Below are 57671 nucleotides of genomic sequence, written 5' to 3'. Positions count from 1 at the left end.
GCAGATACCCCAAGGCGTCCTTCACCACGCGCATGTGGATAGCGATGCCGTAGGGCCCGGCCGCGAAAGCCTCACGCGGCTCGAGCGCGACCAGATGGGAGCGGTCACCCTCAAGCCGCTTCTCCGAGATGTAGGGCGGATTGCACACGACAACATCGATCGAGCCCTTAGGCACCAGAGTGGAGAGACTTTCGAACAAATCGCCCTGGTGGACCGACACCCGCTCGGCTAGGCCATGGTGGACGACATTTCGGCGCGCCACCTCGACACATCCATCGGTAAGATCACTTGCCCAGACCCGCGCCGCCGGAACCTGATGGGCGATGGCGCAAGCGAGATTGCCGGCGCCGCAGCACATGTCGACCACGCGCGGCGCCGGCAGGTTCATTTGATGCAACACGTCGACCGCGGACGAGCCCAACAGCTCCGTCTCCGGCCTCGGCACAAGTGCGCCGGACGCGACAAGCATCTCCATGCCCATGAAGACCGCGCTGCCTCTGCTATAGGCGTCCGCGACATCGATGTCCTGGCTCAAGACCTGCCTCCACAACCGGATCCAGCGCTCACCGTGCGGTGCAGAAGCGCCGGCGCTACTGTGCCGCCGCCGCGCTCTCCAGTTCGTTGCTGAACCTGACCTCGATCGTATCTCCCGGCGCCACCTCGGCGTCCTCGTCGGCCGCCTGCTTGCGCCATTGCCCATCGACATTGCGAATGAGCGTCATCTGGGCTCGAACCGTCTCGCCGGCGATTGACAGAGGCGCAGCGGTTGCACCCAGGGGCTGCAACTTCTGGCTCGCAGCGCGAAGCCTCGTGCCGATGTCGGCCAGTCGCACCTCGGTGTCCCGCAATTCGTTCAGCAGGCCGATGCGCCTTTGGTTCTCATTGCGCTCCATCTGCCTGGCAAAGTCTTCCTGCTGGCGCTTTGTTCTCATCAACTCGACGGAGGTTTCCAGCGCCCGGCTGGATGAAAGCAGGACGGCGCGCCGGACGTCGGCGAGCCTGTTGTTCGTCAGGTTTCCAGCCTTGAACGCCTTGGTGACCTGCTCCAGGTCCTCTTCATCGGCCTTAACGGCATCCGCTTCATCCTGCGCACGCTTGATCAGGGTTTGGATCTGCGCCGCGGCATCCTTGGCGCCCTTTTCGACAAAGCTCTGCTCTTGCCGAAAATTATCCAGGGAGAGCTTGAGCGCCTCCGCTTCAGCCTTTGCTATTCCCGCAGCGAGCGCGGGGGAAAGGGGCGACCCTTGCGGAGGCTGCATGTCGAAGCTTTCCTGCTTGTCAAGCTCTGCGCGCAGGCGGGCGCTGTGGAAGTAGTCCCTGGTGTATTCTCCCCAGATCATCTCGTAGTCGCGTCGCAGATCCGTCGGATCCGGGCCTGCCTGGTTGCCTCGCGCCCGCAAAAGGCTGAAACCGCCGGCCACGGCGATCGCCTGACGCACGGTCATCAGCGGGCGGTAGGCCTGTTGTCCGGGGGTGAGCACATCACCGGTCACATAGATCGGGCGATACTCGGCGATGATCGCAGTCACGTCGCTCGGCCTTACGACGGCCATCTGTTCACGGCCATCGGGCATGCGGATGTGGAAGATCTTGGTCGGCAGGATCGCTTGCATACGCGTCTGCAATTCGGGCGGCGTGAGACCGCCGACCGAGACCGCGCCGGCTTCGGGCAGCACGATCGTGCCATCCATCTGGACAACGGCACGCTGAGTCCGGCCGGGAATGGAGACTATTCCGATTTCAACCGTATCTCCCGGCGAAATCCGATAGGGTGTTGACGGATCGGCAGCCGCGGCCGTGGGCAGCGCCCCCAGCAGAGCAAGAGCTGCGAGAAATGACCGGCTAAGGTTGACCATTCGCAACAACCTCCTTCGGGTTGTGTTGTTCGGACCAGTCGAGACGGGTGACAAACTCGTAAACCGGCCCGCCCGGCACGCCCCAATTGCTTGACCAGATTACTTGCGAGCCATCCGGAGAGGGGGAGGCATGTGTTTCGCTCCAATAGTCGAATGGAACATTTCGTGTCTGGCCAATGCGTCGAACGGCGCCGCTACCGTCGAGCCGAAGCGCAACGATCTCGCGCGCATAGGGAGCCCAGGTTGGATTGGCCGATATCTCGTCCGGATTGCCGCCGTAGCTCAGGAATGCCCATCCTGGCCTGTTCAGTGCGCGCGTCGATGCATGCTCGGCTTCGCCGAACGCGGTCAGGGAAGTGACTTTCCCGTCCGACAGCCTGCGCTTGATTATGTGATACCTATCTGGACCCGATTTGCTGATCCCAACGAAGATTTCGCTCCCATCCTCGTCGAGCGTGATGTCACCATGGCCGGGCCGATGGTGGTCCGTCCATCTCTGGAGCAAAGTGCCATCAACGGCAAAAATTACCCTTTGTTCTGTGCCGTCAATAAGGTTTGGGGAGCAGAGAATGCTCGTTCCGAGTGGAGAGATCGTGCAGGAACTGGTCTTTCCGGGCACCTGAGAAAGGTCGATGTCAGGAAACTTCCGCCGCTGGTTCAGATCATAGGCAAAAACGACGTCCGCGCCGTCCTTGCGGACCGCGCGGACCGCGATGCGGCTACCGTCGCGGCTGGGATTGCCCTTGGATGGACCGAATTGCAGATCGTGGTAGTCCGCGGATGTGAAAAGGACGTCTTCGTGATTGGTCCGCGGGGCCCAGGTCGAGACTGCCCGGTCCTGAACACAGATCATCAATTCGGCATTTCGGGGATGCCACTCGCACTCGCCCCCTCGTTTGCGCCAAAACAGCGCCTTATAGGTGTGCCCGTCGAGAAAGCACATTCCATTGCAGCCGTTGTCGAGGAGGAGCAATGTCTGGTCCGCATTCCAGGCTTGAGCGCTCGAATAGCGATGGCTGCAATACTTAGGCCCGCAAACCACCCCATTTCCAAGAGGGCCAGGCTTGGAGATGCGAACAATGCTTGTGCCGAATGCGGGGTCGATGGCGGGACGAAGATAGTCGGGCAAATCCATCGCCACCGGAGCCACGAAGCCGGCGGACGTGTCGCTCGCCTCCCCCCCGGCCGTCCGCAGGCCGGCAAATGCGGCAACGCAAACCAGCAGCAATGCGGCGGAAAACGCGGGAAGCCTCATGTCATATAGCTCATCTCATGACGTACCCGCCCCTCGCTCAGGCGCGCCCGCCACCACGCGATGGTCCGTCTGAGGCCTTCGCGCAAGTCCGTTCGAGCCCTCCATCCTGTTGCGCTCTCAAGCCGGGATGAATCCGCCAGCAGTGCCCGGACCTCGGAATTTTGCGGGCGCAGCCGGCCCTCGTCACGATGGACCGGCTTGTTGGAACCGCTCAACTCCAGCACCAAGTCCAGCACGTCGGATATGGTCACGGCACGCTGGCTTCCTGCATTGTAGGCATGGCCGAATTCGAGCTCGGCGGAGCCTGCGCTGAGAAACGCCGCGGCCGTGTCTTCGACGAAGGTAAGATCGCGAACCGGACTCGTATCTCCCACCATGATGGCCTGGCATTTTGGGTCGATGGCCTGCCTGATCAGGGTCGGAACAATCGCCCGTTCGCTTTGCCGTGGCCCGAATGTGTTGAACGGACGAAGCACCACGACTGGAAGGTCGAACGAACGGGCGTAGGACTCCGCCATCATGTCGGCTCCGATCTTGGAAGCCGAGTAGGGCGACTGGCCCTGCAGCGGGTGGGTCTCATTGATCGGCATGGTCAAAGCGGTGCCATACACCTCACTGGTCGAGGTGTGCACTATGCGCTCGGTATCCCACTGACGGGCGGCTTCGAGCACATTCACGGTGCCCAAGACGTTGGTCTCCACGTAGGACTGGGCGGCTGCGTAGGAGTACGGAATGGCGATCAATGCGGCGAGATGGAACACGACGGCCTGGCCACGTACGATCCGGTTCAGGAAGGCACTGTCGCGAACGTCGCCGCGGACGAGCTTGAGCTGGGTTCGGATCTCGTCCGGCAGGTCATCCAGCCACCCGTGGCTGTCGAACGAATTGTAGAGAGCCAATGCCGTCACGTCGGCACCGCCGCGCACCAGGGCTTCAGTCAGATGCGACCCTATGAACCCATCCGCCCCGGTGACCAAAACTCTCTTTCCCTTGTAAGTCATGTCCTGACAGTCCTCGCACTCCTTGGCCTTAATCCGGCGAATGCTGCGGCAACCATTCGAATGGCTTACGCGCCGACCGAACGGTCCACAGTCACGCCGAGAACGATGAAAACACCTCGAATGATGAGCGCCATGTCTGAGAGGATTGTCCGGCGGCCATAATAAGAAAGATCGATCCTCGCCTTTGCCGGAAACAGGACCTCCTTGTAGAAGACAGTTGGCTCGACGTCTCGAGGATAAAAATGGGCCTCGTGGCGGAATACGATCTGAGCCGGACCGAACAGGCCTGGCTTATATTGCAGGACAGCTTCGTAGCCGTCCCTGAAGCACTCAGCGAATGACAAACTCTCTGGACGCGGACCGACCAGGGCCATTTCGCCTTTCAGAACGTTCCACAACTGCGGCAGTTCATCCATTTTGCTGAAAGCGAGAAACCTGCCCACCGTCGTCATGCGCTGATCATTGGCAAGGGTTAGCGCAAGGCCTCCCGCATCGCAGCGCGGATAGAATTTTCGGAATTTGTACATACGGAAAAGTTGACCGCCGGCGCCGATGCGCGGCTGAACAAAGAGCACAGGGCGCCCGCTTTCCAGCAGCAGCGCCACTGCGATAAGCAGCATCAGCGGTGACAGGACAACCAGCCCGACGAACGCGGCCATGATGTCCATGGCGCGTCGGCCAAATCCATGGCTTACGCAGCGCATTGCAAGCCGGCCAATGGGCATGTCGAACGCGTTCATGCTGCTGTCCCTGCCCGGACGCCGCTGTTGAGGGCGGATGCCAGGGCGTCCACGACCGCTTCCGCCACGGGAGATGTTATCTGCGGATGCAGCGGTATGGTCAGCTCACGGTCGGCGAAGTCCTCCGTGCGCGGCAGGTGAATTCCGGGAAAAAGCTCCCGGTAGAAGGTCATTTGATGCACAGGCGGGTAATGAATTGTCGTTTGTATGCCCTGCGCGCGCAACTCATCGATGACGTCCTGTCTATTGACGTAACGAGGCAAGAGAATCGGCATGATGTGATAGGCAGAGCTGCGCGGCTCGGCAAACGGCATCGAAACGGCCGGACAGCGCATGGCTATGAGGCGTCGATACAATGTGACAAGGACCCGCCTGACCTCATTCCATTCCTGCAGATTGCGAAGCTGAACCAAGCCGATGGCAGCTCTCAGTTCATCCATGCGATAATTGAAGCCCAGCATGGTCACATCATATTGCGGCGTGCGGCTGTTCAATCTCTGCCGCGTGCCGGTGGTCATGCCGTGGCCACGAGCCTGGCGGATCTTCTCCCGCAGGTCGGGGTCGCGCGTAATGACCGCGCCGCCTTCAGCGGTGGTCATGTTCTTATTGCCGTAGAAGCTGAACGCCGCTCCCGCACCAAAGGTCCCAACCTCCGTCAGGCCAGGAGCATGTGCGGCGTCCTCGATGATGTAGAGCCCTCGCACGCTGGCAAATGTCTGCCACTCCTGTTTGTTCGCGAGATAGCCTGCGAAATGGACCAGGATTACAGCCCTGGTGCGGGAGGTGCAGCTTGCCTCCGCATCTTCGACCGACATCAGAGGCACGTCGTCGGATTCTATATCGACAAAGACGGGCTTGGCCCCGACGTACAAGACCGCATTTACGGTCGCCACGAAGGTCAATGAAGGCACCAGAACCTCGTCACCGGGCCCGATCCCAAGTCCATGGAGAATGAGGTGGAGAGCTGCGGTGCAGGAGTTGACCGCGACGCAATCGTCGGCGCCGTGCATCGCGGCGAACGCTTCTTCGAATGCCCTGACGCGTTCGCCCATCGTCAGCCAGCCGCTGTCGATTACTTTCGACAAAGCGGCCTTCTCCGGCACACCCAACAAGGGAGCACTAACCAAGAGCATCCCAACCTCCCGGTGAACTCTCGCGAGTAGAAAAGCGCCTCACGCGGCAGCCGCGGCGACCTCGATCGAAGCCGACTGCTCCTCCCAGGAAACCGCCTGAGCCTTCTGGAAGTCCTCGACGCGGCCAATGTCCAGCCAAAGCCCGTCATGCTTGTAGACGTGCACGACCTGCCCATCCTGGAGCATTTGCAGCATAAGATCGTCGAAGCCGAAGGGAATGCCGGACGGAATGAACTGCAGAACCGCCGGATCCATGCAGTAGATTCCCATGCTCACCAGATGCGTGAGCGAAGGCTTTTCGCGAAATACCTGAACAGTGTCATTGACCTCGTCGATGACGCCGAAGTCCATTTTGGTGACACGCGCCGCCGTCGCGATCGTAACCAGATCCTTGTGCGCCCGATGCGCCGCGACGAAACGGCTGAGGCTCAGATCGGTAAGCACATCGCCGTTGAGGACCAGAAACGGTTCGTCCAGTTCATCGCGGATCAAGGAGAGTGGGCCGATGGTTCCGAGCGGTTCCATTTCCTGCGTATAGCGTATCTTGAGGTTCCATTGCGAACCATCGCCACACACGCTGCGGATCAGATGGCCCAGGTAACCGGTCGTGACGTAGACGTTCTCAATGCCGTTGCGCCGCAACCATTTGAGCAGCAGCTCAAGCACCGGCCGGGCACCGATCGGCATCAGAGGCTTCGGCAGAACCGATGTGAACGGGCGCAGACGCATGCCCATTCCACCGCATTGGATAACCGCTTTCATTTGATACTCCCTGCGCACACGGCCGACACAGGCCGACAATCAAGCTCGGCGTCCGGAAATCTCACGCATGCGGCTATGCGGGTCCCGCCACCCGATCTGCCGAACGTGCTCCGAATTGAGCGAGAAATACGCTCAGCCTGTACGCCTGTCGTCGTGCGTTCGAATGGCGCTCAACTGGCCGACAGTGAAATGACGGGCGGTGCAGGAGCGTGGGCCCGGGCGCGGACGCAGCGATGGCTAGGGACCAAGGTCCGACTTTGCAATATAGTAAACGCAGAGTAGCTTTTTTCCTTCGGAAGAGGCACATTTCTGTTGGGTTCCGGCTTGGCGGACAAGTCCCGCATCGTCACAGAACTAGCCCCGTAGGCAAAAAACGTTCTGGACGCGTGTCATAGTCCCCGGGCCGAAAGCGTGTGCGTTGGGGTAAAATGTACAAAATCGTCATCGCCGATGATCACGGTCTCTACAGGCGTGGCTTACGGTTGGCGCTGACCGCCGGCATTGAAAGCGTTGAGATATTTGAGGCCGCGTGCTTCGATGCCGTGGTGGGGCTTCTTGCCGAACACGAGTGCGTCAGCCTAGCGATGCTTGACCTGAACATGCCGGGGCTCTTCACTCAGAAAGTGATTGGCGATGTTTTGGCTGCGTATCCCGACACGCGCTTTGCGATCGTTTCGGGAAACGATTCACGCTCTGAAATCCTGACCGCTCTCAATGTGGGGCTGCACGGCTATATCGTGAAATCGCAAAGTGACGAAGAGGTCGTCCTGGCGGTGAAGGAAATCCTGGCAGGCCGCATCTACGTGCCGGCGCTCCTGTCCCGGCACTTGGGAAGCCACGAGCAGTCCCTCGAGATCCGTCACGGGAGCATCGCCGGCGCCGGCGCTCTCGAAAGGCTCACATCGCGGCAAAAGGATGTACTAAGGCTGATGGCGGAAGGATATTCGAACAAGGAGATCGCGAGAGATCTCGATATCGCCGAGGCTACGACAAAGATTCATGCGGCGGCAATCATGCGGGAATTGGGGGTTCGAAACCGTACGGAAGCCGCAGTCCTGATAAAGACCTGGTTGGGAACGGTGTGAGTTAAGCATGCACTTCCTTCGAAGACAGTCGAAGGGAATATCGCAATCCATCCTCCCGCACCTCGAATTGCGAGGAATGGCCCACAAGGGGTGTTCCCTCGACTCCCAGAACCACAGATCCGAAACCCGGACGCCTGAAGGGAGCCGCGCGTCGGCGCCCTGTTTCTATCCACTCAAAAACAATCTCATCGCCCGCCTCGGCTGATGTGAACTCCCAACGTGCCTCAACCTTGCCGTGCGCATCGCCGAGCACGCCGTGCTTGATCGAGTTGGTCGTGAGCTCGTGGATAATCATTGCGAAGCTCTCCGCCGTTCCGCCAGAAATCCTGATGTCGGGGCCTGCGACTATCGTTCTGCCAGCGTCCGAGAAGGGCTTCAGTTCCTGCATGACGAGATCCCGGATGGTGGATGATCCATCCGCGCTACGTGTGAGCAGCATATGCGTCGCCGCAAGCGCGTGAATTCGCTCGACCAGCGTCTCCTTGAACTTGGCGAGACTGCCCTCCGGTGCGTCCAGCATCTTCACTATCGCCGTGATGACGGGGAACAGATTGCTGAACCGGTGGCGCTGCTCCAGCATCAATTTTTCTTGCCGCCTTACCGCAGCCCGCAGCAGCGTGGTTTGACGTCGCTCGGTCAAATCCGCCGCGATGCCAACGCGCTGGTCTCGGCCATTCTGGTTTTCCTCGCGTCCCCGCAAGGCGATCCAACGGACTTGGCCGTCGGGTCGCTTGAGACGAATCTCCACGTCGTAATTGGCCCCCCGCGGGTCGGTTCCTGAAGGCGATGCGAGCTTACCCCAGTCCGCTGGGTGGACGATCGAAGACAGATCGGAAAGAGGGCGGGATGCCATCGGGGACAATCCAAGAATCTCCCAAAACTGGCGTGAGCCCGAGATGAGGTCCTGGCCATAGTCTATGCGCCAGGTGCCCAACCGGCCGGCTGACAGCGCAAGGTCGAGCCATTCGTTTTGAGCTATGAGCGCTTCGCGGGCGGCTCTTCGCTCGGTTATGTCATCTACGACTACAAACAGGCTGTCCGACGGCACCGTGTCGGACGCAGAAAGAGAAAGCGTCAACCAGGCCCAAAGCGTGCCGCCGTCGCTTCTGGTCAGGCGCATTTCCGAGCCGAACCACGGCGCTTCGGCCGTCAATGCGGCGAGCGAGCTTTCGAGCAGCGCTCGATCATCTTGGTGGACAAGCTCGTCTATGCGCCGCCCGACAAGATCGTCTTCGATGTAGCCGAGCAGATCGCTGAGGCGTTTGTTCAGCCGTAGCAATTCTCCGCGGTCGTTCGCGGTCGCAAAGCCCAGCGCGGCTCGTTCAAAAGCGTGTCGGTAACGCGACTCTGCGGCTTCGACGGCAGCGAGCTTAACGTCCAATGCGGCCCGTAAGCTCTGCCTGGAGCGATCGAAAAGAAAGGCAATCATCCCACCGGAAAGCACAAACAGGATGGCGCGCACCCAATCATCGGCGAGTGGCTGGCGATGCAAAATTATCCGGGCGCCCAGGCCGGCGGCCGCCATCAGGAACGTTGATCCGACTGCGATCCGGCGGCTTTCCAGGAAAGCGATGACAATTATCGCCGGAACAAATTCAAGGAAAGCCGGGTCTGTGGTGCCCGTTAAGGATACCCTTACCTCGAAGAGCAGCGTAGCGATCAGTACAGCCGTCGACGCTAGGTGAGTTCGCGACAGGATCGGACCTCCTCGGCAACCTCATCCACCCTACCTACAACTTTCGGTCTAGCCCGTCGAGCTTAGACCGTTGAGCGAGCAGCTAGTCCATCTGCTCGCTTTCGGATCGCCAAAAATCAAGGCCTTATAACATCAGCACCCGATCTTCTGACTGTCGGTCGTCCAGCACCGATAGCAGAAATAGAAACGAGGATGGATGATTCATGAATCTGGTCAGCGGACAGAACGACACAAGATCGATCGCCAGGCCTGGCATGATACCGCCTGGTCCGGGCAGCCGGACAATGACCGCCTTTGCCAGGGGGGGCGCGCCTCGCAATACCCTCAGGCCGACCACGGCGAGCAAATACGTGCGGCCGTGTCTTGATTCAATAACCGGCATGCTTGAGCGCATAGGTTGTGGCTGGCTCGTGCTCAGCGAGTCGAAGAGAGTGCTTGAATGGAACTCAGCCGCCGAAACCATTCTCACGGCCTGTGCGGATTCTCTAGATTCCCCCGGCGATCTATCGGCGGCACTGAGAAGCCTGATAGCTGGTGTGCCTGCTCATTTTGCTGCCGGATCGCTGTCCTGGATCGTGATCCGCAGCGCCGGCGACCGGCCGGTGATCATGAATGAGGAAGGCGTCGTCACTCCCGATGGGTCGATCATTGTCGCACTCCTCGATCGCCAGCCGAGAACCGGACCCAATCCGGAAACCCTGCGGAAAATGTTTGGATTGACGGGCGCCGAAACGCATTTGGCGTTGCGCTTGGCGAGCGGCGATGCCCCCTTGGAAATTGCCGAGCGCAGCCGGCTCAGCCGGACCACGATCCGCACCCAGCTCGCCTCGCTGTTCGCCAAGACAGAGACGAGGCGCCAGGCGGAATTGGTCGCTCTTTTAGGGCGCATCTCGGTCCTGCCGTAGAACCTCCCGACCATCTGGCGCGCCTGGGTTTCCGGTAGCGCGCCACTGCTCCACGTCTGCGTCGAGTGTTTCACCGTTTCACGAAACGGCGAACCGCTCTATCTCTAGTGTCGACGCACTTCCGGACGGAATCCGCCCCATACTTTCCTGGGATTGCTCTGACGCAAATGACTGCGCCGCCCGGAATTGTTCCTGCGACATTCGCCGGATGAGATTCGTCGACCCGATGCGCCCGATGGTTCGCGCATGCTGCCGGCCATCGAGCTGTCATGCGAACGCGCGCACGATTCCTACGGTAGGCCCAGCATCACGGTCGCATCAGCGTTTGCGGGTCTGCACCGCGCCGAGTTTTGGTCGGATCCTGAACAGGTATTCCAAGGCATACTGGTTCGCGATCTTCATCACGGACGGCCGAAGGATCTGGACGGCATCTCGCATCGTCGTTCGCCAGGATTGATGTCGGAATCTGGCCGGGATGCGGGCGACCCGCAGCGCACGTAGAAGCGTCTCCGGTTTCGGGAGGCCCTTTCTATCCTCGATCAGATCCCAATTGAGCTGTTTGACGGCAAGAGTGACCTCATCCACGTCCTCGTAGCTTTTCGACGTCGTTATGCTCGGATGATGTGTCGCATCATAGAAGATCAGCCCTTCGTTGATTGCCACCATTTCGCCGTAACGGGCCAGATCAACAAAGAATAATTGATCGACGCCGGCCGGGATGGATTTATGGGCTCGCATCTGACACCCGGCGTGGATGACGGCGGTGTTGATCAGGAGCGTCGAAGGGATGATGCCAAGGCTCCTGGTCACCCGTACCAGATAGAGGTCCGTCAGGCACTGCTGGCTGGAATAGAGCGAAACCCGGTTTTGCTCCGGCGGGTCCGACCGCATCACGATCCGGTCTTCCTCGACAACATGCGCCGCGCAGGTCATGAACGCCGCCGACGGATATTTTACCGAGATTTCGGCAAATCTCTTCAGAGCTCCCGGGGCCAGCCAATCATCGTCATGCAGCAATTTGATCCACTTGCCTGTGCAGGCAAGCATGGCGTTGTTGGTGTTCTCCACCTGCCCTCGGCCTCTGCAGTTTTCGACGATCCGAATGCGCGGGTCGCGTCGCGCATACTCTTCCAAGATGGCCCAACTCGACCCCTTTTGCCCTTCGTCGTCGCTGACGACGAGTTCCCAGTTGGAAAAGTCCTGCCCCACGACACTGTCGATGGTGCGCCTGATGGTGTCCGGCCGGCGAAACGTCGGAACGGCAACGGAAATGAATGGGCGCGCGGGTGACGCGTCGACAGCATGAGCGACATTGGCCATAGGACCAAGCGCCGACAGATTTATTTCATTTTTGCCGCTGGCCACCGGCTCAAGCGACGGCACAGGTCTCTCAGGGCGCTCGTCGCTATTCAACAGGAGCTTCATCGTGCTGTTTCCTCGCGATTGGATACGGACTGGACAATGTTACCTGGGCCGGTTCGATGTCCCGTTTCAGAAGATACAGTGAGGCCGCGGTTTTAATGGCAAACCCAACCATCCCGCCAACAGCCATGAGATAAATGACGTCGATAGGTACCCACCCTGCCTTGGCGCCGGCGAGCAGCGGACCGAAGACAAGCACCATCCGCGCGGCGTCGACGACCAGCCGCACTTCCTGCCGCCGCAACAGGGAAGGAACCTCGCTGAGCGGTGTCGACAATGCTTGCACGGCCCCCATGAATGCCAAAGCAGTCATGATTTGGGCCGTCGGAATCCAAGCCTTGCCCAAGAGCGGCACGACCAGGTATGGGGCGGCCAGCCCAAGCGCCAGTATCGGCAACGCAGAAAGACCGGCGGCAAGCATCAGTAGGCCGCGCGCGACGCCGAGCATATGCCCACGATCGCTGCTCTTGTTCGACTCGGCGACAAACACGTTGCTTAGCGGTGTGGCTATCAGCACGATAGGCCCAGTCACCAGCCGTGTCGCGACGCCGAGATAACCGGCAAAGGCGGCGCCGAAAAAGGAGCCGACTAGAATCGCGGGAAGATTGTTGATGGCGTAGCTCCCGAGGGTCGCGGGAATGTCGAACAGCGGGAATTTGTACTCCCTTTTGGCTTTGTCAAAGACGCTTCTCCACGGGGCCCGGACGACACCGCGCAGATCCTCCCAGGACAGGATCTGAAGACCGATGAAGGCAAGAAAGGCGAACTGGCTGAGGATATGAGCGTATACCATCGCCCCGCCCCCAAAACGTGCGAAACCAAAAGCCAATTGCAGCACGGCCATGGTTGCTGGCAGGATCAGCCGGCCGATGGCGAAGTTGCGCATCATGCCCGCCCGTAGCGCCCAGCAATTCATCGTTTCTACGAGTGCTGCGCCGCTCATCCCGATAGGCACCAGCCATACCAGGTGTCTGAGTTGGGCAGGCGCAGCACTCAAGAAGACCTGCCCGACCAAAAAGGTCAGCACACCGGTGGCGAACACGGCCAGCAGAATTAGCTTGGCCGTGACATAGGTCTGCCCGGTGTCCTTGACCCCATAGAGAGAAGGTTCGAAGCGCAGCGCGGCGACGGCGCCCAGCATGTTGACGATCGAAAGATAAATCGTGAATACGCCGAAATCCGTCGGGGAATAAAGCCGAGTCAGCACCGGAATAGTCGCAACGAGAATAAGCTGGCCGGTGATGGCCATGGCCGATACCCCCCCAGCCGCGCGAATAACGTTGCGGATCGAGCTCGGCGGAATATCGATGATTGCTTTCTCAGCCCTGGGGACTTTGCTCGATCTCAGAATGTCGCTGGCCCTGTCTGACATGAGTTCGCGCTTCCGAGAGGCATGATTTTCGCGGTTCCGGGAGCTTACGATGGGCATCGGACGCCACCATCATCCATCTGAATGACACGATTTGGCGGAGCGGCTGGATCGCGAATTTGTGCTGTCCTGCCTGAGGTAAGCCGTCGCAAGGCGCGGCTCTCAAACTCCGGCATTCGCTACGACAAAGCGTGGGGAATACTTTGCGCCGCCGCTCCGCCGAATGATCTCATTCAGATGGATGATGGTGGCGTTCGGTGCCCATCCTAAGCTTGCGCCAATTCCATTGTTCAATGCGGAATCGCAGCTTCGGTCAGGCTTTAGGGACAAGCGAAATGACCATTTGTCCGGCGTGTTGCGGTACATCGACTGCGAAATTGTTCGAAGTGACGGCTGACGAAGCCTCTCGACATTTTCTCAACCCGCGCCAGGAACCCGATCGCTTTCGGAACCTGAAGAGCCACTTGTCGGACCTCTGGGGAAGCGACACATGCGATATCCGCAAATGCTCAGATTGCGGATTCGGTTTTGCAGATCCGTTCGTTGCAGGCGGGGTTGAATTCTACAACCTGGCCTGGGCGTATCCTTCCTATCCGACCATGAGATGGGAATATGCAAGAACCATCGAAGAACTAGCGGGCCTGCGGACTGACGGAAAAACGATTATCGACGTGGGTGCCGGCTTCGGGTATTTTCTCGATCGCGTCAAAAATAAATTCTTCAAAATTTCGGATATTTCCGCAGTCGATTATAACGAAACATCGCAGTCGATGTTGTCGTCAAAGGGTTTCACGACGTTCTCGAGCGACATTCGTGGAGACAGCTTTGACCAGTTGGAGGAATCATTCGACTTCATCTGCTTGTTTCAGGTGTTCGAGCATATGGACAAAGTGGACGACGTCTTCGCTCGATTGAAATTCCTGCTTAAGCCACAAGGGTCTGTCTTCATTGCGGTGCCAAATGAAAACAGAACATACTATATGGAGTCTCATGGATCCCTCATAGACATGCCCCCCAATCATATCGGCCGATGGACGAAGGAAGCCTTTGATGCGATTTGTCGGCGGCATGGCTTGCAACTGACCAAATGTGAGCGGGAACCCTTCAACCTGCTTAGTTTCCTCAAGCAAGATATTGTGAACAGCTATTTGCGTAAGGGAGAAAAGCCTGGCAGCCTGAGTGAGTTCGTCCGCGCCCTGCCGCGAAGCAAAGCTCAACGGATTGCGCAAGGCGTGACCGCTTTGGCGATTTCACCGTCACGCCTGCCGGCATGGGCATATGCGGTTAGCAACGCGTCGACGCTGGGCGGGAACGCACTCTGGGCGAGGATCGACAAAGTCTCCTCGCCGGTCGAAAAGGTCTCTTCGCCGAGCTACGGAGCCATCAAATCAGGCTGCAATGAACGGCCAGATCAATTCAAGGAAAGCGCGTAACAGTTTTCCGCCCGGAGGAGTTCGGGTAGTCGCTTAGCGGGGGAGGCTGGCCCGATCAGTTGTCGCCATGCGAGCGAGGGAACGCTACAAGATCACGTTGTGCCACTGGCCGCCCTGAACCGCAAAGTCATCAAAGATCAGCCGGGCGAAGCATCGAAGCCGGCGTGTTCGTTCGAATTGGTTGGGCCTTGTCAAGGTAGACCAGGGCCAGGGCAAGAAGGGCACCTTCCCACCCCGTATTTGAGAGGGATCCGGAACCAGTTCGAAGTTGAAAAGACTGCGGTCACCCCCAGGGCAAGCGGTGCCCAGGATGGTGCGTCATACGAACGGAACAGAAGATAGACAGCCGCGGCCATGAGGACGGAGGCCGCACGTTTGAAGAGCGCACGGCATTGCCCGCAACTTGCTCGCCCAATCGATCCAGGTCTCCCAATTCCTCAAGTCACCTTCTCGCGCAGGAGGTCGGCGCTGTCCCCGAGCCGATATCCGGCATGCTTTCTGAGATTCACCCGCGTAAGAACGCTCCCGACGGGTACTGGAACAGAATCTTCGCCCTGAAGCAGTTCCAGCACACCGCGAGCGACATGGCGTGGCGTCTTCGCCCACCGGACGGCGAAAAGCACCACGTCCGCCCATTCGGTGAGGAATCTGGCTTCCGGCCTCCCAAGCCCGGATGGCCCATTTAAGATAACGACGCTATAAACCGAGCGTAGCTCCTCCATCAGTTCGGACCCGTTCCCGCGGGACAGCAGGGTCAGCAGATCCTCCGAAGGGCCGAGGGTCATCAGGTCGACGCCGACTTCAGGCATGCCGGTGACAGCATCTCCCAAGGTACACCGATCGCAAACATAGTCCGCGAAAGAATGGCGAGCCTTGGGTCCACCATACTGGTTCAGAAACTCAAGAGTGAGCCGAGCGGCCTTGGGTTCAAGATCGACCACAAGGACTCGGCCGCCCAGGCGCGTCGCAACCAATGCCAAGCTCCATGCGAGCTCGGTCGCCCCGTCCTCGGGCGTGCTGGATGTCACAAGCATGATCTGCGAGGAGCGAGCGCTCAGTCGACTTGGAGCTGCCGCGACAAGCAGCGACGTCACGGCGCGGCTGTATCCGGACTCCTGCTGGCCTAGGACCAACTGCTTCAGTCGCTTGGCGTGCGGGGTGGCGGCCTGTGGTATGAGCGCCAGGCACGGAACCCCGAGCGCCGCTTCAGCTTCAGCCTCGCCGCGTAAAGTGCGATCGAAGTGTCGGCGCAGGAGTACGAGAATTCCTCCAATCAGGCCGAACATGATCATGCCCGGTGGAACGAGGAAAATCGGCGGAAAAGTCGTTGGATTGGCAGGCGGCCACGCTGCAGAAAGAATTCCGACTCCGGGGTTGGGTTTTGCAATCTGCCGCTTCAAGTCCTGTTGACGGGCCAACAGGTCGTTGTATCGCTGCGTCAGGATGCTCACCTGCGGCTCGAGAGCGCGCAACCCGGAGAGCCGACCGGCCGTATCCGCCACAACCGCATCGAGAACTTTCTTGCGATCTTCCAGAGCCCCGATCTGAGCGCGATAAATGTCAACCTCAGCGGCAACACGAGCGAGAGCTTGCTCTACAGCACTGTCAACCGCTTTGCCCAGGCTCTTATCTGCCGGCGCGGCGGCTTGGCGAGCCGCAAGATCGGCCAATTCGGGCGTACCGATCGCCTGGGCCAGCGATGCGAACGGTGCGTTCTGCTTACGGAGATCCTGAATGCGCTGAAGGCGGGATTCCTGCGCGGCGAGGTCAGCCTTGGACATCGATATCTGCTGAGTGAGTTCGGCCGTCTCCTTGGCCGCGTTGTCCGCCGCACCTTGATCTACCGCGCCATGGCTCAACCGGTACCTTTCAAGCCGATCCGTCGCTTCTGCGAGACTGTCTCGTATAGTCGGCAGCGTGGCAACTATCGAGTCGAGTTCCTGTTCGTCCGAAGCCTGATTTCTCCTTGCAAGATCGCCGATATATACTTGGACGAACGTATTGGCCACAAGAGCGGCTCGCGTTGGATCCTTGTCGGTAAAGCCGACACTGATCACTCTAGACTTCAGTTCCTGCCCAATCCTTATGCCCTCGCGCAGCACCTTTAGTTCAGCTGCATCTGGCTCCGCTGGCGTGCTTCGCGGCCAGATTTTTTCCAGCAGACCATCTAGAATCGAGCGCGATTTCGGCGGCTCGACGCGGCCAGGATTGGGAGAAGAGGTTGCGGTCGCGGCATCGGCTCGTTTTGTACCGTCGGCGGCTCCGGCAACATTGGCGGCATCTATTTTGCGCAGTGCCGCCACCACGCTTCGCAGATGGCTCTGCGACGAGAGCATGGTTATATGGTCGTCAATGCTGGATTCCAGCAAATCCTGGCTGGAACTCAAGCCGCCTGCCGGAGCCGCCCGGCTGGGCGCATCAACGAGGACCTGTGTGGTGGCCTCGTATAAGGCAGGCCGCGCAAGCCCCAAGAGCGCGGCAAGGACGCCGCCTGCGACGACCATGGCAAGCAGGAACCATTTTTTTCGTTGGAGGGTAATGAGGAGCTGATGGAGCGGCGTTTGCGTGTCCATCTGCTCTCCCAACGGCCGTCTCATGCGAGGGTTGATTTCGCGTACGGTCGGAGGCGCTTCGGCAGCATGCGGAAGATGGATGCGGCTAACCTTGGAACCTTCCATCTTATACTCCTGTAAGTTCGGGCATTTGAGAAAGCCCCGCTTCTGACACCGGCGACCTGCTCGCCTCTTCGTGCCATGCCTGGAACATGAGCGCCGGCCACAATTCGCGCGAATGGTCGTGCTTGCCGTCGACGTGGTCGCGCCAGCACGCATCCACTTTCGCAAGGTCGAATATCCGGTCTCCGGAATTGCGCATGCCGGCGATAAGTTCGTTGGCCCAAATGCGCAGCGGACCTCTCAGCCAGACCGCTATGGGCACATCGAAACCTTGCTTTGGCCTGTCGATCAGCCGCTCCGGAAGATAGCGATGCAGCAGGTGACGAAGGATCCACTTGCCGCCGCCATTGCGGACCTTCACGTTGGAGGGCAGGCGCCAGGCAAATTCGACAACCCGATGATCGAGCAGTGGGCATCGTCCCTCGAGGCCATTGGCCATAGTGGCGCGATCCAGCTTCACCAGTATGTCGCCGGGCAAATAACCCGCCATGTCGTCGTACAAGAGACGCGACAGCAACCCGTCGAGCTGCGGCGCACCATCGCTCGATGTGGGGAGCTTCTGCCGGGCGAGGTTTTCGACCGCCGATCCCTTCAGCCTCTGATACAACTCGTCTTCACTGGTTGCGGCGAGCAGCGGAGCAAGCCGATCAAGCCGGTCGCCGCGTAGCGCATGCCGCACACTCGCCGAAAGCGGCAGGTTTCCAACGATCTCGTGACGGACCGCGCGGGCAAGCAACCCTGCCCCGGCCGCCAAGGCCCGGCGCAATTGTATGGGCAGCCCCTGCTGCCGCTTCAGCCTCTCGGCCATGAAATGGCGGCCGTATCCCGCGAAGCATTCATCGCCGCCGTCACCCGACAGCGCCACGGTTACATGCTGGCGGGCCAGCCGCGCCACCAGCAGCGTTGGAATCTGCGATTCGTCGGCGAAAGGCTCGTCCCAAATACGCGGCAATTCTGGAATGACATCGCGTGCGGCGGCCGGGGAAAGGTGAAGTTCGGTGTGATCGGTTCCCAGGTGCCGTGCTACTTCGGCCGCATAAGGGGCCTCGTCGAAGCCGCCCTCGGCAAAGGCCACCGTGAATGTGCGCACCGGACTTCTGGATTGAGCCTGCATCAGCGCCACGACCGTGGAGCTGTCGATGCCACCCGACAGAAAGCCGCCCAATGGCACGTCGGCGATCATCCGTTCGCGAACGGCGAGCCGAAGCAGGTTGTCCAGTTCGTCGGTCAGATCCTCGTCGCTGCCGGCGATCTGGTTCTCACGGCCTTTGGCGGCGACCTCGGCCAGCGACCACCACTGTTTAACCCGGCGGCGAAGAGCGTCGGCGCCACCGGCTTCGGCCAAATCGGTGGGTCTGACGGAGAGCAGGGAACCGGGCGGCAGCTTGAACACACCCTGCCAGATGCATCTATGGTCTGGCACCCACCCTCTCGAAAGCATGGCAGCGGTCGCATCCAGGTCGAGGTCGGCGGAGAAACCCGGAAAGCACCGGATCGCCTTCAGCTCGGACGCAAAGACCAGAGCATGCCCGACCAATGCCACATAAAGCGGCTTTTTGCCCATTCGATCCCGTGCGAGATGAAGGGTTCTGGTCTTCAGGTCCCACAACCCAAACGCAAACATGCCCGCAAAGCGCTTAAGGGCGGCCTCGATGCCCCAAGCCTCGACCGCACACAGCATGACTTCCGTGTCGCCGGTGCCGCGAAACTGATGTCCGGCGTCCTCAAGTTCGCGCCGCAGGTCCCTGAAATTGTAAATCTCGCCGTTGAAGGTGGTCACATACCGGCCGCTAGCGGAACGCATGGGCTGACGACCCTTCGCCGAGAGGTCGACGATCGCCAGTCGCCGATGGCCCAGCGCAATGCCCGCTTCACGATCTGTCCAGAGCCCTTCGCCGTCGGGCCCACGGTGCCGAAGCGCCGACGTCAACTGGCCTATTGTCTCGAGCGGCTTCGTGTTCGCGGCGGCGGTAGCGAGGAGAATTCCAGAGATCCCACACATTACACAACCCTTATAGGCTCGAACCTCGGAGCGAACTCGCGAGGCCTGCCCGCAACAAGGCATAAGGTCAGCGCAAACCACACGATCGGGTGGCGGATGATCAGGTGCGGCATACTGAAGATGACGATCGACACCATAAGCGCCAACAGCGCGTCCAGCTTCGCGCGCCACGCCGACATGATGGCGGTGCCAACGAGCCAGACCAGCGCCAGAACGGAGATGACACCACCTTGAGTGTACAGATCGAGTATCGTGTTGTGGGCCTCAAAGGGTCGGGTCAGAAAATCAAACTGCCTCTGCCAGGTTGGGGGACGGTTGACATGCGGGCCCGGACCGAGGCCCATCGATCCTGTTTGCACGCCGTCCTCCAACGCCGCGCCCCAAAGATACAGGCGGAGCTCGGCGGTTTCTGCTGTCCCTTCGCCGCCATTGTCCTTGGTCAGGCTCTTGGCGAAGTTTTCGAGGGTGTTCGCCTCCGACAGAATGTAGGGAGTGATCGAGACCGCCATCGGTAAACTGCCGATGAGCAACAGAAGGACGGCTTGCCGCGAAAGACTGACTTTGTTGTCATCTGTCTTGAGCCATGTCCTGATTCTCAGCCCGAGGAACGTCAGGCACGTCAGAATGCTGGTATATAAATAGGCGTCACTCTTCGTCAGCCTTCCCACATAGAAGGTGAAGAACACGCTGGCGATGCCAAGGAGCCTAGCCCAACCATTGCTAGTGGTCGTCCCAAGATGCAAAGCCAGCGTGCCATAGATCGCGCAGTAGAGTGCGAGTTGATTTGGATTTTCCGACCAGCCGCGAAAACGATCCCAGTACCATAACTCGACATTAGACTGGGGGAGCCACCCCCAGCCTTGAGCCACCTGAATCGCAAGTGTCACATTCGCGATTGCGATCAACCACCACGCGCTGCGGCGCAAATGGCGACCGGCATCGGGCTCTGCGGCAGCCAGGCATGTAATGCAGGCCAACAGAAGATACGCTTCGGTATCGTGTACCAGTCCGGTCGAGTATACGATCGAGGTGAAATAGGCGACGACGGTGCCGAAAGCCAAAGCGACTGCCATCACCAGCCAGAAGCCGGCGAGTTTGGTCAGGGCAGGTGTAAGCACGGTACGCCCGCCGGCGAGTATCCGTCCGATCGACAGCACGATCCAGAGGACCAGAAACAGTTCGCCATAGCCGAAGGACGAGCCCGGAAGGATGAGCTGCGTCGCACCGGCCATCACGGCGCCAAGGGCAAGGAGCATGTCCCGGATCATCCGTGCATTCCACCCAGCCGGCGATCCGCCAGGTCGCGGCTAGGCGCAGTCGCGGATCGCGACCGAACAGCGCCCCCTTGGGATCTGGCGTTGATGGTTTTATCGTAGAGGTCGCAGTACTGGTCGACTATCAACGGCAAGGCAAAGCGTTCCCGAACAACTGCGGCGGAGCGGCTGCCCAGAGTCGCTGCAAGGGACCGATCCGACAGCAGCTCGATTATGCGATCCGCGAGCGCATCGGGGTCGCGCGGCGCGACAAGGTAGCCGTTCCATCCGTCTTCGATGAAATCGCTGCAACCGGGCATTCTGGACGCAACTGTCGGCAATCCTGCGAGGCCGGCTTCCAGCAACACACGCGGGATCCCTTCGCGGTATTCGGTTGGGAAGGCGAATATGTCAGCCATGCCCAGAAGAGCAGGAACGTCCTGCCGTTTGCCCAACACGACCACGTGAGACGCGAAGCGCTCAAATTCCGATGCTTCGACGGCGAAGGGGCCCTCTGACTGCCACGGACCCACAAAGACGAAGCGTGCATTTGGTCTTTTGGCGAGAACTTTTGGAATCGCCGCGAGGAGGGTCGGTATTCCTTTTTGACGAGTCAACCGGCCGACAAACATGACGACTTCAGCCGACTGCAGTCCGAATTCCTGGCGCAATCTTGCCGCCGATGGACCAAGCCGTCTCGCGGCGGCGAATGCGCCGATGTCGATACCGGAACCGCCGATAAGGATACTGTCCCCGCGTCCGATCAGCCGATAGCGCTCAAAAAATGTCCGGTCGTCGCGGTTTTGGAAGACCGTCGCAGCAGTCCAGAGGGACGCAAGCCATTGCAGGCCGCAAAAGACCGGACGAAGAGCCAAGGCGCGCGGCTGGAGTGATGAGAACGTCCAGCCCAACCCGTTGATGGTGCGGACGACCGGTGCCTGTCCACGCACCGCCAGCGGCGTCAAGAGATTGGGCTTCGTATCGAAACTCTGGACAATGTCCGGACGCAGTTCCGATATCAGTCTGCGAAGTGTTCTGACCGTGCCAGCATTGCCGCCACCAGTGGCAAAGCGGTCAAACCTATAGCTCCGGTGCGCGATGCCGTGGCGTAGGAATGGAGCTTCCTCGCTGCTTGAGACGGCCGTGACCCGAAAACCCCTCTCGCGCATCTCCATGAGAAACGGAATTCTGAGCGCGTGATCCTCGCCGCCGACGCAGACCAGGTGGGGCTTCATTTTGCCACCCCTCCCAAAAAGCTGCGGTCCGCCGGCCCAAAGTGGCTGGAACTTGGATGGTCTCTCATGGCCCGCTGTCTTTGCGAGGAATGCGTTCAATCGGTCATGAAAGCTACGGGGGGGTCCTAAGCTTGTCCTCGTCCGTTCGAATGACGGAACCAGTCGGTTCGGCGCGGTGATCAGGGCAACGGGTGTTGGAAACCGACGCGGGTCGGCCCAGGCGGTTTACTGCTGGCCGGACGAGATATCTCTCGCTATCGAGCGCGGGGATGGAGCCACCGCATGGCTCCTCGCAGGAAGCTGGTCCCAAACGCTATGCCGACCGGACGCCGAGGCTCTATGATGGCCCAGTTCGCGATGCAAGCTGCGGTCGTTCAATGACGGTGTATTCATACGCCCGGTGCCGCCGGTCTTTTTCAAAGACCCGTATCCATCGGACCTCGCAGTTTCGCAGCGTAACGTCCCGATTGGTAGCGAGCTTTGCTGCCCGGAATGGCGTTGGCGCAACAATCTTGTGGGAGACGATCACCTTTCCGGCGAAGATCTCCTCGACCTCGTAGCTCGGCATGCCATCCTCCCGCACCCTTATCTCAGGCCAGCCAATCAAACTTCGATCGCGGGGAAATGTTCCACAAATTCGAGACAAAGGCGAGAGCTAGCGACCGGCACACGCGAGAGTTGATTGAGTTGGCAGCAGATTTGATGCCGGGAGCGGCAATTGAGGACCGCAGAGGAGACCAATGGGGCCGGCCCGGATTGGTTTTGCGAGCTTATCGGCCGGCGCGAGGCCGGTTCTGACGGCCAGACCGATAGGAGCCTCGGGCTCCTATCGGCAAGGCGCCTTGTCAGATCACAACAAAGGAGCTTTCGCCCAAGTGCAGATGTGGGGAGAGACTGGCAAACTGGACCTGCGCATGGCCGCCAGCTCCGTCGTTGTCGAAGGAAAGCGCTCCTGTCGCGCTGTTGTAGATGATGTGATCGCTCGCATCATGTGCGCCGCGGCCGATGTGGAAATCGCCGGCTGCAAGCGCGCCCTTCTGAAGCCCGGCGAATATGCCGTGGTCAAGATTGATCTTGTCTCGAGAGACGTCGAAATCGGCGATCCTGTCGATATTGTACTTTCCAAGCGCCGTGTTGAACACGAAGGCATCGTGTCCGCCATACCCCTTCAACAGGTCTGATCCGCCGCCGCCATTTATCTTGTTGTCACCGTTGCTGCCAAGGATCGTCTGGCCGAACTCATTGCCGGTCAGATTGATGGCGGTTTTGCCTGCCGTTTTGGAGGTGGAGAGTTGCTCGACATGCGAGCCGGCGGACAGGGCATAGCTGACCGAGGCCATCACTTTGTCAAAGCCGCCACCGTTAGCTTCCATTATTTTGTCATGCGCATTGTTGACGTGATAGGTGTTGTTGCCCTTGCCACCCTGGATCACATGATCTGTGTGAGAAGGGTCTGTGCTTGTTGGCGGCGTCGCGCCGGATGTCGTGGGCGTCGGGCTGGATGTCGGCGGCGTCGCGCTGGACGTCGGCGGCGTCGGTTCGGAGGCTGGCGGCGTGGCCTCGGAAGTTGTCGGCGGCGTCGGCCCAGTGGTCGCGGGCGGCGTCGACGACGTCGAGCTGGTGTTGTGCTCGCGGAAGATTGCCTGCAACTCCGTAGAGTTCTCAAGCGCGGTGTCGCCGTTCTGTGCACCCCATGCATAGGTATAATCGAACGCCGGCGATGGGACCAGCTTGGCCCAGTGATCAAACACTGCCTTCGCCTGCTCAGCGCTCGGGACCGCGAAGGCAGAGCCGCTTTCGCTTACCCACTTCCCACCGCCGAAGGCCTGGAATTCCGGGACGATACGGTCGGCCGGAATGCCTGCTGCAACCGCGGCCGTAACCAAGCGATCGATCATGGAGTAGTCAGGAGTACTGCCCGTATCGGAATGGATCACATAGGCACCCATCCCGTAATAATCGATGCCCGTGTTCGCCGGATTGTAAGTGTTGGCGAAGCTCGGATTGGCGTTGGACCCCATGTTCATCATCGAGATAAAGGTCTTTGCGCCCGGGAAGTGAGAATGAATCCAGTCGGATTCGGCCTTCAGATTTGCCGCGGTCGCCAGCGGATGCCAGTGACCGGTCGGGTCGGGCTCGTCGCAGAGGTAGAATCCGAACACCTTTGGATTGTTTAGGAAAGGGGTGACTTTATCAATGAAGGACGAGGTGGCGCCATCACGGGCGTTGAGATACACTAAGGCCTTCATTCCGTCAGGTAGCGCGTTTACCTGCGAAACATATTGAACATCGACGAGATTGAATCCTGCAGCTGCCACGTCGGCGGTAGATCCACCCGCGGCATAATGGAGAGTTGCCATAGGCGCTCCTTCTTTCTTTTTGATTCGGCGAGGCCCCCCGGCGCCGCCTGAGTAGACGAAAGTTACATTAGGAAAAAGTCACATACATATTTCGCCAGTCAAAATAATTGATCGCGCCCAGTTCCTTCTTAGATCTCCTGGAGAAAAAACTCAGCGTTTTCAGTCCGGTCGCGCTTCGTTAGTCGGCGTATCAGGAAGCGTATCTCCCGGTATTATCCCCAATTTTCACCGATTCAGCCGCTCCCATTTTGGGACAGGTCACGATTTCGCTTCATTTCGATTAAAGTAGGCTACATTAGTGACGCCTCACGTCCGGCAATCGCTCGGACCTGACATATCCATGCAGTCAAGCTTCCCATATCGGGCAGGGCCAACAAAGCCGCGCGGTTTCCGCGTGAATCGGAAGGCAATGAAGACAAAGCAAGAATTCTCCTCCCTTTTACGGATCGCAATGTCGGACTGCGCTCAAGGCTTGTTTGGCGTTGGGCTTTTTTCAGCGGTGACGAACCTGCTGGCGCTGACCGGGTCCCTCTATATGCTCCAGGTCTACGATCGGGTGCTGCCCTCCCAGAGTGTTCCGACCCTGGTCGGGTTGACGATCGGAATGCTGGGCCTTTATGCGGCCTACGGGCTGCTCGATTTCGTGCGGCTTCGTCTCTTGGTCCGCATTGCCAGCCGGCTTTACAGAAACCTGCACCAAAGGGCATTCGCGATATCGGTGCTTCTGCCGCTCAAGGCCGGACGGGAGGCGGACAGGCTCAATCCGTTGCGGGATCTTGATCACCTGCGTGGCTTTCTCTCGGGGTCCGGGCCGACCGTCATATTCGATGCGCCTTGGATTCCGTTCTATCTGCTGATCATCTATCTGCTGCACCCGTCGCTTGGCGTGCTGGCGACGATCGGCGCTCTTGTCGTGGTGGCGCTGACCGCGGTCGCGGAGATCTTCGGTCGCGGGCCTGCCAGACTGACATCCGAAGCCATGATCTCGCAGCGCGCCCTTGCCGAGTCCGGCCGCCGCAATGCGGAGGTCGTCCACGCGATGGGCCTCTCTTCCAGACTGGCCGGACGCTGGAGCGACATCGTTCATAGCTACCTGACGCATCAGGAGCGGCTCTCCGACATCATTGGAGGGACCGGTTCATTGTCGAAAGCGCTGAGGATGGCGCTGCAGTCTTCAGTGCTGGGCCTCGGCGCCTATCTGGTCATCGGCGGCGAAGCGTCCCCCGGTGTGATCATCGCATCGTCGATATTGCTGGGCCGCGCGCTTGCTCCGGTCGATGCGGCGATCGCAAACTGGAAAGGCTTTCTGGCGACGCGGCATAGCTATTTCCAACTCAAGACGATGTTCGACTCGTTCGAAGACCCGATCGAACCCTTGGAATTGCCCCGGCCGCAAACGCGGCTGACCGTCGAGACGTTGACGGTAGCGCCGCCCGGCACGCCAAAGCCGACCGTGCTCGACGTAAGTTTCCAACTGTCTCGCGGCGCGGGCATGGCCATCGTTGGCCCGAGCGGTTCCGGGAAGACGACGCTCGTGCGGGCCCTGGTCGGAGCCTGGAGGCCGCTCAACGGCAAGGTAAGGCTGGACGGGGCCCCTCTCGATCAGTGGGACCCGCATTCGCTCGGCGCTCATATCGGCTATCTGCCGCAGGACGTTGAGCTTTTCGATGGAACAGTGGCGGACAACATCTCGAGGTTCGGCGGCAAGAGCGATCCCAAAGGCGTGCTCGCAGCCGCGAGAGCAGCGGGCGTCTATTCGATGATCATGCATCTGCCGGAGGGTTTCCAAACCCGCATCGGCGAGGGAGGCAGGGCCCTGTCGGCAGGCCAGAGGCAATTGATCGGTCTCGCCAGGGCGCTCTATGGCGAGCCGTTTCTGGTCGTTCTGGACGAGCCTAACTCAAATCTCGATGTCGAAGGTGACGCAGCACTTGCCGGAGCTGTTCTGGCCGTGCGTCAACGCGGAGGCATTGTGATTGTTGTCGCCCACCGCCCGTCCGCTCTCACCAATATTGATCAGGTTCTGGTGCTGGCCAACGGCATGGTCCGCTCGTTTGGCTCCCGCGAGGAGGTCTTGTCGAGCATGGCGCGACCACCCGCTCCCGCCAGCCACCGTCCGATCATTCCGACCCAAAGAGGAGTGAGCGGCCATGCGTGACGTCTTGCCTCGCGTTTTTGCGGACCTGCGGTCCTATGCTGGCTTCGGTGCTGCTTCGCGCTCCACAGGCGCGAACGTGTTGAAGCCGCCCGGCAGCCTCGGTCCAAGCTTGGCTCTTGGCCTCGGGGTGACTTGCCTGCTGGTGGCTGGCGGAGGGCTGTGGCTCGGCTTGACGGAGATTGCCGGTGCCGTGATCGCCCCCGCGACCGTGGTGGTTGAAAGCAACACCAAGAAGGTGCAGCACCAGGCCGGCGGCACGATCAGCGGCATCTTTGCACAGGATGGCGATCATGTCCGGGCGGGCGACGTATTGGTCAGGCTGGATGATACGCTGGCAAGCACAAACCTTCAGATCATCAGCGAGGATTTCGATCGCGCCACAGCGCGGCTTGCCCGTCTGGAGGCGGAGCGTCAGGGGCTGACGACGATGCAGCTTCCAGCCGCTCTTCAAGCGGAGATGAACAAGCCAAGCGTGGTGGCGCTGGTCAATGGCGAGCGCGCCTTGCTCGAGACGCGGGCTTCGGAATTGGCCGGCCAAAAAACGCTTCTTCGCAGCCAGACCGAACAGATCCAGCGACAGCTCGAAGGCCTGAAGGCCCAGCAGGCCGCGATGGACGAATCCGCGGCTTTGCTAGGCCGCGATCTCACCGATGTAGACGCGCTCTACTCCAAGAAACTGGTTTCGAAAGAGAGGCTCAGCAACGTCAGGCTGGACGCGACACGCGCCAAAGGAGAGTCCGGGCGGCTGGCGGCGGCCGTGGCGGAAGCGCAGGTCAAGATCACCGAAACCGAGTTGCAGGTTCTGCAGCTTGACGAGCAAAGGCGCAGCGAAGTAACCAAGGAGCTGCGCGAAACGGAAGCCAAACGGACCGAGCTCGCCGAACGCAAGATCGTTGCTCAGGACGAGCTGACCAAAACTGAAATCCGCGCCCCGCAATCGGGAACGATACAGCAATCCACTGTCCACACGATTGGCGGTGTAATCGCTCCAGGGGAATTGCTGATGACGATCGTCCCCGATACGGACGATCTTGTCGTGGACGCGCTCATTCCTCCGGCGCGGGTGGATGATGTTCAGCCAGGTCAGCCGGTCTCAATCCGTTTTCCGGCATTCGATGCTGGCACGACACCCGCCTGCGAGGGCGCGGTGAAGTGGATTTCCGCAGACCTGATCAAGGACCCGCAGCGCCAGCTCTCCTACTTCTCGGCACGCATCAGCGTCGACAACAAGACGGGCTGCCTGAGGGATGCGAAGGTGCTCAAGCCCGGCATGCCGGCCGAGGTTCACATAAGCACCGGCCAGCGCAGTGTCTGGTCTTATCTGCTGAAGCCGCTCACCGACCAAATGTCACGCGCTTTCCGGTAGGCAAACACAGGGTCCAATCCGGCGCTTGCGCCCCGCCACTGCGCGTCTTAAAGCGCGTCGCGCTGAAACGGATTCAGGCGACGTGCTTTAAGCTTTGTTTTTGATGCATGTCGTTGTCCCAGAACCGCCGCACACTTTCCGCGCGACATGCATCAGCTTCCGGAAAACGAGGCGTGCCCGCCCGACCGCACGTCCTTAGGCCGCCGGCGTCCTTCGTTCGCATGGCAAAAAAATCAGCAAGAGCTGATATGTCTTGGTTCAGCCGGCGCCATGTTTTTCGTTCCAGCCCCCACCAGTCAGGCCCGGCGCATTGGTGACTCGAGCCGCCAGAGTGCCGGGCCGCTCCGGTGCAGAACCGCGGAGTGATGAGACAGGCAGTCGGGCTGAATGGATGGGAACCCCATTGTCGGCGCGTTATGGGCGCCGGAAAACTCCTAACATCCCCATCGTTCCGTCCGGCTACCCGCTGATCGATCGGAAGTGAGCCGCGGCACCTTGGTCCTCGGTACGGCCTTTTTCGGGTTCTTTTCACCCGCACGGCCACGGTTGCGCCTGAAGAGGTGAAGCCCGCTATGGCTGGAGCAGAACGCCACCATATTGCGCCCAAAGGTGTTCGCAGTCCCACGCCCTCAAACTTGGCGTTCCTGGTTCGCCATATAAGACCATTGCATGGCGAACATCGTATCCAAGCACTGATGCGTTAGCGACGAACTGGATGGCTTGTCCTAAGCTGATGGCGCTGATCCGGGTTTCGATTTTGCTATTGAGATCGATGATGCCGAAAACCTCAGCGCCTGCACCTCTGCCGGCCAAAACAGCCGTTGAGATCGCGTCATCCAAGGCAAGGAGCATCGCGCAGTCCCCGTAACCAACCCCCGCTAACTTCGACACGCGAAATTTGTTCCGGCTCGATACGAATAATAGGGAAGCGTGCAGAAATAAGCAGCCTGGTCGGCGGGAATATTGGGGACGGCGCGCGTTTAACGGAAATGGCGATGGTACCGTTGGCTGGGCTCGAACCAGCGACCCCCAGATCCACAATCTGGTGCTCTAACCAACTGAGCTACAACGGCACGCGTGCCTGAGCTGGATCGAGGTGAAGCGTCTTTCTCCGTGATCCGCCCTGTCGTTCGGCGATGCGTCAAATACGGGCTATCGGATTCTAATTCAAGGGCCTTGATGAGGTAAAGGACGGGTTTCCTCATCCGCCTACGTCAAGGCAAAGAAAAGGCCGGCGGGAGGAGGTGCCGGCCTTTTCCTGTTCCGAGCCAGCGGGAGGAGGTGCTGGCTGGTCACCCCGGAGACGGAGGGAGGAGGTTCCATCCCCGGGTATCTGGTTATTCAACCCTATCGCACGACTATTTGTCTGACGAAATGCGACGTTTTGATGCATCGCAGGGTTGCGCGCCGAAATCAGGCAGCCTTGACGTCCCTTATCGCCTTCTCGAAAGCAGTCTTGACCGGCTTGGAGACATCCTCGACCGCTTTGGTGGCAACGGTCTGGAATTCCTTGGCCTGCTCGACAGCCATTTCGACGCGCTTGCGCAGGAACGCAGTCTGCAGTTCGACGACTTCCGAAAGGGTCTTGGCGCCGACAAGGGCTTCGAGGTGCGAGAAGTTGGCCTCGGCATTGGCGCGCAGCGCGGCGATGGCCTTCAGCGAAACGTCGCTGGAAACGGTCTTGGCGGTCTCGTAGGTCGACTCCAGAACCTTCTGGGTCTCCTCGGCGCCGGTCTTCAGCTTGGCGTACGCTTCCTTCGACTGCTCGACGCCCTTCTCGGCGAAGGCGCGGATCTGGTCGGTGGCCTTGGAAGCGTCGAAGCTCGGGAATTCGACGTTTTCGATGGTCTCTGCGGTCTTGGCAGTGGTCTTGGACATCTTCCAACCTTTTCGGGATAGCGGCTTTGACAGAAAGCCGTCTCGTTCATGTATGGTGGCAATATAAAGGTTTTTTTGTGCGTTGCAACATCTTTGTTGCAGTGCACCATAAAATCTTCCCATACGTCAGCCGTATGGGCCGTTAACCACGAGCCCAGAGATTTCGACCGATGCAAGCCTAGGCTTGTGGACCTCAAGGCCACGGGCTTTTATTAACAAAGCGTTAACTGAAAATGCCCGCTCCGGAGGGTCGGCCAGCGAATGCCGCCTGAAAACTACTCCTTCCTCGACGTCGCCGTGCTCGACGCGGTGCGCCAGCGCTTTGCCGCGGGCGACGCCTTGGCCATTTTTTCGGCCGACCTCGAACAGGTGATCTGGGCGAACGGTCCGGGGGCGTCGGTATTCGGTTATCCGGATATCGAAGCCATCATCGGCACATCGGCGCAGCTGCCGCTGGTCGCCCGGCGGCAGATCATGGCGACCAGCGGTTTTCCGGATATCGGCAGCGACCGCGCCATCACGGTGAGGCTGGCCACAGGCATGGTGAGCCGCGCCGTCGGCTTCCTCGCCAGCGCCGTAATGATGCCGGACGGCGAGAAGGCAATCCTGCTCGCGGTACCGGCGGCGCAGACGAGCTCGCGGAGCGCCGGCGAGATCGCCGGCCGCGCCATCGGCGGTTTCACCGAGGCCGGGCATTTCATTGCCTTCGTCGACGCGCAAGGCGAGGTCGAAGCAGCCTCGGACGGCTTCGCGGCGCTTGGCATCGAGCCGCGGACGCTGGCGGCCCTGGTTGCGGACGTGGCAAGCAGCGGCGACCGCGTCGTCAAGCGCCTCGTGCCTGGCGCCGACACCGCCTACCCGGCCGGTTTTGCGCGGCTCACCGACACGCGCCATCTGCTGGTGGTGATCGATGAGGACCAGCTCGACGACTCGGATGGCGACCAAGCAGATCGATCGACCACCGACCAGGGCGATCAGACCAGCGATCTAACGGCTGCACCCGAGTCCCAGTCCGCCCCGGACAGCTCTGTGCCGGCCGCGGCGGCCGGTGAAAAGGCCGAGCCGACCCAAGACGAACGGCCGGACGCTGAAAGCCGTAGCTTGGCCGAGCAGCGGCCCATTCAGCCTGGCCGTCAGGCCGACGCCGCCGACTCCAGCCGGGAGCCCGCCGATGCCGGAGCCGCCCAGCACGACCATTGGTATTTCAATACCGGCGACGACAGCGCCGGGCATGCTCGACCGGCAGCACCGGCGAAGGACAAACCGGAAGGCGCCGCCACGGCCGAAGGCCAAGGACAGGATGGCGCCGAAGCCGCCGGAGGCGAAACCGCCAAATCAGCCCGGCTGACCCCGCCCCGCGACATCGATCGCTCCGCGCCGCCGCTGCGCTTCGTCTGGCGCACCGATGCCGAAGGCAGGTTCAGCGCGCTGTCGCCGGAATTCGCTGACATCGTCGGCCAGCCTGCCGCCGATGTGATCGGCCGCCGCTTCAGGGATGTCGCCGCCACTTTCGGTCTCGACGCCTCGGGCGAGATCGCCGGCCTGCTCGACCGGCGCGATACCTGGTCCGGCCGCTCGGTGCTGTGGCCGGTGGCCGGAACCGGTCTGAAGATCCCCGTCGATCTGGCGGCGCTGCCCGTCTATGGCCGCAGCCGCGCCTTCGAAGGTTTTCGCGGTTTCGGCGTCGCGCGCAGCGCTGACGCCGTGGTCGATCCCGAAGCGCTTGGGATGGCTTTGGTGCCGAATGCCGCCCCGACTGAGGCCGCCTCCGGCGGGACCGAACCGCCAGCCGAGAAGCCGGCGGAGCGGACGCCGCCGGAACAGCCGAAGCCCGAAGATCCGTTCCAGGGTGAAGTGCCGGCGCTGAGCATCGTGCCGAAGCCGGAGCGGCGCTTCGCCGACAAGGTGATAAGGCTGGCCGAGCATCGCCATCCGGCCAACGACAAGCAGCCGGGGAGCGACACGCCGGCAAATCAGCGGAGCCTGTCGGTCCTTGAGCGCAGTGCCTTCCGCGAGATCGGTGAACGCTTGCGCAGGGACAGTTCCACGCCTGCCGAGCCGAATGCCCCGGAAGCCGACAAGCGGCCCGATACGGCAGCCGCCAGCGGGGACACGGCGGCGGTGAAGAAACCGGCCAACGAAGCGAGGGCCGACGCAAACCAGCCGCTTGCCCCTGATGTGTCGGAGCGCGACGATTCCGCGCGGGAAGCAAGCCCGGCGTCCGCATCGCAAGCCGACGACGCGAAGGCCGACGCGGAGACCGCGGAGGCGCAGACCGAGGCGGAAGACCAGGAAGACCTGGCGCGGCTCGACGGCATCGATGATGCCGGCGAGACGGGCGCCGCCGGCCAGACCGGGACCTCGGCAGGTTCCGGCTCGCTGCTCGACTATGCCGATGAGGAGAAATCCGCCGAGAAAATTGGAGGCGCGCCGGTTTCCCAGCCCGAACAGGCAGAGGACGCCCGGCAGGCTGCCGTGGAGCCGGAGCAGCCGGCCGCCGCGCAGCTGGTCGCTACCGGGCAGTCCGCCCCTGAGGCGACGGCCGACGACGACAGCATGAGCGCCGACGATTTCCGCGATGCGCAGGAGAATGAGGATTGGGCCGGCTCCGACGCGGATGCCGCCAAGGCCGCGGAAGAACAGCCGAAAGAGGTCCCGGCGCGGCCGCGCCTCGACGTGCCGCCGCTTAAAGTATCGGGTTTTGTGCCGTCCGCGTTTTCGACCGGAGAAGAAGCCAAGGCACCCGATACATCCATCCTCGCCAGGCTGCCGGTGCCGCTGCTCATCCATTCGGGCGACGTGCTGCATTATGCCAATGACGCCTTCCTCGAACTCACCGGCTACGGCGCGCTGGACGAGCTCGCGGATGCGGGGGGCCTGGGCGCGCTCTTTGCCGATCCCTATGCCGAGGACACCGCGACGGACGAAAGCGACCACTCGCTGAAGCTCAAGACCCGCCAGGGCATGGAATTCCCGATCGACGCGCTGCTGCGCTCGGTGCCGTGGCGCGGCGGCAAGGCGCTGATGCTGGTGGTGCGGCGCTCCGGCGAGGACGACGCGGCGCATTTCACCGCCGCCAACGACGAACCGGCGCTGCAGCCGGACGTGCCGGAACTGAAATCGCGCATCGCCGAGATGCGCACCATCATCGACACCGCTACTGACGGCGTCGTGCTGATCGGCCGCGACGGCAATATCCGCTCGATCAGCCGGCCGGCGGAAGCGCTGTTCGGGTTCGACAGCGACGAGGTCGCGGGCAAGCCTTTCGCCTCGCTGTTTGCCATAGAAAGCCAGCGCGCGGCGCACGACTATCTCGCCGGGCTTTCGGAGCCGGGCGTTGCGAGCGTCTTGAATGACGGCCGAGAAGTCATCGGCCGCGAGGCGCAGGGGCGTTTCATCCCGCTGTTCATGACCATCGGCCGGCTGCCAAACGACAGTGGCTTCTGCGCCGTGGTGCGCGACATCACGCAATGGAAGCGGGCCGAGGAAGACCTGACGCAGGCACGCGCGGTGGCCGAGCGCGCCTCCTCGCAAAAGACGGATTTCCTGGCCCGCATCAGCCACGAGATCCGCACCCCGCTCAACGCCATCATCGGCTTTTCCGAGCTGATGGTGGACGAGAAATTCGGTCCGATCACCAACGACCGCTATCGCGACTATCTGCGCGACATCAACCGCTCGGGCAATCATGTGCTCGACCTCGTCAACGACCTGCTCGACATCTCCAAGATCGAGGCCGGCCAGCAGGAGATGGATTACGAGGCGGTGTCGCTCAACGACACGCTGGCAGAGACGGTGGCGATGATGCAGCCGCAGGCCAATCGCGAACGCGTCATCATCCGCTCCAGCTTTGCCTCGCGGCTGCCGGAAGTGGTGGCGGATCTGAGAAGCGTGCGCCAGATCGCCCTCAACATCCTGTCCAACGCCATCCGCTACACCCAGGCCGGTGGCCAGGTGATCGTCTCGACCGCTTACGAAGCCTCCGGCGATGTCGTCATGCGCGTGCGCGACACCGGCATCGGCATGACCCAGGCCGAGATCGAGCAGGCGCTGAAGCCGTTCAAGCAGATCAATGCGTTGAAGCGCGGACGCGGCGATGGCACCGGCCTTGGCCTGCCCCTCACCAAGGCCATGGTGGAGGCGAACCGCGCCCGCTTCGCCATCACCTCGACGCCAGGCGAAGGAACCCTGGTCGAGGTCGGCTTCCCCTCGACCCGCGTGCTCGCCGAATAACTTCGCAGGAAGCGTTCGGCCAAAGAAAAAGGCGTCCTGGGGGACGCCTTGAGAAATGGGATGCTGTCACAACGGGGGCTTGAGCTGAACCTCAGGGGATGAGGAACGGGATTTCTCCCTCAAGTTACACGCGACTATCAGGGTCGTCCCTTAACAACTCCTTACCGGGCCACAAAAAAATTTACGAATGTGTACCACCCGTGAAATCTAGGTAAATTCGCCGGGCAGATTTCGTTAACCACATCGGTCAGCTTGCCAATTGCGGCAGGTCGCGGAACAGCTCCAGCGCCTCGGGATTGGCGAGCGCTTCCTTGTTCTTGACGGTGCGGCCGTGGACCACGTCGCGCACGGCGAGCTCGGTGATCTTGCCGGACTTGGTGCGCGGGATGTCGGCGACGGCGATGATCCTGGCCGGCACATGGCGCGGGCTGGCGCCGGAGCGGATCCTGGCACGGATGCGCTTTTCCAGATCCTCGTCCAGGGTAACGCCGGCGGCCAGCCGCACGAACAGCACGACACGGACATCATTGTCGAAATCCTGGCCGATGCAGAGCGCCTCGATAATTTCCGGCATCTGCTCGACCTGGTTGTAGATTTCGGCCGTGCCGATCCGGACCCCGCCCGGATTGAGCGTGGCGTCGGAGCGGCCGTGGATGATCATGCCGCCATGTTCTGTCCATTCGGCGAAGTCGCCATGGCACCAGACATTATCGAAACGCTCGAAATAGGCCGCGTGGTACTTCTTGCCTTCGGGATCGTTCCAGAAGCCGATCGGCATCGAGGGGAAGGCCTTGGTGCAGACCAGCTCGCCCTTCTCCTGCCGGATAGGCTTGCCGTCATCGTCCCAGACGTCGACCGCCAGGCCAAGGCCAGGGCCCTGGATCTCGCCGGTCCAGACCGGCTCGATCGGCACGCCGAGCACGAAGCAGGAGACGATGTCGGTGCCGCCCGAGATCGAGGCCAGATGCACGTCCTTTTTGATGCCGCCATAGACGAAGCGGAAATCCTCCGGCGACAGCGGCGAGCCGGTGGAGGAGATGGTGCGCACGCTCGACAGATCGTGGCTCGCGATCGGCCTCAGGCCGGCCTTACGCACAGAATCGATGAATTTGGCCGAGGTGCCGAAATAGGTCATCTTCTCGGCATCGGCGAAATCGAACAGTGCATTGCCGTCGGGGTAGAAAGGCGAGCCGTCATAGAGCAGCAGCGTCGCGCCGGAGGCGAGGCCCGAGACCAGCCAGTTCCACATCATCCAGCCGCAGGTGGTGAAATAGAAAAGGCGATCGCCGTCGAGCAGGCCGGCATGCAGCCGGTGCTCCTTGACGTGCTGGATCAGCGTGCCGCCTGCCGAATGCACGATGCATTTCGGGATGCCGGTCGTGCCCGAGGAAAACAGGATGTAGAGCGGATGCGCAAAGGGCAACCGCTCGAAGCTGACGGTCTTTACGGCAAAGGGCGAGAGCGCATCGTTGAGCGCGGTCGCCTTGTCGATGGTGGCCGCGACCTCCTGAGAGGTGCCGAGATAGTCGACGATCAGCACCTTGCGCAGCGTGCCAAGCTTGGCCGCGACCGCGCGGACCTTGTCGGCCACCTCGATCGCCTTGCCATTATACCAATAGCCGTCGGGCACGATGAAGACGACCGGCTCGATCTGGCCGAAGCGGTCGAGCACGCCCTGCTCGCCGAAATCGGGAGAGCACGACGACCAGACAGCGCCGATCGCGCTTGCCGCCAGCATCGCGGCGATGGTTTCGGGCATATTCGGCATCATGGCGGCGACGCGGTCGCCGGCCTTGACGCCGAGTGACAGGAAGAGCTGCTGCAGCCGCGAGGTCAGCGCGTGGAGCTCGTTCCAGGAAAGCCGCCGCTCGACCTTGTCCTCGCCGCGAAAGACGATGGCCGGCCCACCGCCGGTCTTGTGCAAAAGATTCTCGGCGAAATTGAGCCTCGCGTCGAGGAAGAAGCTGGCGCCGGGCATCCGCTCGCCGTCGACGAGGTGCCGCTCGCCCTTGTCGCCGACAAGCCCGCAGAAATCCCAGACCAGGCTCCAGAAGGCTTCGCGGTTGTCGATCGACCAGCGATGGAGTTCGGCATAGGAGGAGAAGGAAAGCGCAGCCTTCGCTTCCGCGGCCTTCATGAACGCGGTTAGGGGCGCTGCGTCGATGCGCTCCTGCGTCGGGGTCCACAAAGGTGTGTCGGCGGCCATCATCGCTCCTCCCAAAGCGCGTCGCGTTCGAGCCAGTTAAGCTCATCGTCGCCTGTGCCATCGTCCCAGAAACGACGCGCGATTGCGGATCGGGATCGTGCAGCCCGCTTATGCCTATGGCAGCGCAGCAGAGCAAGATTTTGTTCGAGCGCCCCATGGCTGTCACTGCGCAAATGCCATCGCAAGGCCATAAAGACTTGAAAAGCGTCGGCGCTCGGTTACACCCGTCGGGCGATTTGTCGGCAACGAAAGCATACGGGGCGAAATGCGATCATCTCTGATCCGGCGCGGGGTGTGGGCGATCGGCGTTGCCGTGCTCGTCATCGCGCTCGCGGTCGCGGCGCTGCCGCTGATTGCCTCGACCCGCATCGTGCGCGACCGCATCGCCTGGGAGTTGAGTGCCTGGAGCGGCTTCAGGGTCACGATCGATGGCTCGCCGCGCATCGAGGTGTGGCCGAAGTTCCGGGCGATCCTCAGCGACGTGACGCTGTCGCAGTGGACCGAGACCGAAACGCCGCCCGTGGTCGAGGCCGACCGCGTGGAAGTCGATCTCTCCGCCATGGCGGCCTTGCAGGGCAACGTCGCCTTCTCGACCGCAAGGCTGGTGCGCCCGACGATCAGGGTGCAGCGCACGGCGAGCGGCTTTTATCTGCCGCCGCTTCCGACCGGTGGGCGCATCACGCGCTCGATCGACACCGCGCGCGGTGTCGTCACCGCCAACCCGCAGAAGCCGGATCTCGGTAAATTGCCGTCCGATCCGTTCGGCACCGTCGAATTCCGCGATGGCCGCGTGGTGACTTCGGTTGACGGCAAGGAGGCCGAAATCCTGAGCAGCCTGAACGGCCAGGTCAATTGGGAAGCGATGAACAGCGATGCATCGCTGACCGCGACCGGGATCTGGCGCGGCGAAAGCGTGCAGCTCGATTGCTCCTCGACGAAACCGCTGGTGCTTTTCGCCGGAGGGGCAGCTCCCGTCACCCTCTCCTTCAAGGCGGCGCCCGCGACATTCTCCTTCGACGGAACGGCCTCGATGTCGGAAAACGCCTATCTGGACGGCCAGGCGAAGTTCGCCGCGCCGTCGCTGCGGCGCGTGCTGGAGTGGTCGCAGGCCGGCATCGCGCCGGGTGCCGCGATCGGCGCCGTCTCGGTCAGCAGCAAGGTGAACGCCTCGTCGGGGCGCGCGAAATTCGAGAACACCACGGTCACGCTCAACAACAATCCGGGCATGGGAGCGCTGGACTTCTCCTTTGCCGAGGGGCGCCCGGTGATTGCCGGCACGCTCGCCTTCGATACGCTGGATCTGAGATCGTTCCTGTCGGCTTTCACGCCTGTCGCGCCCGCGGGCCAGGACGGCCCCGGCGATGTCGACACCAGCTTCGCCGACCGCATCAACCTTGACCTCAGGCTGTCGGCGGCCCATGCCACCGTGGGAACAGTCCAACTTGCCGACGTCGCCGCCACCGCGCAGGTCAAGAACGGCCTTGCCGTGTTCGACATATCGGACGCGTCGGCTTTCAACGGCACCATCCAGAGCAGCCTGCGCTTCGACCGCAAGCCGGAAGGCACGCAGGTCGAGATGCGGCTCCTGGCGTCGGATGTGGATACGGGAGCTTTCGCCACGGCAGCCGGAATGACGCGGCTGGTGCCGGCCGGCACGGGCACGGTATCTGTCATCCTCAAGGGACCGGGCAAGGCCTGGAATTCCATCTTCGAGAATGCCGACGGATCGTTCTCGGCGACGTTCGGGCCGGGCATGCTCAAAGGGCTCGACCTGCCGGCCTTCCTCAAGCGCAACCAGCAAGGCGGCTTCTTTGCGCTTGACGACGTCGCCAACGGTTCGCTGCCGATCGACGGGGCCGAGATCAAGGCGAGCATTTCCAAAGGCGTGGCGCGCCTGGACAAGGCCGAGATCAATGCCCAGAAATACAAGATCTGGCTGTCCGGCATTGCCTCCTATGTCGGCCGTGGGCTGGCGCTCTCGGGCGGAGTGGTGCCCAGCGGACAGCCGGCGCAGCAGCCCCAGCAGGCCAACGGCCAGACGGCCAGTCCGCCTCCCCCTTCGCCGAACCAATCGCTGTTCTTCGTCGGCGGCAACTGGAGCGCGCCGTTCATCTCGCCGATCGCGCCCGGCGTTTCAGGCCAGTAGATGCGGGGGGTGCCCGCCCCCGTCGCTCAACCGCGCTGCGCGGCCTGTTCGTCGAGCTGGCGTTGGATCTCGCGGCGCTTGTTGGCGATCGAGGCTATGATGACGCCGATCGCCACCACCGCGATCAGGATGGTGCAGGCGGCGTTGATTTCCGGGGTCACGCCGAGACGCACCTGGCTGTAGATCTTCATCGGCAGGGTGGTGGCGCCGGGACCCGAGGTGAAGCTCGCGATCACCAGATCGTCCAGCGAGAGCGTGAAAGCCAGCATCCAGCCGGAGATGATCGCCGGCAGGATCACCGGCAAGGTGATCTGGAAGAAGGTCTTCACCGGCGGCGCGCCGAGGTCCATCGCCGCCTCTTCCAGCGAGCGGTCGAACGTCACCAGTCGCGACTGCACGACGACGGCGACGAAGCACATGGTGAAGGTGATATGGGCGAGCGTCACTGTGACGAAGCCGCGGTCGAGCCCGACCGCGACGAAGAGCAAGAGCAGCGAGAGGCCGGTGATGACTTCCGGCATGACCAGCGGCGCGAAGACCATGCCCGAGAAGAGCACCCGCCCCTTAAAGCGCGTGTAGCGCGTCAGCGTGATGGCGGCGAGCGTGCCGAGCACGGTTGCGACCGTTGCCGAGATGACGCCGACGCGCGCGGTCACCCAGGTCGCGTCCATCAGGCCCTGGTTGTGGAACAGCGACACGTACCATTTGGTCGAGAAGCCGCCCCACACGGTGACGAGCTTGGATTCGTTGAAGGAAAAGACGATCAGAAGCACGATCGGCAGATAGAGGAAGGCAAAGCCCAGCACGATCGAGGTGATGTTGAAGCGGCTCCAGGTCGAGTTCATCTGCCCTGCTCCTGTGCCTTCGCCTGCGCCTGCTGGAAGAACATGATCGGAATGGTCAGCACCAGAAGCAGGATGACGGCCACCGCCGACGACACCGGCCAGTCGCGGTTCGAGAAGAACTCGTTCCAGAGCGTCTTGCCGATCATCAGCGTCTGCGAGCCGCCGAGAAGGTCGGGGATGACGAACTCGCCGACGGCCGGGATGAACACCAGCAGGCAGCCGGCGACGACACCGGGCAGCGACAGCGGGAAGGTGATCTTCCAGAAGGCGCCGGTTGGCGGGCAGCCGAGGTCCTGCGCAGCCTCGATCAGCGAGTAGTCCATCTTCTCCAGCGAGGAATAGAGCGGCAGCACCATGAAGGGCAGGTAGGAATAGACGATGCCGATGAAGATCGCGGTGTAGGTGTTGAGAATGACCAGCGGCTGGCTGATCAGGCCGGTGGCGAGCAGAACCTGGTTGAGCAGCCCTTCGGGCTTCAGGATGCCGATCCAGGCATAGACGCGGATCAGGAAGGAGGTCCAGAAAGGCAGGATCACCAGCATCAGCAAGGTCGGGCGGATCGTGGCCGGCGCTCGGGCCATGCCATAGGCGATCGGATAGCCGACGATCAGCGTGAGTACCGTCGAGATTCCCGCGATGATCAGGCTCGTCACATAGGCGTTGAAGTAGAGCGCATCCTGGGTGAGCCAGGTGTAGTTGTCGAAGTTGAGCTCGCGGAAGCCGACGAAGAACCCGGCGACGCCGTCCTTGAAGTCGAGCACGGGCGTGTAGGGCGGCATCGAAATCGCGGTCTGCGACAGCGAAATCTTGAAGACGATGATGAAGGGAACGAGAAAGAAGAACAGCAGCCAGAGATAGGGAATGATGATGACGAGGCGGTTGACGAAGCCCTTCGCCAATGTCGTCGGCGGGGCTGCGGCGGTTTCGGTCGACGAGGATGCGGTGGCGGCGATGTTGGTCATGACCCGCTTTTACCTCGTCAAAACGACGCCGGCGTCCGGCCGGAAGGAGACCCAGGCGCGGTCGTTCCAGGTGAGCGGATCCTCGGTGATCCGCGAGGCGTTCAATGCGCTCGCCCGCACCATCTGCCCGTCGTCGAGCTTGATATGATAGACGGTCATGTCGCCGAGATAGGCGACGTCATAGACCTCGCCTTCGAGCGCGTTGACGGCATCGGTTGGCTTTTTCGAGGAAACCCTGATCTTCTCCGGCCGGATCGCGAAGATGATGTCGGAACCGGCAGCGGCGGCGCCGCCATTGTCGACGACGATCTGCGCTCCGGTCGCACCGGTGATGCGGGTCGTGCTTGCCGTGCGCTCGGCAATCTTGCCTTCAAACATGTTCACATTGCCGACGAAATGCGCCACGAAGCGCGAGGTCGGCGCCTCGTAAATCTCGGCAGGCGTCGCGACCTGCATCACCTCGCCCTTGTCCATGATGGCGATGCGGTCGGCCATGGTCATGGCCTCCTCCTGGTCGTGGGTGACGACGACGAAGGTGAGGCCGAGTTCCTGCTGCAGGTCCATCAGTTCGAACTGGGTTTCCTCGCGCAGCTTCTTGTCCAAAGCGCCGAGCGGTTCGTCGAGCAGCAGAACCTTGGGCCGCTTGGCGACCGAGCGGGCAAGCGCCACGCGCTGGCGCTGGCCGCCCGAGAGCTGGTGCGGCTTGCGCTTGGCGAACTGCTCGAGCTTGACGAGCTTCAGCATCTCGGCAACGCGTTTTTCGATATCCGGTCCGGGCATGCCTTCCTGCTTCAGGCCGAAGGCGATGTTCTTCTCCACCGTCATATGCGGGAACAGCGCGTAGGACTGGAACATCATGTTGACCGGCCGCTTGTAGGGCGGAATGCCGCGCAGGTCCTGCCCGTCGAGCAGGATGCGCCCCGCGGACGGCTCCTCGAAGCCGGCGAGCATCCTGAGCAGGGTCGACTTTCCGCAGCCCGAAGCGCCGAGCAGGGCGAAGAATTCACGCTCGAAGATGGTCAGCGACAGATTGTTGACGGCGATGAAATCACCGAACTTCTTGGTGACCTTGTCGAACTGGATATATGGCTTGGCATTCGGATCGTTCCATGGCGCGAAATCCCTGCGGATGCTGCCAAGCGATTTCATGATCCCCACTCCGTTACTTTCTTAGAAAATCCCCAAAAGAAAGCGACCCCGGCAGTTGGCTGCCGGGGTCGTGTCACAATGCTCACTGGCCGGTGACGATTTTGGTCCAGGTGCGCGTGATGATGCGCTGTGTCTTGGGATCGTATGGCGCAATCGTATACAGCTTCTTCATCGTCTCTTCGTCCGGATAGACCGAAGGATCTTCCAGGATCGCCTTATCGACGAATTGCTGCGAGGCTTTGTTGCCGTTGGCGTAGAGCACGTAATTCGACGATTTGGCGATGACTTCGGGCGTCATCATGTAGTTGATGAATTCGAGCGCGTCGGCGACATGCGGCGCATCCGCGGGGATCGCCATCTGGTCGAACCACATCTCGGCGCCTTCCTTGGGCACCGAATAGCCGATCTCGACGCCCTGCTTGGCTTCCACGGCGCGGTTGCGCGCCTGGAAGACGTCGCCCGACCAGCCGATCGCCAGGCAGATGTCACCGTTGGCCAAGGCGTTGATATATTCGGACGAATGGAACTTGCGGACATAGGGCCGCACCTTCAGCAACGCCTCCTCGGCCTTGGAAATGTCATCGGGCGAGGTGCTGTTGGGGTCGAGGCCGAGATATTTAAGCGCCGCCGGAATGACGTCGGTGGGAGAGTCCAGCACATAGACGCCGCAATCCTTCAGCTTGGCCAGCTTGTCCGGATTGAAGAAGACGTCCCAGCTGTCGATCTTGTCGGTGCCGAGCGCGGCCTGCACCTTCTTGACGTTATAGCCGAGGCCGACCGTGCCCCACATGTAGTTGACCGAATATTCGTTGCCCGGATCGTATTTGGCGGTACGCTCGGAAATGACGTCCCACATGTTGGAGATGTTGGGCAGCTTTGACTTGTCGAGCTTCTGGAACACGCCTGCCTGGATCTGGCGCGCCAGGAAGTTGGCGCTCGGCACGACGACGTCATAACCGCTGCCGCCGGCAAGCAGTTTCGTCTCCAGGATCTCGTTGGAATCAAAGGTGTCATAAACGACCTTGATTCCCGTCTTCTTGGTGAAGTCGTCGATGATCGAGCTGTCGATATAGTCCGACCAGTTGTAGACGTTGACGACGCGGTCTTCGGCGTGGCCGCTTATTGTGAAAAGCGTCAGAAATGCCGACGTCGCCGAAAGCCAAAGCGCTTTGCGGATCATGGTGTTCTCCTTTGGTGAGTGTTCCCTTGCCGGCTCGTCGCGATATGGCGGGGCGGCTTTGGTTTGAGAGTATTGAGCTTTCTGGAGAGCGACAAGCGTGAACTCTCCACGCAAGGCCAGGTAACGGCATCAGAGTTCGAGACATTTTGGCCTCCCCGGCGAGGCACCCGGGCGGCGTCAACGGCATTCACCGTGGCGTATTGTGAGCTATGACGATGCAGTCCGGTCCCGAGCGGGCCGGCGGAGACGCTTGGCAAGATACGCCTGTCTTGTTGTTGCCGTAATTGCAGCCTGCCCGCCCGGCAACTGGGTTGTCAATGGGGGAAGGCTGCCTGTCGTCAATTGGGCGACGGCAGGCCAGTGACGCCGGGACGTGTCGGCCGCGTCTGGCGCTTGAACTCCAGGCCTATATGGATCAGCAGCGCCGTGACCACGACCGTGCCACCGATGATGGTGCGCATCGACGGCACTTCGGAATGGACAAGCCAGACCCAGATCGGCCCAAGGATCGGCTCGAAAGTGCCGAGCAGCGCCGCGATCGCCGCCGGCACCAGCCGCGCGCCCATGGCGAAAAAGGCGAGGCCGACGCCAAGGTTGATGACGCCAAAGGCGAAGAGGAAGCCCATATCCCACGCCGAGACCGCGAATGCCGAGGCCTGGGAAGCGGCGAACGCACCGGCAAGCAGCGCGCCGAGACAGGTGGCCGGCACCATGCGCACATGGGCAAAGCGCCGGGTGATCACGGTCGCAAGCGAAAACATCACCGCGATCAGCAGCGCCAGGCCGTCGCCGACCGGCGAGACGGCGCCGCCCAGGGATTCGGAAACCATGATGGCGACGCCGACGATGACGGCGGCAATCGCGATCCAGGTTGCCAGGGCGACCCGCTCGCGAAACAAGAGCCAGGCAAGGAGAGCCGCCAGGAGCGGCACGCCGGCCTGCATCAGGAGGATGTTGGCGACCGTCGTGTAGGCAAGCGCCACCACGAAGCTGGTCGAGGCGGTGGCGAAGCAGAAGGCGACGCCAAGGCCCGGTAGGCCCATGTGCCGAAAGAGGTTCAAGGTGCCGCGCCAACCGTCGCGCCAAAGCATGAATGCGATGAGAAAGGCCACGGCCCACAGCGAACGCCAGAACACCACGGTCCAGCTGTCGCCGATATGGATGAAACGGGCGATGGTGCCGCCGAAACTCCACATCAGCGCCGAAAGGAAGACCAGGAGCATGCCGATCCGCTCCTCGCGCGGGGAGACGGCTGGCAAGGCGGTGGAGGACGGGGCGACGGGGGACGATGCGGTATCGGTCATGGCGGATGACTGTCAGCGAGTTGCGTTCGACACGATGCACCAAGGAGACAAAGAACTGCGTCTCAATCGCGTAGCGCAAAGGCGTAAAACCGGCGTGATCCAGCGTCCGGCGAAGCTTGGCGCACATCCGGCGCTGTCATCCCTGGAAATCGAAGGCGCTGAGACCCGTCACCATCTCGTCGAGGCCGAGCGGGCGCGTCACCGGCGGCTCGGCGCGCGCGAGGCAGCCGACCCGCTCGCAAAGCCTGCAGGCGGGGCCTACCGGCGTGGCGGAGCCTTGCCCGGATTTGCCGGTGGCTCCGACCGGCAGCGCCGCGCCATAGACGATCTCGTCGCGGAAGCCGATGTCGCAGCCGAGCAGGAGCGCGGTGCGACGCGGCCGCTCGGAGAAAGCACCCTGCGGGCCTTCCAGCGTGCGGGCGATGCAAAGGAACTCGGCACCATCGGGCATTTCCACCGCCTCGACCAGGATTTGACCCGGCTGCGAGAAGGCCGCATGGATGGGAAGCTTGGGGCAGCCGCCGCCGAAGCGGCTCTGCGGATAGCCCTGGCTGCCGGCTTTGCGGAAGCGGTTGCCGGCATTGTCGACTTCCAGCATGAAGAACGGCACTCCCGACGCACTCTGCCGCTGCAGCATGGTCAGTCGATTGGCCGCCTGCTCGAAGGAGACGCCGAAACGGGAACGCAGGACGTCGATGTCGTAACGGCCGCGAACGGCGGCGGCATGGAAAGCCTGATAGGGCATCATTAGCGCATGCGCGGCATAGCGGCCGAGCTCGAAGCGAGCGAGCCGGCGGGCCTCGTCGGTACCGAGCTTCAGCGCCTGGATCTCAGCCGCGATGGCTACCGACATGCGTATGAGGCTCGCCTCCATCGCGACTTCCCGCAATTGGTCGAAAGGCGACAGCCGCTCGGACAGGAAGAGACGCTGCGAATGGCGATCGTAGCGGCGGCGCCAGTTGGGCATGGTGGCGACCGGCAGCACCTTGACGACGATGCCGTGCTCGCGCCTCAGCCAGGCCTTCAGCGCGCCGGACAGGTCGTCGCCGGGCTCGAGGACCGATGTGAAAGCCTCCGCCTCCTCCTCCAGAGAAGCGAAGTGGTTCGGCCGGCGCTCGAACACTTCGTGGACTTCGTCGGCAGGCAGGCGCGCGCCGGACAGGGCGGTTGCCCTGCCCTCCTTGGCCAGAAGCTGGTTGAGATCGGACAAGCGCTCGGCCTGCTCGCGATAGGCGCGAAAGAGCTTCACCATCGCCGCCGAAGCATTCGGCGCCGTCTCGGCAAGGTCGATCAGTTCCTGATCGCCGGGCAGCTCGCCAGCAAGAAGCGGATCGCTGAAGGCCTCGCGCAATGCCGCGATCGAGCCTTTTGTCTCACCCTGCAGTTCGTGCGGATCGACCTTGTAGACGGAGGCGAGCTTGAGAATGAGCTGCACCGTCAGCGGCCGCTGGTTGCGCTCGATCAGGTTGAGATAGGAAGGCGAGATACCCAGCCCCTCGGCCATCGCCGTCTGGGTCAGGCTCCTGGCGTTGCGCAGCCGGCGCAGCCGCGGCCCGGCGAAGATCTTCTGGTCGGCCATCCCTGCCATCCTTGACAAGAATTTACATGAACGTCGAGTGCGGTGCCCGCTTCGCCGCTTTTACAATCGTGACAAATTTACAGAGCTAACTGTCAATGACAATACAGCTTTTCCTTTATTTTCGGAGGTTTTGCCGGTTTTTCTAGGTGCCTTTCGCGCCGCAATGTAAACAATGTCACACGCTGATGTCGCAAGATATGTCTTTGCGACGCAGCGCTGACACAGTTGCCAAATGACCCGGAGTAACCAATGACCGATTTTTACAACCTCGTCCCCTCCGCGCCGGAAGGCCGTTTCGACGGCATCGAGCGCCCCTATTCGCCGGACGATGTGAAGCGGTTGCGGGGCTCCGTGCAAATTCGCCAGACGCTCGCCGAGATGGGCGCGAACCGGCTGTGGAAGCTCATCCACGAGGAGGATTTCGTCAACGCGCTGGGTGCCATGTCGGGAAACCAGGCCATGCAGCAGGTTCGGGCCGGGCTGAAGGCGATCTATCTCTCCGGCTGGCAGGTCGCCGCGGATGCCAACACCGCCTCGGCGATGTATCCGGACCAGTCGCTTTACCCGGCCAATGCAGCGCCGGAACTCGTAAAGCGCATCAATCGCACCTTGCAGCGCGCTGACCAGATCGAGACATCCGAAGGCGACGGGCTGTCGGTCGAGACCTGGTTCGCGCCGATCGTGGCCGACGCGGAAGCCGGCTTCGGCGGCCCGCTCAACGCCTTCGAGATCATGAAGGCCTTCATCGAGGCCGGCGCCGCCGGCGTCCACTATGAGGACCAGCTGGCGTCGGAAAAGAAGTGCGGCCATCTCGGCGGTAAGGTGCTGATCCCGACGGCGGCGCATATCCGCAACCTCAACGCGGCGCGCCTTGCGGCCGACGTGATGGGTACGCCGACGTTGGTCGTGGCGCGCACGGACGCCGAGGCGGCGAAGCTGTTGACCTCCGATATCGACGAGCGCGACCGGCCCTTCGTCGACTACGACGCCGGCCGCACGGTCGAGGGCTTCTACAATGTTCGGAACGGCATCGAGTCTTGCATCGCGCGCGCCGTGGCCTATGCGCCGCATGCCGACCTGATCTGGTGCGAGACCTCGAAGCCGGACCTGGCGCAGGCCAGGAAATTCGCCGAAGGCGTGCACAGGCACCATCCGGGCAAGCTGCTCGCCTACAATTGTTCGCCGTCCTTCAACTGGAAGAAGAACCTCGACGACGCGACGATCGCGAAGTTCCAGAAGGAGCTCGGTGCGATGGGCTACAAGTTCCAGTTCATCACGCTCGCCGGCTTCCACCAGTTGAACTTCGGCATGTTCGAGCTGGCGCGCGGCTACAAGGATCGCCAGATGGCCGCCTATTCGGAACTGCAGGAGGCCGAGTTCGCGGCCGAGGCCCACGGCTATACCGCGACCAAGCACCAGCGCGAGGTCGGTACCGGCTATTTCGACGCCGTGTCGATGGCGATCACCGGCGGCCAGTCGTCGACCACCGCCATGCATGAATCGACCGAGCACGCCCAGTTCAGGCCGGCGGCCGAGTAACGGATAACAACCAGAGGAAACGCCCGCAGGGCATCTACATCGAGGAGAAGAGCGATGGCATCGATAAGCCGCGTGAAGGAAAGGGCAGAAGAGCAATCGAGCGCGATGAGCGTCGACCAGCAGGCGACGATCCGCATGCTCGCCAACGATCTGCACAGGCTCAACCAGTCGGTCATGAAGGCAGTCGAGGCCGGCGTCTCGGTGGAGTTGGTGCGTTCGGCGAGGCACCATGGCGGCGACGGCAACTGGGGAGATCTTTTGATCCCGGTGATCGTTACCCAGCAGAGTCATACTTGACGTAACGTCAGTAGTTTCGGCGATAGTCTCCCGCGCGCTATACGTTGGGGAGACTATCGCATTTTTTCGATTTGCGTTCGTCGCCAAGAGGTAGGACTTGCGCTGAATTCCGGAATTTCTTGCTATATTTTCGACCTCTACCGTTTCAGCTTGACACCGGCCGCGATCTCACCCAATTGTGCCTCAGGTTTCAACCCTGCATTGAACCAGAGTGCCTGCCCGCCGATGTGTCCCGCCGACAGTGACGACCATTCCGAAAAACATCCGAAACCGGCAGCCCGGGCCGGCGCGATCGCGGCGAATTTTTCCAAGGTGCTCGTCGTCGGAAAATCGTCGATCAACCGGGTGGTGGTATCCAAAATCGTCGAGAAATCGGGACTGAAACCGATCTCGGAAACGCCCGAAACCGCCGAGAAGACGCTCACCGGCCAGTTGCCCTGCGCCGTCATCCTGGACGGCGGGCCAGACAACAAGGATTGCGACCGGCTGATGTCGGCAATCGACGCGCTGCGGCGCGCCTCCGGCAAGCCGTTGCCGGCGGTGATCCTACTTTCAACCAGGAATGGCACGCCGGAGAGCCTTGGCCTGTCGAGCGTGGTCGATGCGGTGGTCGCCAAGCCGATCACGCCCGAGAGGCTGCAACCGGTGGTCGATCGCCTGGTCGGGCGCGGCTAAGGCGGCGGCTCGCTAAATTCGGTCAAACGCCGAGGCGATGCGTTCGATCAGCGCCGGCAGTTCGCTCAAGTCGGCGATCTGGCGGAAACGCGGCGCCGCGACAGGCGCCTCGGCATGCTCGGCCGCCCAGGTCAATTCATGCGGGACATAGATGCCCCAGGCGCCAGCATCGATGGCAGGGATGACATCCGACTTCAATGAGTTGCCGACCATCATGCTCTTTTGCGGTCCGTCGCCATGGCGGCTGAAGATGCGGGCATAGGTAGCGGCGCTCTTGTCGCTGACGATCTCGACGGCGTTGAAAAGCTCGCCCAATCCCGATTGCGCCAGCTTGCGCTCCTGGTCCATGAGGTCACCCTTGGTGATCAGCACCAGGCGATAGCTGCCGGCGAGCTTCTCGACCGTCTCACGCGCATGCGGCAGCGGCTCGATCGGATGGCTGAGCATGTCGCGCCCGACCGCCAGGATTTCCGCGATGGTCGAGGCCGGAACACGGCCTTCGGTAACCTCGATCGCCGTCTCGATCATCGAGAGCGTGAAGCTCTTGATGCCGAATCCGTAGATACCGAGATTGCGCTTTGCAGCTTCAAGCAGGTTCGCGGAAATCCGGCTTGCGTCGCCGTGCTCGGTAAGCATGGCGATAAAGCGCTGTTCGGTCATGCGGAAGAACTGCTCGTTCTGCCACAGCGTGTCGTCGGCATCGAAGCCTATCGTCGTCAGGTGAGAGGCGGGCATATGCGAACCGTTCTTCATGGACGGCCGGTTTAGCCGTTGTTACGGCCCGCCGCCAGCCTGAAGACGGACGTGCACCTGGCGCCTCCCCTTCCCTTCCGCCGTGGCGCCCGGCTATAGTTCGAAATCCGCAACACAATCTGGTGAATGATGCCGCCTGAGAAAAAGGAAGTCCGTCCGTCGAGCCGGGGGGGACGCGCCCGCACGCCTGCCTTCCTGAAGAACCAACGCGGTGTGAAGAACTGGAAGGAAGCCAGCGCCTGGCTCGAATGGCGCGGCATCGAGGACATCGAGTGCATCACGCCTGACCAGGCGGGCGTCGCCCGCGGCAAGATGATGCCGTCGAAGAAATTCACCTCCAACACCTCGCTGGCGCTGCCTTCGGCCGTCTTCATGACGACGATCTCCGGCGGCTATCCCGAGGACGGCAACGGCTTCCACTATCCCGAGGATGACGGCGACCTGAAGCTTCTGCCCGACCTCTCGACGCTCACTGTCGTGCCCTGGGAAGAAGACCCGACGGCAGCAGTGATCTGCGATCTCGTTCACCAGGACGGCCGCTCGGTCGAGTTCACGCCGCGCAACGTGCTGAAGCGCGTGCTTGCGGCCTATGACGAGCGCGGGCTGAAGCCGGTGGTGGCGCCCGAAATAGAATTCTATCTGGTGCGCAAGAACCCCGATCCGGACTATCCGCTGACACCGCCCGTCGGCCGTTCGGGTCGGCCGATCGGCGGCGGCGCCGGCTATTCGATCGCCGGCGTCAACGAGTTCGACGAACTGATCGACGACATCTACCACTTCTCGGAACGGCAGGGCCTGGAGATCGACACGCTGATCCATGAGGAGGGTGCCGGCCAGCTCGAGATCAATCTGCGCCACGGCAATCCGATCGAACTCGCCGACCAGGTCTTCATGTTCAAGCGCACCATCCGCGAGGCGGCGCTTAAGCACGAGATCTACGCCACCTTCATGGCCAAGCCGATCCAGGGGCAGCCGGGCTCGGCCATGCACATCCACCAGTCGGTGATTGACAAGAAGACCGGCAAAAACATCTTCTCGGCCGAGGACGGCTCCGAGACCGACGCGTTCTTTCACTTTATCGGCGGCATGCAGAAGCACGTGCCGAACGCGCTGGTGATGTTCGCGCCCTACGTCAATTCCTACCGCCGGCTGACGCAGCAGGCCTCGGCCCCGGTCAACAACAAATGGGGCTATGACAACCGCACCACCGCCTTCCGCGTGCCGCGCTCGGATCCGGCGGCGCGACGCGTCGAAAACCGCATCCCCTCCTCCGACGCCAATCCCTACCTGGCGCTGGCGGCGTCACTTGCCTGCGGGCTGGTCGGCATAAACAACAAGATCAAGGCGGAACCGCCGGTCCTGACGACCGCCAATGCGGATGAAATCGACCTGCCGCGCGGCCTTCTGGAGGCCGTCGGCCTGTTCGAGGACGACAAGGAGCTCGGCGCCATCCTCGGCAAATCCTTCGCCGCCACCTATACCGCGATCAAGCGCGCCGAGTTCGAGACCTTCATGGAAGTGATCAGCCCGTGGGAGCGGGAGTATCTCTTGTTGAACGTATAGGGCACTGATCATGCCCTACCAATCCCCCATCTCTCCCGGCCGCTCGTGGTACGAGGATACGGCCGGGCCTCGGCCCGAATACCCTTCGCTAGATGGTGATCGCCAATGTGACGTCGTCATTATTGGCGGCGGCTTCACTGGCTTGTCGGCAGCCGCGCACTTGGCGAAGACAGGCGCAAATGTCGTCCTCATCGAAGCCCATCGCCTCGGCGACGGCGCGTCGGGGCGCAATGGCGGCCAGCTCGGTACCGGGCAGCGGGCCTGGGCGGAAGAATTGGAGGCCGAGTACGGCCTCTCCCGCGCCAAAGCGCTGTTCGACATGGCCGAAGAAGCCAAGGCGCATCTGTTCGACTTCGCCGCCGCCAATGCCATCGAGATCGACTATATGCCGGGTCAGCTTTCGGTCGCGCACAAACGGCGCTACGTCGACGACTACAGGCGACACGCCGAGGTCATGGCGAGCCGCTTCGGCTATCCACATATTAGCTTCATGGACGCAGCGGAGACGGCGGAACGGCTGGGCTCGACGCGCTATTTCGGCGGCACCCGCGACACCGGCACGGGCCACATACACCCGCTGAAGCTGGTGATCGGCACGGCGAAAGTGGCGGCGGCCGCCGGCGCGCATCTCTTCGAGCAGACGCCCTCCACCGGCATCGTGTCCAATGGCGGCAAGGTGACGGTCAACACGCCCAGAGGCACGATCACGGCCGACAAATGCTTGATCGGGGTCAATGCCTATGGCGGCAATCTGGAGCCGGTGAGCGCGGCGCACATCATGCCCATCGGCTCCTTCATCGGCGCGACCGTGCCGCTCGGCGCGGCCCCCAAGGTGCTGCCGGGCGGCGAGTCGGTCGACGATTCCCGCTTCGTGGTGCGCTATTTCCGCAAGTCGAAAGAGGGGCGGCTCCTGTTCGGCGGCCGCGAGGTCTACGCCGTCAACGATCCGAAGGACATCCATATCCACATCCGCAGGCAGATCGCCGAGCTCTACCCGGACCTGAAGGATGTCGAGATCACGCATGGCTGGGGCGGCTATGTCGGCATCACGGTGCCGAGAAAGCCGTTCGTGCGCGAGGTGATGCCGAAGGTGATTTCGATAGGCGGCTATTCCGGCCACGGCGTCATCTTGTCGAACTTCTTCGGTAAGCTCTATGCCGAGACCGTTGCCGGCAATCGCGACCGGCTGAAACTGATCGAGGATCTGAAAATCCCCGCCTTCCCCGGCGGCCGCCGATTTCGTGCGCCGCTCTTGTTTCTTGCGCTCAACTGGTTCGCGTTGCGTGACAGGATTTGAAGCTGGCTGCCCAGCCTAAGCCTCGATTCGAGGCCGGCGGCTTCCATGCGGCAGGTTGTGGAAGCCTTAACAGTCACGCAGAATTTCGCAATTTGGCTCACTCATGCCATAATCAGCAGTAAAAGGTGCAATCATGGGCGAAAATTCGGGGATTTAGCGGGCGTTGCCCGCAGTGATTTAGGGACCGATGCCGATCCTTACGGCAATGATCGATAGAACGTCGGCCCGCTTGTTGGAGGTGGTTTGAGTGAACGAGCCCTTCAGTTTCGGCGCGCCGGAACGGCAGCGCTTTACAATGCAGTTCGGCTATAGCGTACGACCGTCCTTCTGGCAGAAGGTACAATCGAACGCGCATCTGGTCATTGCGGCGGTCGGCACCGCCGCGCTGCTCGGCGTGGCCGCGGTGGCGCTGTGGCTGTGCGTTCCGGGCAGTGACCGGCAAGTGACTGCGGCAAATGCCGCGCAGATCGTTCCGACAATTCCGGTGAAGACCACGAAAGTCGCTCCGGCGGCAGCGGCGGTCGCCGTGGCGACGGCGCCGCAGGCCGCGCGCAAGGGGGATGCGGTGACGCCCACGACGGCGGCCCGCGAAGCCAACATTCCTGCCTTGGCATCAAACAACCCTCGCTGGACGGCTTCCGACGCCAAGACGCCACCTGCCCCGGCCGAGAACCAGCCAGCTCCATCCAAGCAGGCAGCCGACACGGCCCCTGCGCAATCGACCGATACGGCCTTTGCCGAGGCCGATGTCGAGAACGAGGCCGCGAACGCGCTGTCGCAGGTCGCCGGTTCCGCCAGCGAGACAGCAGCGAAGAAGCCGGGCGACACGATGGATGGCGCCCAAACCGCCGCCATTCCCGAAGCCAAGCCGCAGGTTGCAGATCCGCAGCCGGCAGCGACGGACAGCTCGGCACAGCCCGAGCCGAAAGCTGAAAAGGCCAGCGCGGCCGCAAACGGGCGCGTCTTGAGGGCTGTGACCATGCGCTCGGGCCCGAAGAAAGGTGCCGCCGTAATCACTACGGTGCCGGCCAAGGCATCGGTGCAGGTGATGAATTGCAAGAAATGGTGCGAGATCGTCTATAACGGCAAGCACGGCTGGGTCTACAAGAGCTACGTCAAGACCGGCGCCTGACCGCATGCACCACCTGAGGCGGCTCAGATGCAGCGGCCGCCATCGACCTCCAGCGCCACGCCGGTGATGAAGGCGGCTTCGTCCGAGGCCAGCCACAGCGCCGCGTTGGCGATGTCGAGCGGTGTCGAGAGCCGGCCGAGCGGGATCGAGGCGCGGAACTTTTCGCGGATTTCAGGCGTGTCGGCGCCCATGAACTTCTCCAGCATGCCGGTTTCGCCGGCGACCGGGCAGAGGCAGTTGACGCGGATGTTCTTCGGCGCCAGTTCGACCGCCATCGACTTGGTGGCTGTGATCGCCCAGCCCTTGGAGGCGTTGTACCAGGTCAGGCCCGGCCGCGGTCGAAGCCCGGCCGTCGAGGCCGTGGTCAGGATCACGCCGCCGCCCTGCCGGTCCATGATCGGCACGACGGCAAGCGCTGCGTGATAGATCGCCTTCATGTTGACCGCGGTGATCAAGTCGAAGGTTTCCTCGTCGACGCCGAGCATATCGCCGTTGCGATGGGTGAAGCCCGCATTGTTGACCATGATATCGATGCGGCCGAAGGCGCTCTCGGCGGCATAGATCATCTCGTCGAATTCGGAGCGCTGGGACACATCGGTCTGAGTCCAGATCGCGTTGGGACCGATCTCTTCGGCCACCCGCTCGGCGCCCTTGGCGTTGAGGTCGGCGACGACCACGCGCGCGCCCTCTTCGGCGAAGCGCTTCGCCATGCCCTCCCCGAAGCCCGACGCGGCACCGGTGATGATGGCTACCTTGTTTTCCAGACGCATGGTTTTCCCGCTCATTGGATTCCGCCACTATCTCCCTTAGCTTTCGTCACATTCGCGTTCTATGGTGCGGCCGCGAACGTTGCCGGAAGCCATGGCTTTGCCGACAGGCCGATCGGCGGCGCAAGTGTCCGCAAACAGGTAGGCCGATGCAACAGCAAGCGATTGGTCCTGCCTGTGACACCATGGCACTGGAAAATTTAATCGATTAGAACCATGCTGCCGGCGTAGGCATCAAATCGGACTGACCATGACCAGCCAGATCATCCCTGTCGATCCTTTCGATTTCATCATCTTCGGCGGCACCGGCGACCTGTCGGAACGCAAACTCCTGCCGTCGCTCTACTATCGCCAGTGCGGTCACCAGTTCTCCGAGCCGACGCGCATCATCGGCACCTCGCGCGCCAAAATGACCGATGCCGAATTCCAGACCTTCGCCAAGAAGGCGATATCAGACCACGTGAAACCTGCCGATATCGATCCGAAGGAGCTGGAGATATTCCTGGCAAGGCTCTCCTACGTGTCGGCGGACGCCACGACTGGCGCCGGCTTCGATAAGTTGAAGAAGGCAATCGGCGACAGCGACTGCATCCGCGCCTTCTACCTTGCGGTGGCGCCGGCGCTGTTCGGCGACATTTCGCACCAGCTCAAGGAGCACAAGCTGATCACGCCGAACTCGCGCATCGTGCTGGAAAAGCCGATCGGCCGCGATCTGACCTCGGCGCGGGCGCTCAATGACGCGGTCGGTGACGATTTCCACGAAAGCCAGATCTTCCGCATCGACCACTATCTCGGCAAGGAAACGGTGCAGAACCTGATGGCGCTGCGCTTTGCCAACGCGCTCTACGAGCCGCTGTGGAACTCCGCCCAGATCGACCATGTTCAGATCACGGTCGCCGAGACTGTTGGTCTCGAGGACCGCGTCACCTACTACGACAAGGCAGGCGCGCTGCGCGATATGGTGCAGAACCACATCCTGCAGCTGCTCTGCCTGGTGGCCATGGAAACGCCGTCCTCGATGGACGCCGACGCCGTGCGCGACGAGAAGCTGAAGGTGCTGAGGGCGCTGAAGCGCATCAACGGCAACGAGGCGCCGAAGCACACGGTGCGCGGCCAGTATCGAGCCGGCGCTTCGGCCGGCGGGCCGGTCAAGGGCTACGTCGAGGAGCTCGGCAAGGACAGCAACACCGAGACTTTCGTCGCTGTAAAGGCCGAGATCGGCAACTGGCGCTGGGCCGGCGTTCCCTTCTATCTGAGGACCGGCAAGCGGCTCGCCACCCGCGTCTCGGAAATCGTCATCGAGTTCAAGCCGATCCCCTATTCCATCTTCGGCGACAGCGCCGGGCCGATCTTCCCCAACCAGTTGGTCATCCGCCTGCAGCCGGACGAGGGGGTGAAGCAGTTCATCATGATCAAGGATCCGGGGCCGGGCGGCATGCGGCTGCGGCAGATCTCGCTCGACATGAGCTTCGCGCAGTCCTTCCAAGGCCGTGCGCCGGACGCTTACGAGCGGCTGATCATGGATGTGGTGCGCGGCAATCAGACGCTGTTCATGCGCCGCGACGAAGTCGAGGCGGCCTGGAAATGGATCGACCCGATCCAGAATGCCTGGGAGAGCGCCAGGCAGGAGGCGCAGGGCTATACGGCCGGAACCTGGGGGCCGTCGGCCTCGATCGCTCTTATCGAACGTGACGGACGGACATGGCACGAGAGCAATTGAGCCAAGTCCGCTACGGCTGGAACGGCTTTGCCGACCGACAGGACCTGGCGACGGCGCTGGCCGGACAGATTGCCGACCGGTTAACCAGCGCCGTCGCGGAACGCGGCACGGCGCTGCTCGCGGTGTCCGGCGGCACCACGCCGGCGAAATTGTTCGCCGTGCTGTCGACCACGCGCATCACCTGGGACAAGGTCACCGTGACGCTGGTCGACGAGCGTTTCGTGCCGCCGTCCTCGCCGCGCTCGAATGCCGGGCTGGTGGCGGCGAACCTGCTCCAGAACAAGGCCGCCGCGGCGCGCTTCGTACCGCTCTATCATGAGGCGGCAAGCATTGAGGATGCGGCGGCAAAGGACAGCGAGGCGCTCAGATCGCTGCCCTGGCCGCTCGACGTGGTGATCCTCGGCATGGGCGCCGACGGCCATACGGCATCCTTCTTCCCGGATGCCGGCAATCTCGAGGACTTGCTCGACCCGGCCTCGCAGCGGATCGTGCTGCCGGTGCATGCGCAGAGCGGCGGCGAGCCGCGGCTCACGCTGTCGATGGCGCGCATCATCGCCGCCGGTTTCGTCGCGCTCCATATCGAAGGCGAGGACAAGCGCGCCGCGTTCAACGGCGCGATTGGTCCCGGCGCGAAAAAGCCCATCCGCAGAGTGCTCGAGGCGGCGCCGAGACGGATAGAGGTGTTCTGGGCACCCTGATTTCAGATGAGGACAGTCCGGTGGCAAAGGGAGGACGTCGCCGGGCTCGAAAGGACGGAGCATGACAGCCAGACGCGATATCGAAGCCATCACGGAACGCATCCGCCACCGTTCGAAAGCCGGCCGCGAAGCCTATCTCGGCCGTATCGCGGGGGCTTCCAGCCGCACCGCAAACCGCGCGGTGCTGGGCTGTGGCAATCTCGCCCATGGCTTTGCCGTGTGCAGCCCGTCCGAAAAGATCGCGCTCGGGGGCGACCGCGTGCCGAACCTCGGCATCATCACCTCCTACAACGACATGCTGTCGGCACATCAGCCCTTCGAGACGTTCCCGGCGCTGATCAAGGAAGCAGCGCGGGAAGCGGGCGGCATCGCTCAGGTCGCGGGAGGCGTGCCGGCGATGTGCGACGGCGTCACCCAAGGCCAGCCCGGCATGGAGCTTTCGCTGTTCTCGCGCGACGTGATCGCCATGGCGGCGGCGATCGGCCTGTCGCACAACATGTTCGACGCGGCCGTCTTCCTCGGCGTCTGCGACAAGATCGTGCCCGGGCTGGTGATCGCGGCACTCACCTTCGGGCATTTGCCTGCCGTCTTCGTCCCGGCCGGGCCGATGACGACCGGCCTCGCGAATGACGAGAAGGCCAAGGTCCGCCAGCTTTATGCCGAAGGCAAGGTCGGCCGCGCCGAACTGCTCGAGGCCGAGTCCAAGTCCTATCACGGGCCGGGCACCTGCACCTTCTACGGCACCGCCAATTCCAACCAGATGCTGATGGAAATCATGGGCCTGCATACGCCCGGCGCGTCCTTCGTCAATCCGGGCACGCCGCTGCGCGACGCGCTGACCAGGGAAGCGGCGAAGCGTGCGCTGGCGATCACTGCGCTCGGCAATGCCTATACGCCGGTCGGGCGAATGATCGACGAGCGCTCGATCGTCAACGGCGTCGTCGGCCTGCACGCCACGGGCGGCTCGACCAACCATACGATCCACCTGATCGCCATGGCCGCCGCCGCCGGCATTGCGCTCACCTGGCAGGACATTTCCGACCTGTCGGAGGCCGTGCCGCTGCTCGCGCGCGTCTACCCGAACGGGCTTGCCGACGTGAACCACTTCCACGCGGCAGGCGGGCTCGGCTTCCTGATCCGCGAGCTGCTCGACGAAGGCCTGTTGCACGAGGATGTGCAGACGGTGTGGGGCGAAGGCCTGCGGCCCTACGCGGTCGAGGCGAGGCTTGGCGACCACGGCGGCGTGCTGCGCGAAGCGGCGCCACTCAACAGCGGCGACGAGAAGGTGCTGGCGCCGGTCAAGAAAGCGTTCCAGCCGACCGGCGGACTGAAGGTGCTTGCGGGCAATCTCGGCCACGCCGTGATCAAGACCTCTGCCGTCAAGCCGGAACGGCGCGTCATCGAGGCGCCGGCCAAGGTGTTCGACAGCCAGCAGGGCCTGAATGATGCTTTCAAGGCCGGCCAGCTTACCGGCGACTTCGTCGCCGTGATCCGCTTTCAAGGGCCGAAGGCCAACGGCATGCCGGAACTGCACAAGCTGACGACCGTGCTCGGCATCCTGCAGGACCGCGGCCAGCGCGTGGCGCTGGTGACCGACGGGCGCATGTCGGGCGCTTCCGGCAAGGTGCCGGCGGCGATCCATGTGACGCCGGAGGCGGTGGAGGACGGGCCGATCGCCAGGATCCATGACGGCGACATCATCCGCCTCGATGCGGATGCCGGCACGCTGGAGGTGCTGGTGCCGGGGACGGAGTTCGCGCTGCGCCGCACGGCGGAGGCCGACCTCATCGGCAACGAGTTCGGCTTCGGTCGTGAGCTGTTCGCGGGATTCCGGCAGTTGGTCGGGCGAGCCGATCATGGCGCGGCGGCATTCGCGAACGCCTGACCTCTTCCCCCTGACCTCTTCCGCAATGTGCCTTACGAAAAGGGCGGCTCGGAGCCGCCCTTTTCGTTTCGTTCGCTAGTTGTTTAGTCCCGGCATTTGCTGGAGCGGATTGAGCCGGAAGTGTTCGGGCTGGGAGGCCCATGCCTTGCAGATGGAT

General features: G+C 62.0%; 43 protein-coding genes and 1 tRNA gene (1 of these 44 running past the window's edge). 16 read left to right on the top strand and 28 right to left on the bottom strand.

Features of this window, described 5'->3' with window-relative positions:
* The 7 genes from LB528_RS23665 to LB528_RS23635 form a co-directional block, all read right to left on the bottom strand.
* On the bottom strand, positions 1–535 hold the 5' portion of the coding sequence (locus tag LB528_RS23665) for a N5-glutamine methyltransferase family protein (RefSeq protein ID WP_224515734.1). 158 nt of this gene lie to the left of the window's left edge; the window shows 535 of its 693 coding nt (coding positions 1–535); the start codon lies at positions 533–535; its stop codon lies off the left edge, out of view.
* Between the two features lie 55 nt (positions 536–590).
* Positions 591–1856 (bottom strand): polysaccharide biosynthesis/export family protein, encoded by a 1266-nt coding sequence (locus LB528_RS23660; protein ID WP_224716508.1) that lies wholly within the window; start codon positions 1854–1856, stop codon positions 591–593.
* Positions 1843–3111, bottom strand: coding sequence for a hypothetical protein (locus LB528_RS23655; RefSeq protein WP_224515737.1), 1269 nt, complete (start codon positions 3109–3111; stop codon positions 1843–1845). The genes LB528_RS23660 and LB528_RS23655 overlap by 14 nt, the downstream gene beginning before the upstream one ends.
* Positions 3108–4112 (bottom strand): SDR family NAD(P)-dependent oxidoreductase, encoded by a 1005-nt coding sequence (locus tag LB528_RS23650; RefSeq protein WP_224716507.1) that lies wholly within the window; start codon positions 4110–4112, stop codon positions 3108–3110. The genes LB528_RS23655 and LB528_RS23650 overlap by 4 nt, the downstream gene beginning before the upstream one ends.
* A gap of 65 nt (positions 4113–4177) precedes the next feature.
* A complete protein-coding gene (locus LB528_RS23645) occupies positions 4178–4852 on the bottom strand; it encodes a sugar transferase (RefSeq protein ID WP_224515739.1) in 675 nt (224 codons plus the stop codon).
* Complete coding sequence (locus tag LB528_RS23640; RefSeq protein ID WP_224515740.1) at positions 4849–5985, bottom strand: DegT/DnrJ/EryC1/StrS family aminotransferase; 1137 nt, start codon at positions 5983–5985, stop codon at positions 4849–4851. Before LB528_RS23640 ends, LB528_RS23645 begins: the two co-directional genes overlap by 4 nt.
* A gap of 39 nt (positions 5986–6024) precedes the next feature.
* Positions 6025–6747 carry an NDP-sugar synthase gene (locus LB528_RS23635; RefSeq protein WP_224515823.1) on the bottom strand — a complete coding sequence of 241 codons (723 nt, stop codon included), beginning with the start codon at positions 6745–6747 and terminating at the stop codon, positions 6025–6027.
* A 428-nt stretch (positions 6748–7175) separates the two neighbouring features.
* On the opposite strand from LB528_RS23635, the gene LB528_RS23630 reads away from it, so the two are divergent.
* Complete coding sequence (locus tag LB528_RS23630; RefSeq protein ID WP_224716506.1) at positions 7176–7832, top strand: LuxR C-terminal-related transcriptional regulator; 657 nt, start codon at positions 7176–7178, stop codon at positions 7830–7832.
* A 1-nt stretch (position 7833) separates the two neighbouring features.
* On the opposite strand, the gene LB528_RS23625 is transcribed toward LB528_RS23630, so the two are convergent.
* Positions 7834–9357 carry a sensor histidine kinase gene (locus tag LB528_RS23625; protein ID WP_224716505.1) on the bottom strand — a complete coding sequence of 508 codons (1524 nt, stop codon included), beginning with the start codon at positions 9355–9357 and terminating at the stop codon, positions 7834–7836.
* A gap of 374 nt (positions 9358–9731) precedes the next feature.
* Between LB528_RS23625 and LB528_RS23620 the strand changes: the two genes are divergently transcribed.
* On the top strand, positions 9732–10433 hold the full coding sequence (locus LB528_RS23620) for a helix-turn-helix transcriptional regulator (protein WP_224716504.1): 702 nt from the start codon (positions 9732–9734) through the stop codon (positions 10431–10433).
* Between the two features lie 318 nt (positions 10434–10751).
* On the opposite strand, the gene LB528_RS23615 is transcribed toward LB528_RS23620, so the two are convergent.
* Together LB528_RS23615 and LB528_RS23610 are read right to left on the bottom strand one after the other, a co-directional pair.
* Positions 10752–11858: a glycosyltransferase family 2 protein gene (locus tag LB528_RS23615; protein WP_224515746.1), complete on the bottom strand. Its 1107-nt coding sequence runs from the start codon at positions 11856–11858 to the stop codon at positions 10752–10754.
* Complete coding sequence (locus tag LB528_RS23610) at positions 11839–13227, bottom strand: lipopolysaccharide biosynthesis protein (RefSeq protein ID WP_224716503.1); 1389 nt, start codon at positions 13225–13227, stop codon at positions 11839–11841. Before LB528_RS23610 ends, LB528_RS23615 begins: the two co-directional genes overlap by 20 nt.
* A 383-nt stretch (positions 13228–13610) precedes the next feature.
* Here LB528_RS23610 and LB528_RS23605 point away from each other — a divergent pair, with 383 nt between their 5' ends.
* Positions 13611–14657, top strand: a complete 1047-nt coding sequence (locus tag LB528_RS23605; protein ID WP_224515824.1) for a class I SAM-dependent methyltransferase — start codon at positions 13611–13613, stop codon at positions 14655–14657.
* Positions 14658–15094: 437 nt separating this feature from the next.
* Here LB528_RS23605 and LB528_RS23600 read toward each other — a convergent pair whose 3' ends face one another.
* The 5 genes from LB528_RS23600 to LB528_RS23580 form a co-directional block, all read right to left on the bottom strand.
* Positions 15095–17335, bottom strand: coding sequence for a GumC family protein (locus LB528_RS23600; protein WP_224716502.1), 2241 nt, complete (start codon positions 17333–17335; stop codon positions 15095–15097).
* A 1-nt stretch (position 17336) separates the two neighbouring features.
* Positions 17337–19334 carry an asparagine synthase (glutamine-hydrolyzing) gene (gene asnB, locus LB528_RS23595; RefSeq protein ID WP_224716501.1) on the bottom strand — a complete coding sequence of 666 codons (1998 nt, stop codon included), beginning with the start codon at positions 19332–19334 and terminating at the stop codon, positions 17337–17339.
* The gene (locus LB528_RS23590) at positions 19334–20602 is read right to left on the bottom strand and encodes an O-antigen ligase family protein (protein WP_224515758.1); all 1269 of its coding nucleotides are present in this window, start codon (positions 20600–20602) and stop codon (positions 19334–19336) included. Before LB528_RS23590 ends, asnB begins: the two co-directional genes overlap by 1 nt.
* Positions 20599–21822: a glycosyltransferase family 4 protein gene (locus tag LB528_RS23585; protein ID WP_224716500.1), complete on the bottom strand. Its 1224-nt coding sequence runs from the start codon at positions 21820–21822 to the stop codon at positions 20599–20601. Before LB528_RS23585 ends, LB528_RS23590 begins: the two co-directional genes overlap by 4 nt.
* Positions 21823–22667: 845 nt before the next feature.
* On the bottom strand, positions 22668–24182 hold the full coding sequence (locus LB528_RS23580) for a calcium-binding protein (protein WP_224716499.1): 1515 nt from the start codon (positions 24180–24182) through the stop codon (positions 22668–22670).
* 409 nt (positions 24183–24591) lie between these two features.
* On the opposite strand from LB528_RS23580, the gene LB528_RS23575 reads away from it, so the two are divergent.
* Together LB528_RS23575 and LB528_RS23570 are read left to right on the top strand one after the other, a co-directional pair.
* Positions 24592–26340, top strand: coding sequence for a type I secretion system permease/ATPase (locus LB528_RS23575; RefSeq protein ID WP_224716498.1), 1749 nt, complete (start codon positions 24592–24594; stop codon positions 26338–26340).
* Complete coding sequence (locus LB528_RS23570) at positions 26333–27706, top strand: HlyD family type I secretion periplasmic adaptor subunit (protein WP_224515767.1); 1374 nt, start codon at positions 26333–26335, stop codon at positions 27704–27706. Before LB528_RS23575 ends, LB528_RS23570 begins: the two co-directional genes overlap by 8 nt.
* 570 nt (positions 27707–28276) lie before the next feature.
* Here LB528_RS23570 and LB528_RS23565 read toward each other — a convergent pair.
* The 3 genes from LB528_RS23565 to LB528_RS23555 all read right to left on the bottom strand — a co-directional run bounded on the left by LB528_RS23565 (position 28277) and on the right by LB528_RS23555 (position 29584).
* A complete protein-coding gene (locus LB528_RS23565; protein ID WP_224716497.1) occupies positions 28277–28558 on the bottom strand; it encodes a hypothetical protein in 282 nt (93 codons plus the stop codon).
* A gap of 144 nt (positions 28559–28702) precedes the next feature.
* Positions 28703–28779: transfer RNA gene (locus LB528_RS23560), tRNA-His, on the bottom strand.
* Positions 28780–29119: 340 nt separating this feature from the next.
* Entirely contained in the window at positions 29120–29584 is a 465-nt protein-coding gene (locus LB528_RS23555; RefSeq protein WP_224716496.1) for a phasin, read from the bottom strand.
* A 261-nt stretch (positions 29585–29845) separates the two neighbouring features.
* Between LB528_RS23555 and LB528_RS23550 the strand changes: the two genes are divergently transcribed.
* Positions 29846–33817: a PAS domain S-box protein gene (locus tag LB528_RS23550; protein ID WP_224716495.1), complete on the top strand. Its 3972-nt coding sequence runs from the start codon at positions 29846–29848 to the stop codon at positions 33815–33817.
* Positions 33818–34064: 247 nt separating this feature from the next.
* On the opposite strand, the gene LB528_RS23545 is transcribed toward LB528_RS23550, so the two are convergent.
* Entirely contained in the window at positions 34065–36023 is a 1959-nt protein-coding gene (locus LB528_RS23545) for an acetoacetate--CoA ligase (RefSeq protein WP_224716494.1), read from the bottom strand.
* Positions 36024–36288: 265 nt separating this feature from the next.
* On the opposite strand from LB528_RS23545, the gene LB528_RS23540 reads away from it, so the two are divergent.
* A complete protein-coding gene (locus tag LB528_RS23540) occupies positions 36289–38169 on the top strand; it encodes an AsmA family protein (protein ID WP_224716493.1) in 1881 nt (626 codons plus the stop codon).
* Positions 38170–38195: 26 nt separating this feature from the next.
* Here the strand turns inward: LB528_RS23540 and LB528_RS23535 are convergent, their stop codons facing one another.
* From LB528_RS23535 to LB528_RS23510, 6 genes are all read right to left on the bottom strand, one after another.
* Complete coding sequence (locus LB528_RS23535; RefSeq protein WP_224515774.1) at positions 38196–39014, bottom strand: ABC transporter permease; 819 nt, start codon at positions 39012–39014, stop codon at positions 38196–38198.
* Positions 39011–39976, bottom strand: a complete 966-nt coding sequence (locus LB528_RS23530; RefSeq protein WP_224515776.1) for an ABC transporter permease subunit — start codon at positions 39974–39976, stop codon at positions 39011–39013. The genes LB528_RS23535 and LB528_RS23530 overlap by 4 nt, the downstream gene beginning before the upstream one ends.
* Positions 39977–39985: 9 nt before the next feature.
* Entirely contained in the window at positions 39986–41125 is a 1140-nt protein-coding gene (locus tag LB528_RS23525) for an ABC transporter ATP-binding protein (protein WP_224515778.1), read from the bottom strand.
* Between the two features lie 82 nt (positions 41126–41207).
* Positions 41208–42305 carry a polyamine ABC transporter substrate-binding protein gene (locus LB528_RS23520; protein ID WP_140839470.1) on the bottom strand — a complete coding sequence of 366 codons (1098 nt, stop codon included), beginning with the start codon at positions 42303–42305 and terminating at the stop codon, positions 41208–41210.
* Between the two features lie 338 nt (positions 42306–42643).
* A complete protein-coding gene (locus LB528_RS23515) occupies positions 42644–43609 on the bottom strand; it encodes a DMT family transporter (RefSeq protein WP_224716492.1) in 966 nt (321 codons plus the stop codon).
* 136 nt (positions 43610–43745) lie between these two features.
* Positions 43746–45188, bottom strand: coding sequence for a short-chain fatty acyl-CoA regulator family protein (locus LB528_RS23510; protein WP_224716491.1), 1443 nt, complete (start codon positions 45186–45188; stop codon positions 43746–43748).
* 249 nt (positions 45189–45437) lie between these two features.
* On the opposite strand from LB528_RS23510, the gene aceA reads away from it, so the two are divergent.
* Positions 45438–46727 (top strand): isocitrate lyase, encoded by a 1290-nt coding sequence (aceA, locus tag LB528_RS23505; protein WP_224716490.1) that lies wholly within the window; start codon positions 45438–45440, stop codon positions 46725–46727.
* A gap of 54 nt (positions 46728–46781) precedes the next feature.
* Positions 46782–47024 carry a hypothetical protein gene (locus LB528_RS23500; RefSeq protein WP_027168360.1) on the top strand — a complete coding sequence of 81 codons (243 nt, stop codon included), beginning with the start codon at positions 46782–46784 and terminating at the stop codon, positions 47022–47024.
* Between the two features lie 137 nt (positions 47025–47161).
* Here LB528_RS23500 and LB528_RS30460 read toward each other — a convergent pair whose 3' ends face one another.
* Positions 47162–47365: a hypothetical protein gene (locus tag LB528_RS30460; RefSeq protein ID WP_224515828.1), complete on the bottom strand. Its 204-nt coding sequence runs from the start codon at positions 47363–47365 to the stop codon at positions 47162–47164.
* Between LB528_RS30460 and LB528_RS23490 the strand changes: the two genes are divergently transcribed.
* Positions 47337–47699: a response regulator gene (locus LB528_RS23490; RefSeq protein ID WP_411962250.1), complete on the top strand. Its 363-nt coding sequence runs from the start codon at positions 47337–47339 to the stop codon at positions 47697–47699. The genes LB528_RS30460 and LB528_RS23490 overlap by 29 nt on opposite strands.
* Before the next feature lie 12 nt (positions 47700–47711).
* On the opposite strand, the gene LB528_RS23485 is transcribed toward LB528_RS23490, so the two are convergent.
* Positions 47712–48452 carry an HAD family hydrolase gene (locus LB528_RS23485; protein ID WP_411962248.1) on the bottom strand — a complete coding sequence of 247 codons (741 nt, stop codon included), beginning with the start codon at positions 48450–48452 and terminating at the stop codon, positions 47712–47714.
* A gap of 126 nt (positions 48453–48578) precedes the next feature.
* Here LB528_RS23485 and LB528_RS23480 point away from each other — a divergent pair, with 126 nt between their 5' ends.
* From LB528_RS23480 to LB528_RS23470, 3 genes are all read left to right on the top strand, one after another.
* Positions 48579–50015, top strand: coding sequence for a glutamine synthetase family protein (locus LB528_RS23480; protein WP_411962247.1), 1437 nt, complete (start codon positions 48579–48581; stop codon positions 50013–50015).
* A gap of 10 nt (positions 50016–50025) precedes the next feature.
* The gene (locus tag LB528_RS23475) at positions 50026–51312 is read left to right on the top strand and encodes an NAD(P)/FAD-dependent oxidoreductase (RefSeq protein WP_224515788.1); all 1287 of its coding nucleotides are present in this window, start codon (positions 50026–50028) and stop codon (positions 51310–51312) included.
* A 247-nt stretch (positions 51313–51559) separates the two neighbouring features.
* Complete coding sequence (locus tag LB528_RS23470; RefSeq protein ID WP_224716489.1) at positions 51560–52444, top strand: SH3 domain-containing protein; 885 nt, start codon at positions 51560–51562, stop codon at positions 52442–52444.
* Between the two features lie 23 nt (positions 52445–52467).
* Here the strand turns inward: LB528_RS23470 and LB528_RS23465 are convergent, their stop codons facing one another.
* Positions 52468–53214 (bottom strand): SDR family oxidoreductase, encoded by a 747-nt coding sequence (locus tag LB528_RS23465; protein ID WP_224515827.1) that lies wholly within the window; start codon positions 53212–53214, stop codon positions 52468–52470.
* Positions 53215–53461: 247 nt separating this feature from the next.
* Between LB528_RS23465 and zwf the strand changes: the two genes are divergently transcribed.
* The 3 genes from zwf to edd all read left to right on the top strand — a co-directional run bounded on the left by zwf (position 53462) and on the right by edd (position 57514).
* Complete coding sequence (gene zwf / locus LB528_RS23460) at positions 53462–54931, top strand: glucose-6-phosphate dehydrogenase (protein ID WP_224515792.1); 1470 nt, start codon at positions 53462–53464, stop codon at positions 54929–54931.
* Positions 54913–55629 (top strand): 6-phosphogluconolactonase, encoded by a 717-nt coding sequence (pgl, locus tag LB528_RS23455; protein WP_224515793.1) that lies wholly within the window; start codon positions 54913–54915, stop codon positions 55627–55629. The genes zwf and pgl overlap by 19 nt, the downstream gene beginning before the upstream one ends.
* A gap of 61 nt (positions 55630–55690) precedes the next feature.
* Entirely contained in the window at positions 55691–57514 is a 1824-nt protein-coding gene (gene edd / locus LB528_RS23450) for a phosphogluconate dehydratase (RefSeq protein ID WP_224716488.1), read from the top strand.
* The last annotated feature ends 157 nt before the right edge of the window (positions 57515–57671 follow it).

Source organism: Mesorhizobium sp. CA4 (assembly GCF_020165075.1).
Classification (GTDB): Bacteria; Pseudomonadota; Alphaproteobacteria; order Rhizobiales; family Rhizobiaceae; genus Mesorhizobium.
This window is presented reverse-complemented; position numbering and strand designations above follow the sequence as displayed.

Coding starts and splice junctions, on each gene's coding strand:
- LB528_RS23660 (WP_224716508.1), bottom strand. CDS start 1,856: ATGGTCAACCTTAGCCGGTCATTTCTCGCAGCTCTTGCTCTGCTGGGG.
- LB528_RS23655 (WP_224515737.1), bottom strand. CDS start 3,111: ATGAGGCTTCCCGCGTTTTCCGCCGCATTGCTGCTGGTTTGCGTTGCC.
- LB528_RS23650 (WP_224716507.1), bottom strand. CDS start 4,112: ATGACTTACAAGGGAAAGAGAGTTTTGGTCACCGGGGCGGATGGGTTC.
- LB528_RS23645 (WP_224515739.1), bottom strand. CDS start 4,852: ATGAACGCGTTCGACATGCCCATTGGCCGGCTTGCAATGCGCTGCGTA.
- LB528_RS23640 (WP_224515740.1), bottom strand. CDS start 5,985: ATGCTCTTGGTTAGTGCTCCCTTGTTGGGTGTGCCGGAGAAGGCCGCT.
- LB528_RS23635 (WP_224515823.1), bottom strand. CDS start 6,747: ATGAAAGCGGTTATCCAATGCGGTGGAATGGGCATGCGTCTGCGCCCG.
- LB528_RS23630 (WP_224716506.1), top strand. CDS start 7,176: ATGTACAAAATCGTCATCGCCGATGATCACGGTCTCTACAGGCGTGGC.
- LB528_RS23625 (WP_224716505.1), bottom strand. CDS start 9,357: ATGGCGGCCGCCGGCCTGGGCGCCCGGATAATTTTGCATCGCCAGCCA.
- LB528_RS23620 (WP_224716504.1), top strand. CDS start 9,732: ATGAATCTGGTCAGCGGACAGAACGACACAAGATCGATCGCCAGGCCT.
- LB528_RS23615 (WP_224515746.1), bottom strand. CDS start 11,858: ATGAAGCTCCTGTTGAATAGCGACGAGCGCCCTGAGAGACCTGTGCCG.
- LB528_RS23610 (WP_224716503.1), bottom strand. CDS start 13,227: ATGTCAGACAGGGCCAGCGACATTCTGAGATCGAGCAAAGTCCCCAGG.
- LB528_RS23600 (WP_224716502.1), bottom strand. CDS start 17,335: ATGGAAGGTTCCAAGGTTAGCCGCATCCATCTTCCGCATGCTGCCGAA.
- asnB (WP_224716501.1), bottom strand. CDS start 19,334: ATGTGTGGGATCTCTGGAATTCTCCTCGCTACCGCCGCCGCGAACACG.
- LB528_RS23590 (WP_224515758.1), bottom strand. CDS start 20,602: ATGATCCGGGACATGCTCCTTGCCCTTGGCGCCGTGATGGCCGGTGCG.
- LB528_RS23585 (WP_224716500.1), bottom strand. CDS start 21,822: ATGAAGCCCCACCTGGTCTGCGTCGGCGGCGAGGATCACGCGCTCAGA.
- LB528_RS23580 (WP_224716499.1), bottom strand. CDS start 24,182: ATGGCAACTCTCCATTATGCCGCGGGTGGATCTACCGCCGACGTGGCA.
- LB528_RS23575 (WP_224716498.1), top strand. CDS start 24,592: ATGAAGACAAAGCAAGAATTCTCCTCCCTTTTACGGATCGCAATGTCG.
- LB528_RS23570 (WP_224515767.1), top strand. CDS start 26,333: ATGCGTGACGTCTTGCCTCGCGTTTTTGCGGACCTGCGGTCCTATGCT.
- LB528_RS23565 (WP_224716497.1), bottom strand. CDS start 28,558: ATGCTCCTTGCCTTGGATGACGCGATCTCAACGGCTGTTTTGGCCGGC.
- LB528_RS23555 (WP_224716496.1), bottom strand. CDS start 29,584: ATGTCCAAGACCACTGCCAAGACCGCAGAGACCATCGAAAACGTCGAA.
- LB528_RS23550 (WP_224716495.1), top strand. CDS start 29,846: ATGCCGCCTGAAAACTACTCCTTCCTCGACGTCGCCGTGCTCGACGCG.
- LB528_RS23545 (WP_224716494.1), bottom strand. CDS start 36,023: ATGGCCGCCGACACACCTTTGTGGACCCCGACGCAGGAGCGCATCGAC.
- LB528_RS23540 (WP_224716493.1), top strand. CDS start 36,289: ATGCGATCATCTCTGATCCGGCGCGGGGTGTGGGCGATCGGCGTTGCC.
- LB528_RS23535 (WP_224515774.1), bottom strand. CDS start 39,014: ATGAACTCGACCTGGAGCCGCTTCAACATCACCTCGATCGTGCTGGGC.
- LB528_RS23530 (WP_224515776.1), bottom strand. CDS start 39,976: ATGACCAACATCGCCGCCACCGCATCCTCGTCGACCGAAACCGCCGCA.
- LB528_RS23525 (WP_224515778.1), bottom strand. CDS start 41,125: ATGAAATCGCTTGGCAGCATCCGCAGGGATTTCGCGCCATGGAACGAT.
- LB528_RS23520 (WP_140839470.1), bottom strand. CDS start 42,305: ATGATCCGCAAAGCGCTTTGGCTTTCGGCGACGTCGGCATTTCTGACG.
- LB528_RS23515 (WP_224716492.1), bottom strand. CDS start 43,609: ATGACCGATACCGCATCGTCCCCCGTCGCCCCGTCCTCCACCGCCTTG.
- LB528_RS23510 (WP_224716491.1), bottom strand. CDS start 45,188: ATGGCCGACCAGAAGATCTTCGCCGGGCCGCGGCTGCGCCGGCTGCGC.
- aceA (WP_224716490.1), top strand. CDS start 45,438: ATGACCGATTTTTACAACCTCGTCCCCTCCGCGCCGGAAGGCCGTTTC.
- LB528_RS23500 (WP_027168360.1), top strand. CDS start 46,782: ATGGCATCGATAAGCCGCGTGAAGGAAAGGGCAGAAGAGCAATCGAGC.
- LB528_RS23485 (WP_411962248.1), bottom strand. CDS start 48,452: ATGAAGAACGGTTCGCATATGCCCGCCTCTCACCTGACGACGATAGGC.
- LB528_RS23480 (WP_411962247.1), top strand. CDS start 48,579: ATGATGCCGCCTGAGAAAAAGGAAGTCCGTCCGTCGAGCCGGGGGGGA.
- LB528_RS23475 (WP_224515788.1), top strand. CDS start 50,026: ATGCCCTACCAATCCCCCATCTCTCCCGGCCGCTCGTGGTACGAGGAT.
- LB528_RS23465 (WP_224515827.1), bottom strand. CDS start 53,214: ATGCGTCTGGAAAACAAGGTAGCCATCATCACCGGTGCCGCGTCGGGC.
- zwf (WP_224515792.1), top strand. CDS start 53,462: ATGACCAGCCAGATCATCCCTGTCGATCCTTTCGATTTCATCATCTTC.
- pgl (WP_224515793.1), top strand. CDS start 54,913: ATGGCACGAGAGCAATTGAGCCAAGTCCGCTACGGCTGGAACGGCTTT.
- edd (WP_224716488.1), top strand. CDS start 55,691: ATGACAGCCAGACGCGATATCGAAGCCATCACGGAACGCATCCGCCAC.